54 protein-coding genes (1 of these 54 cut by a window edge) are annotated in these 56497 nt (G+C 70.1%); 30 read left to right on the top strand and 24 right to left on the bottom strand.

Annotation, left to right across the window (positions count from 1 at the left end; all coding sequences use genetic code 11):
• From ABZU75_RS18815 to ABZU75_RS18800, 4 genes are all read right to left on the bottom strand, one after another.
• Positions 1–391, bottom strand: partial view of a carbohydrate ABC transporter permease gene (locus tag ABZU75_RS18815; RefSeq protein ID WP_355555547.1) — the beginning only. Its footprint begins 425 nt before the window's first position; 391 of the gene's 816 nt are visible here — the first part of the coding sequence; its start codon is at positions 389–391; its stop codon lies beyond the left edge, outside the window.
• Positions 388–1266: a sugar ABC transporter permease gene (locus ABZU75_RS18810; RefSeq protein WP_350911771.1), complete on the bottom strand. Its 879-nt coding sequence runs from the start codon at positions 1264–1266 to the stop codon at positions 388–390. The genes ABZU75_RS18815 and ABZU75_RS18810 overlap by 4 nt, the downstream gene beginning before the upstream one ends.
• Positions 1267–1346: 80 nt before the next feature.
• Complete coding sequence (locus ABZU75_RS18805; protein ID WP_355555545.1) at positions 1347–2651, bottom strand: extracellular solute-binding protein; 1305 nt, start codon at positions 2649–2651, stop codon at positions 1347–1349.
• Positions 2652–2660: 9 nt separating this feature from the next.
• Entirely contained in the window at positions 2661–4949 is a 2289-nt protein-coding gene (locus tag ABZU75_RS18800) for a TIM-barrel domain-containing protein (RefSeq protein WP_355555543.1), read from the bottom strand.
• A 347-nt stretch (positions 4950–5296) separates the two neighbouring features.
• Here ABZU75_RS18800 and ABZU75_RS18795 point away from each other — a divergent pair, with 347 nt between their 5' ends.
• From ABZU75_RS18795 to ABZU75_RS18780, 4 genes are all read left to right on the top strand, one after another.
• The gene (locus ABZU75_RS18795; protein WP_355555541.1) at positions 5297–7501 is read left to right on the top strand and encodes a beta-galactosidase; all 2205 of its coding nucleotides are present in this window, start codon (positions 5297–5299) and stop codon (positions 7499–7501) included.
• A 211-nt stretch (positions 7502–7712) separates the two neighbouring features.
• On the top strand, positions 7713–8228 hold the full coding sequence (locus ABZU75_RS18790; protein WP_355555539.1) for a SigE family RNA polymerase sigma factor: 516 nt from the start codon (positions 7713–7715) through the stop codon (positions 8226–8228).
• Positions 8225–9361 (top strand): hypothetical protein, encoded by a 1137-nt coding sequence (locus tag ABZU75_RS18785; RefSeq protein ID WP_355555537.1) that lies wholly within the window; start codon positions 8225–8227, stop codon positions 9359–9361. The genes ABZU75_RS18790 and ABZU75_RS18785 overlap by 4 nt, the downstream gene beginning before the upstream one ends.
• Before the next feature lie 559 nt (positions 9362–9920).
• On the top strand, positions 9921–11912 hold the full coding sequence (locus ABZU75_RS18780) for a WD40 repeat domain-containing protein (protein ID WP_355555535.1): 1992 nt from the start codon (positions 9921–9923) through the stop codon (positions 11910–11912).
• A 149-nt stretch (positions 11913–12061) separates the two neighbouring features.
• Here the strand turns inward: ABZU75_RS18780 and ABZU75_RS18775 are convergent, their stop codons facing one another.
• Both ABZU75_RS18775 and ABZU75_RS18770 read right to left on the bottom strand, forming a co-directional pair.
• Positions 12062–12760 carry a protein phosphatase 2C domain-containing protein gene (locus ABZU75_RS18775; protein ID WP_355555533.1) on the bottom strand — a complete coding sequence of 233 codons (699 nt, stop codon included), beginning with the start codon at positions 12758–12760 and terminating at the stop codon, positions 12062–12064.
• Positions 12761–12809: 49 nt separating this feature from the next.
• Positions 12810–13622: a GntR family transcriptional regulator gene (locus ABZU75_RS18770; RefSeq protein ID WP_355555531.1), complete on the bottom strand. Its 813-nt coding sequence runs from the start codon at positions 13620–13622 to the stop codon at positions 12810–12812.
• 223 nt (positions 13623–13845) lie between these two features.
• Here ABZU75_RS18770 and ABZU75_RS18765 point away from each other — a divergent pair, with 223 nt between their 5' ends.
• From ABZU75_RS18765 to ABZU75_RS18745, 5 genes are all read left to right on the top strand, one after another.
• A complete protein-coding gene (locus ABZU75_RS18765; protein WP_355555529.1) occupies positions 13846–14601 on the top strand; it encodes a hypothetical protein in 756 nt (251 codons plus the stop codon).
• Entirely contained in the window at positions 14598–15017 is a 420-nt protein-coding gene (locus ABZU75_RS18760) for a hypothetical protein (protein ID WP_355555527.1), read from the top strand. The genes ABZU75_RS18765 and ABZU75_RS18760 overlap by 4 nt, the downstream gene beginning before the upstream one ends.
• Positions 15001–15369: a hypothetical protein gene (locus ABZU75_RS18755; RefSeq protein WP_355555525.1), complete on the top strand. Its 369-nt coding sequence runs from the start codon at positions 15001–15003 to the stop codon at positions 15367–15369. The genes ABZU75_RS18760 and ABZU75_RS18755 overlap by 17 nt, the downstream gene beginning before the upstream one ends.
• Positions 15366–15695, top strand: a complete 330-nt coding sequence (locus ABZU75_RS18750; protein ID WP_355555523.1) for a hypothetical protein — start codon at positions 15366–15368, stop codon at positions 15693–15695. The genes ABZU75_RS18755 and ABZU75_RS18750 overlap by 4 nt, the downstream gene beginning before the upstream one ends.
• Positions 15696–16025: 330 nt before the next feature.
• Complete coding sequence (locus ABZU75_RS18745; RefSeq protein WP_355555521.1) at positions 16026–16748, top strand: phytanoyl-CoA dioxygenase family protein; 723 nt, start codon at positions 16026–16028, stop codon at positions 16746–16748.
• Positions 16749–17059: 311 nt separating this feature from the next.
• On the opposite strand, the gene ABZU75_RS18740 is transcribed toward ABZU75_RS18745, so the two are convergent.
• Positions 17060–18124, bottom strand: a complete 1065-nt coding sequence (locus tag ABZU75_RS18740) for a histone deacetylase family protein (RefSeq protein ID WP_355555519.1) — start codon at positions 18122–18124, stop codon at positions 17060–17062.
• Positions 18125–18158: 34 nt separating this feature from the next.
• Between ABZU75_RS18740 and ABZU75_RS18735 the strand changes: the two genes are divergently transcribed.
• The gene (locus ABZU75_RS18735) at positions 18159–19229 is read left to right on the top strand and encodes a P1 family peptidase (RefSeq protein WP_355555517.1); all 1071 of its coding nucleotides are present in this window, start codon (positions 18159–18161) and stop codon (positions 19227–19229) included.
• A gap of 104 nt (positions 19230–19333) precedes the next feature.
• Here ABZU75_RS18735 and ABZU75_RS18730 read toward each other — a convergent pair whose 3' ends face one another.
• From ABZU75_RS18730 to ABZU75_RS18710, 5 genes are read right to left on the bottom strand one after another with little or no spacing between them, the layout of a single operon-like run.
• The gene (locus ABZU75_RS18730; RefSeq protein WP_355555515.1) at positions 19334–20374 is read right to left on the bottom strand and encodes an ABC transporter ATP-binding protein; all 1041 of its coding nucleotides are present in this window, start codon (positions 20372–20374) and stop codon (positions 19334–19336) included.
• Positions 20371–21357, bottom strand: coding sequence for an ABC transporter ATP-binding protein (locus ABZU75_RS18725; RefSeq protein WP_355555513.1), 987 nt, complete (start codon positions 21355–21357; stop codon positions 20371–20373). The genes ABZU75_RS18730 and ABZU75_RS18725 overlap by 4 nt, the downstream gene beginning before the upstream one ends.
• The gene (locus ABZU75_RS18720) at positions 21357–22247 is read right to left on the bottom strand and encodes an ABC transporter permease (RefSeq protein ID WP_355555511.1); all 891 of its coding nucleotides are present in this window, start codon (positions 22245–22247) and stop codon (positions 21357–21359) included. The genes ABZU75_RS18725 and ABZU75_RS18720 overlap by 1 nt, the downstream gene beginning before the upstream one ends.
• On the bottom strand, positions 22244–23260 hold the full coding sequence (locus ABZU75_RS18715; RefSeq protein ID WP_355555509.1) for an ABC transporter permease: 1017 nt from the start codon (positions 23258–23260) through the stop codon (positions 22244–22246). Before ABZU75_RS18715 ends, ABZU75_RS18720 begins: the two co-directional genes overlap by 4 nt.
• 3 nt (positions 23261–23263) lie before the next feature.
• Positions 23264–25084, bottom strand: a complete 1821-nt coding sequence (locus ABZU75_RS18710; RefSeq protein ID WP_355555507.1) for an ABC transporter substrate-binding protein — start codon at positions 25082–25084, stop codon at positions 23264–23266.
• A 92-nt stretch (positions 25085–25176) separates the two neighbouring features.
• On the opposite strand from ABZU75_RS18710, the gene ABZU75_RS18705 reads away from it, so the two are divergent.
• The 8 genes from ABZU75_RS18705 to ABZU75_RS18670 all read left to right on the top strand — a co-directional run bounded on the left by ABZU75_RS18705 (position 25177) and on the right by ABZU75_RS18670 (position 33447).
• Positions 25177–27135 (top strand): prolyl oligopeptidase family serine peptidase, encoded by a 1959-nt coding sequence (locus tag ABZU75_RS18705; RefSeq protein WP_355555505.1) that lies wholly within the window; start codon positions 25177–25179, stop codon positions 27133–27135.
• 14 nt (positions 27136–27149) lie between these two features.
• Positions 27150–27752 carry a TetR/AcrR family transcriptional regulator gene (locus ABZU75_RS18700; RefSeq protein ID WP_355555503.1) on the top strand — a complete coding sequence of 201 codons (603 nt, stop codon included), beginning with the start codon at positions 27150–27152 and terminating at the stop codon, positions 27750–27752.
• A gap of 267 nt (positions 27753–28019) precedes the next feature.
• Positions 28020–28778, top strand: coding sequence for an enoyl-CoA hydratase/isomerase family protein (locus ABZU75_RS18695; RefSeq protein WP_355555501.1), 759 nt, complete (start codon positions 28020–28022; stop codon positions 28776–28778).
• Positions 28775–30295 carry an AMP-binding protein gene (locus tag ABZU75_RS18690; protein ID WP_355555499.1) on the top strand — a complete coding sequence of 507 codons (1521 nt, stop codon included), beginning with the start codon at positions 28775–28777 and terminating at the stop codon, positions 30293–30295. The genes ABZU75_RS18695 and ABZU75_RS18690 overlap by 4 nt, the downstream gene beginning before the upstream one ends.
• Entirely contained in the window at positions 30292–30705 is a 414-nt protein-coding gene (locus ABZU75_RS18685) for a thioesterase family protein (RefSeq protein ID WP_355555497.1), read from the top strand. Before ABZU75_RS18690 ends, ABZU75_RS18685 begins: the two co-directional genes overlap by 4 nt.
• Complete coding sequence (locus ABZU75_RS18680) at positions 30706–32301, top strand: amidohydrolase (RefSeq protein WP_355555495.1); 1596 nt, start codon at positions 30706–30708, stop codon at positions 32299–32301. It abuts the gene before it with no gap.
• A gap of 40 nt (positions 32302–32341) precedes the next feature.
• Positions 32342–32812 carry a GNAT family N-acetyltransferase gene (locus ABZU75_RS18675; protein WP_355555493.1) on the top strand — a complete coding sequence of 157 codons (471 nt, stop codon included), beginning with the start codon at positions 32342–32344 and terminating at the stop codon, positions 32810–32812.
• On the top strand, positions 32809–33447 hold the full coding sequence (locus ABZU75_RS18670) for a TetR/AcrR family transcriptional regulator (RefSeq protein ID WP_355555491.1): 639 nt from the start codon (positions 32809–32811) through the stop codon (positions 33445–33447). Before ABZU75_RS18675 ends, ABZU75_RS18670 begins: the two co-directional genes overlap by 4 nt.
• Before the next feature lie 449 nt (positions 33448–33896).
• Here the strand turns inward: ABZU75_RS18670 and ABZU75_RS18665 are convergent, their stop codons facing one another.
• Positions 33897–34529: a helix-turn-helix domain-containing protein gene (locus ABZU75_RS18665; protein WP_355555489.1), complete on the bottom strand. Its 633-nt coding sequence runs from the start codon at positions 34527–34529 to the stop codon at positions 33897–33899.
• A gap of 148 nt (positions 34530–34677) precedes the next feature.
• Between ABZU75_RS18665 and ABZU75_RS18660 the strand changes: the two genes are divergently transcribed.
• Positions 34678–35427, top strand: coding sequence for an SDR family NAD(P)-dependent oxidoreductase (locus ABZU75_RS18660; protein ID WP_355555487.1), 750 nt, complete (start codon positions 34678–34680; stop codon positions 35425–35427).
• A gap of 210 nt (positions 35428–35637) precedes the next feature.
• Here the strand turns inward: ABZU75_RS18660 and ABZU75_RS18655 are convergent, their stop codons facing one another.
• Both ABZU75_RS18655 and ABZU75_RS18650 read right to left on the bottom strand, forming a co-directional pair.
• Positions 35638–36441, bottom strand: coding sequence for an ABC transporter permease (locus ABZU75_RS18655; protein ID WP_355555484.1), 804 nt, complete (start codon positions 36439–36441; stop codon positions 35638–35640).
• Positions 36441–37403, bottom strand: a complete 963-nt coding sequence (locus tag ABZU75_RS18650) for an ATP-binding cassette domain-containing protein (protein ID WP_355555482.1) — start codon at positions 37401–37403, stop codon at positions 36441–36443. Before ABZU75_RS18650 ends, ABZU75_RS18655 begins: the two co-directional genes overlap by 1 nt.
• A gap of 101 nt (positions 37404–37504) precedes the next feature.
• Between ABZU75_RS18650 and ABZU75_RS18645 the strand changes: the two genes are divergently transcribed.
• The 3 genes from ABZU75_RS18645 to ABZU75_RS18635 are packed head-to-tail and all read left to right on the top strand — an operon-like array spanning position 37505 to position 40847.
• The gene (locus ABZU75_RS18645; protein ID WP_355555480.1) at positions 37505–38623 is read left to right on the top strand and encodes a helix-turn-helix domain-containing protein; all 1119 of its coding nucleotides are present in this window, start codon (positions 37505–37507) and stop codon (positions 38621–38623) included.
• Positions 38620–39252 carry a transcriptional regulator gene (locus tag ABZU75_RS18640; protein ID WP_355555478.1) on the top strand — a complete coding sequence of 211 codons (633 nt, stop codon included), beginning with the start codon at positions 38620–38622 and terminating at the stop codon, positions 39250–39252. Before ABZU75_RS18645 ends, ABZU75_RS18640 begins: the two co-directional genes overlap by 4 nt.
• A complete protein-coding gene (locus tag ABZU75_RS18635) occupies positions 39249–40847 on the top strand; it encodes a pyruvate, phosphate dikinase (RefSeq protein ID WP_355555476.1) in 1599 nt (532 codons plus the stop codon). The genes ABZU75_RS18640 and ABZU75_RS18635 overlap by 4 nt, the downstream gene beginning before the upstream one ends.
• Positions 40848–41015: 168 nt before the next feature.
• Here the strand turns inward: ABZU75_RS18635 and ABZU75_RS18630 are convergent, their stop codons facing one another.
• The gene (locus tag ABZU75_RS18630; RefSeq protein WP_355555474.1) at positions 41016–41603 is read right to left on the bottom strand and encodes a histidine phosphatase family protein; all 588 of its coding nucleotides are present in this window, start codon (positions 41601–41603) and stop codon (positions 41016–41018) included.
• 293 nt (positions 41604–41896) lie between these two features.
• On the opposite strand from ABZU75_RS18630, the gene ABZU75_RS18625 reads away from it, so the two are divergent.
• The 3 genes from ABZU75_RS18625 (at position 41897) to ABZU75_RS18615 (ending at position 45152) form a co-directional block, all read left to right on the top strand.
• Positions 41897–42295, top strand: coding sequence for a VOC family protein (locus tag ABZU75_RS18625; protein ID WP_355555472.1), 399 nt, complete (start codon positions 41897–41899; stop codon positions 42293–42295).
• 146 nt (positions 42296–42441) lie between these two features.
• Complete coding sequence (locus ABZU75_RS18620) at positions 42442–43638, top strand: pentapeptide repeat-containing protein (protein ID WP_355555470.1); 1197 nt, start codon at positions 42442–42444, stop codon at positions 43636–43638.
• A 239-nt stretch (positions 43639–43877) separates the two neighbouring features.
• Positions 43878–45152: an ATP-binding protein gene (locus tag ABZU75_RS18615; protein ID WP_355555468.1), complete on the top strand. Its 1275-nt coding sequence runs from the start codon at positions 43878–43880 to the stop codon at positions 45150–45152.
• Between the two features lie 120 nt (positions 45153–45272).
• Here the strand turns inward: ABZU75_RS18615 and ABZU75_RS18610 are convergent, their stop codons facing one another.
• The gene (locus ABZU75_RS18610; protein ID WP_355555466.1) at positions 45273–46667 is read right to left on the bottom strand and encodes an NAD(P)H-quinone dehydrogenase; all 1395 of its coding nucleotides are present in this window, start codon (positions 46665–46667) and stop codon (positions 45273–45275) included.
• Positions 46668–46820: 153 nt separating this feature from the next.
• Here ABZU75_RS18610 and ABZU75_RS18605 point away from each other — a divergent pair, with 153 nt between their 5' ends.
• Positions 46821–47273: a gamma-glutamylcyclotransferase gene (locus tag ABZU75_RS18605; RefSeq protein WP_355555464.1), complete on the top strand. Its 453-nt coding sequence runs from the start codon at positions 46821–46823 to the stop codon at positions 47271–47273.
• Positions 47274–47385: 112 nt separating this feature from the next.
• Here ABZU75_RS18605 and ABZU75_RS18600 read toward each other — a convergent pair whose 3' ends face one another.
• Both ABZU75_RS18600 and ccmA read right to left on the bottom strand, forming a co-directional pair.
• On the bottom strand, positions 47386–48945 hold the full coding sequence (locus ABZU75_RS18600; protein ID WP_355555462.1) for a DUF6297 family protein: 1560 nt from the start codon (positions 48943–48945) through the stop codon (positions 47386–47388).
• Complete coding sequence (gene ccmA, locus ABZU75_RS18595; RefSeq protein ID WP_355555460.1) at positions 48942–49571, bottom strand: heme ABC exporter ATP-binding protein CcmA; 630 nt, start codon at positions 49569–49571, stop codon at positions 48942–48944. The genes ABZU75_RS18600 and ccmA overlap by 4 nt, the downstream gene beginning before the upstream one ends.
• A gap of 97 nt (positions 49572–49668) precedes the next feature.
• Between ccmA and ABZU75_RS18590 the strand changes: the two genes are divergently transcribed.
• The 3 genes from ABZU75_RS18590 (at position 49669) to ABZU75_RS18580 (ending at position 52755) form a co-directional block, all read left to right on the top strand.
• The gene (locus tag ABZU75_RS18590) at positions 49669–50004 is read left to right on the top strand and encodes a hypothetical protein (protein ID WP_355555458.1); all 336 of its coding nucleotides are present in this window, start codon (positions 49669–49671) and stop codon (positions 50002–50004) included.
• 103 nt (positions 50005–50107) lie between these two features.
• Positions 50108–50911: a purine-nucleoside phosphorylase gene (locus ABZU75_RS18585; RefSeq protein ID WP_350911695.1), complete on the top strand. Its 804-nt coding sequence runs from the start codon at positions 50108–50110 to the stop codon at positions 50909–50911.
• Positions 50912–51111: 200 nt separating this feature from the next.
• Positions 51112–52755, top strand: a complete 1644-nt coding sequence (locus ABZU75_RS18580) for a phospho-sugar mutase (protein WP_355555455.1) — start codon at positions 51112–51114, stop codon at positions 52753–52755.
• Positions 52756–52851: 96 nt separating this feature from the next.
• On the opposite strand, the gene ABZU75_RS18575 is transcribed toward ABZU75_RS18580, so the two are convergent.
• The 4 genes from ABZU75_RS18575 to ABZU75_RS18560 form a co-directional block, all read right to left on the bottom strand.
• On the bottom strand, positions 52852–53535 hold the full coding sequence (locus ABZU75_RS18575) for a hypothetical protein (RefSeq protein ID WP_355555453.1): 684 nt from the start codon (positions 53533–53535) through the stop codon (positions 52852–52854).
• A gap of 33 nt (positions 53536–53568) precedes the next feature.
• Positions 53569–54648, bottom strand: a complete 1080-nt coding sequence (locus ABZU75_RS18570) for an adenosine deaminase (protein ID WP_355555451.1) — start codon at positions 54646–54648, stop codon at positions 53569–53571.
• 136 nt (positions 54649–54784) lie between these two features.
• Positions 54785–55138: a cupin domain-containing protein gene (locus ABZU75_RS18565; RefSeq protein WP_355555449.1), complete on the bottom strand. Its 354-nt coding sequence runs from the start codon at positions 55136–55138 to the stop codon at positions 54785–54787.
• A gap of 35 nt (positions 55139–55173) precedes the next feature.
• The gene (locus ABZU75_RS18560) at positions 55174–55764 is read right to left on the bottom strand and encodes a hypothetical protein (protein WP_355555447.1); all 591 of its coding nucleotides are present in this window, start codon (positions 55762–55764) and stop codon (positions 55174–55176) included.
• 88 nt (positions 55765–55852) lie between these two features.
• Between ABZU75_RS18560 and ABZU75_RS18555 the strand changes: the two genes are divergently transcribed.
• A complete protein-coding gene (locus tag ABZU75_RS18555) occupies positions 55853–56338 on the top strand; it encodes a T3SS effector HopA1 family protein (RefSeq protein WP_355555445.1) in 486 nt (161 codons plus the stop codon).
• On the opposite strand, the gene ABZU75_RS18550 is transcribed toward ABZU75_RS18555, so the two are convergent.
• Complete coding sequence (locus ABZU75_RS18550; RefSeq protein WP_355555443.1) at positions 56316–56444, bottom strand: ALQxL family class IV lanthipeptide; 129 nt, start codon at positions 56442–56444, stop codon at positions 56316–56318. The two genes, ABZU75_RS18555 and ABZU75_RS18550, sit on opposite strands and share 23 nt — an antisense overlap.
• Positions 56445–56497: the final 53 nt, after the last annotated feature.

Here is a 56497-nt window from a genome sequence, read left to right as displayed (position 1 = left end):
AGAGACCGGCCTGCTTGGCCAGGTAGTACAGCGGGTAGACCAGCGCCTCCTGCGGCAGCGTGTTGGCCACCAGGAAGACGACCAGGATCCACACCCGCCCGCGCACCCTGCCGATGCCGAGCGCGTAGGCGTTGAGCACCGACAGGACCGTCGCGAGCACGGCCACCGAGCCGCTGATCAGCAGGCTGTTCCAGAGCTTGCCGCCGAAGTCGACCCGGTTCCAGAAGTCGACGATCCCGTCGAGGTACAGCTCGCTCGGCAGGCTCAGCGGCCCGCCCGAGGAGTAGTCGGCCGGTGACTTGACCGCGTTGAGCGTGACGATGACGAACGGCACCAGCATCACGACGGCCAGCACGACCAGCGAGACCAGGACCGAGTACTTCCGGATCATGATTCCCTGTCCTGAACCCGCAGGAAGAAGACCGTCACCGCGATGATCACCAGGGTGAGCACGGTGGCGATCGCCGCGCCGTAGCCGACGTTGGCCTTCTCGAAGAAGTTCTGGTAGCTGAAGTAGGAGGGCACGAGCGTGGCACCGCCGGGGCCGCCCCTGGTCAGCACGAAGATCGGCCCGAAGACCTTGAGCGCGGCGATCGTGCAGGTCAGCAGGACCACGTAGATCTCCGGCCGGATCTGCGGGATCGTGATGTGCCAGAACCGCCGCCACCACGAGGCGCCGTCCATCTCGGCGGCCTCGTACAGCGCGGGGTCGACCCGCTGCAGCCCGGACATGAAGATGACCACCGGGTAGCCGATCTGGAACCAGACCATGATCACCATGACGCTCGGCAGCGCCCAGCCCGGGTCCCCCAGCCAGTTCCTCGGCTCCATCCCCAGCAGCCCGAGCAGCTCGTTGAGCGCCCCGAACCTGGGGTGCATGATCCAGCCCCAGACGATTCCGGCCACCGCGACCGGCAGCACCTGCGGCAGGTAGTACGCGGCCCGCAGCACGCTGGCCGCGCGGGGGCCGACCTTCTTGCCCACGTAGTCGAAGAGCGTGGCGGCCAGGACGAGGCCGATGAGCGTCGGGACGATCGCCATCGCCACGATGAGCGCGACGTTGTTGCGGAAGGAGGACCAGAACCGCTCGTCGGCGAGGAGCCGGGTGTAGTTCTCCAGCCCGATCCACCTCGGGTCGCCGATCCCCTGCCAGCGGGTGAAGCCGATGCCGACGTTCATCAGGAACGGCACGACGATGACCGCGGTGAAGAGCACGGCGCTCGGCAGCAGGAACACCCAGTACCCGCGGTCACGAGACCTCGGCATCGGAGGTCTCCTTTCTCTGTTCTGTGCGTACGCCCCGCGCCGTGACACCGTGATCGTCACGGCGCGGGCCGCGGGAGGGGTCAGTTACCGATGTCGGCGAGGTTCTCGTCGTACGGAGCGGCGATCTCGTCCAGCACCGCGTCGGGGGTCTTGGTGCCGTTGATGAGGTTCTGCACGCCCGCCACCAGCACGTCGTAGTAGCCGGGCGCCGGCCAGTCGGGGTAGAAGGCCAGCCCGTCGGAGGCCGAGAGCTTGTTGAAGTTCTCGATCAGCTCCTTGCTCTTCTCATCGGTGATCGCGGCCGTGTCGGCGGCCACCGGGATGCCGCCGGAGTTGCCGAGCAGGTTCTGGATGTCCTTCTTCATGGTGATGTCGATGAAGTCGTAGGCGAGGTCCTTGTTCTTGGCGTTCTCCGGGACGACCCAGACGTTGCCACTGGACCCGGCGCTCATCGTGTTGCCCGGCCAGAGGAACGAGCCCCACTCGAAGTCCTTGACGTCGCTGACGAAGCGGCCGTACCACCAGCTGCCGGAGACCAGGATCGGGTACTTGCCGCCGATGAAGGAGACGCCCATGTCCTCGGCCTTGATGGCGGCGGAGTCTTTGTCGACGTAGCCCTTCTTGACCCAGTCGGCGAAGGTGTCGGCCGCGTACTTGAACTCCGGCCCCTTGAAGTCGACCTTGCCCTTGTAGAGCTGGAAGGCGTCCACCCAGGAGCGCTGCGCCTTGCTCAGCGCGAGCTGGTAGAAGATCTGCTGTGCCGGATACTCGGCGCCACCGACCGCGATGGGGGTGGTCCCCGCCTTGACGAACGTGTCGAGGGCGGCGGTGAACTCCTCGTAGGTGGTGGGCACCTCGACGCCCGCCTTCTTGAACGCGTCCTTGTTGTAATAGACCATCACGTACTCGGCGTAGTTCGGGACGCCGTACCACTTGCCCGCGCCCATCACGCCGCGCTCGTCGTACCTGGCGGTGGTCTGGATCGAGGGGCTGAGCAGCTTGTCCCAGCCCCGCTTGGTCACCTCGGGGGTGAGGTCGGTGAGCAGCCCCTGCTTGGAGAGCAGCCCCGCCGTGGCGTTGCCCTTGTTGTACTCCATGACGTCGGGGGCCTCGTCCGAGTTGAGGATCATGCCCGCGGACTGGCGGATCTGCTCGAACGCCTTCTCCTCGAACTTGACCGTCACGTTCGGGTGGGTCGCCTCGAACTGCTTGACGGCCTCGGCCCACGCCTTGCCCATCGCGCTGTCGGCGCCCTCGTAGTGCCAGAGCTTCAGGACGCGGGGGCCGTCCGCGGCGGGCTTGTCCGCCGCCTGCTCGGTGCCGCCGCAGGCGGCGAGCGCCGCGAGCGCCGCCACCGTGGCGACACCGACTCTCAGGTTGAACATGGTCTTCTCCTAGATGGTGGTGATGACGATCGGGACACTGGCCCCCACCAGCTCGACGCCCGCGATCCGCGCGCTCCCCGAGACGGTCACCCGCAGGCCCTCGCCCTCGGGGATCGCGGTGATCGTGGTGTCCCCGTCGTGGTCGGAGATCGTGGTGCTGCTCTCGCCCACGCCGTAGGCGACCAGGGTGATCTCCCCGAACGGCCCGTCCCCGACGGCGACGCCGGGCTCGGCGAGGACGGGGATGATCGCGCCGTACCTGACGAACAGCGGGATGCGGTCCAGCGGCGTGGCGACCGTGACGTACCTGCCGCCGGCCAGCACCTCGCCGGTCCAGTGGTCCACCCACCGCCCGGCCGGCAGGTAGACCTTCCTGACCTGCTCGGGTGAGGTCATCGGCGCCACCAGCAGGTCGCGGCCGAGGAGGTACTCCAGGTCCGCCTGCCAGGCCACCGGGTCATCGGGATAGTCGACGCAGAGCGCCCGCATCATCGGTGCCCCGGTCGCGGCGGCCTCGACGGCCGCCGTGTAGATGTACGGCATCAGCCGGTAGCGCAGCCGCAGCGCCTCGACCGCCTCCGCCTCCACCTCGGGGAACTCCCACGGCTCCCGGCTGGTGGTGCCGTGCAGGCGCAGCAGCGGGGAGAACGCGCCGAACTGGGTCCACCTGACGTACAGGTCGTCGGTGGGGCGGCCGGTGAACCCGCCCGCGTCGTGACTCCAGAACGGGATGCCGGACAGGCCGTGCGCCAGCCCGCCACGGAGCGTGCTGCCCATCGCCGGGTAGCTGGTGAAGGTGTCGCCGCTCCACTGCGCCGAGTGCCGCTGGCCGCCGAGGAACGACGAGCGCGCCCAGACCATGCCGTGCCCGGCGATCTCACGGGTCACCTCGGAGACGGCGTCGTTGAAGAGCAGCGTGTAGACGTTGTGCAGATCGGTGCCCGACATCCCGTTGGCCGCGACCGCGTCGTGCGGCACCCCCTCGGCGAAGTCGGTCTTGAAGACCTGGACGCCCTGTTCGAGCAGCGGGCGGAGCAGTCCCTGGAACCACTCGGTGGCGGCCGGGTTGGTGAAGTCGACGATGCCGCAGGCCGGGTAGGAGCCGTGCCAGCAGTCGGCCACGTAGACCTCGCCATCAGGCTTTTTCAGGAAATATCCGTTCTCAGCCGCTTCCGGGAAGGCCGGGCTGAGGTGGGAGATGTACGGGTTCATCCACAGGCAGACCTTGAACCCCATCGCGTCCAGCTCGGCCAGCATGCCGGTCGGGTCGGGGAAGCCGCCTGCGTCCCAGCGCAGGTCGGACCAGTGCCCGTCGGTCTGCCAGTAGGTGTCCAGGTGGAGCACGTCGCACGGGATGCCGCGCTCGCGGATCGTCCGCGCCCTGGCCATCACCCGCTCCTGGGTGTCGACGAAGAACCCCGAGGAGATCCAGGTGCCGAACGCCCACTTCGGCGGGAGCAGCGGCGCGCAGGTCAGCAGGTCGAACCGGCCGAGCACCTCGGAAGGGGTGGGCCCGGCGATCACGTAGTAGTCGATCAGGTCGTCCGGGACCACGATCTGCACGCAGCTGTGCGTGGTCTGGCAGACGTCGAACTCGACCGGCGTCCCGCTGTCCACCAGCACGCCGTAGCCCCTGCTGGACAGGTAGAACGGAACGTTCTTGTACGCCCGCTGCGACTCGGCGCCGAACGCGTCGAAGTTCCACATGACCGGCCGCTGGCCGCGCTTGTCGAGCCGGGTGAACGACTCGCCGAACCCGCTGAACGCCTCGTCGGCGGGGGCGGCGAAGCTCTCGTGGTAGCCGACCACCGCACCGTTCGAGCTGGAGCGGCCGAACGGCAGCGTGCGCAACCGGCCACTGATGTCGGTGTGCCCCCGGTCCTGTTCCAGCAGCGGCGCCCCGCTCGCGTCGGTGAACCTCAGGTGCCAGGGCGCCAGGGTGATCTCCGCACGGAGCGAGCCCGCGTCCAGCAGGATCGTCCCGTCCAGGCTCTCCACCCGCGCCCCGGCGAACTCTCCCGGCGTGACCATGGAGATCGCGGCGGCCGACCGGGTCCGCGCGTCCGCGTCCTGCCCGAGCCGGACCCGGATCACCCCCTCGCCCGCCACGCTCACCTGGACCAGGAGCGTCTCCTCGGCGGAGGTCACCGCCTTCAGGATCACCCCGGCCGCGTCCGAGGCGACCGGTTCCGCCGAGATCAGCGCAGACAGGCCCTCCTCGCCGTGCGACCGGACGGGCAGCTCCGGCGGATCGGCGACGAAGTACTCGTGCGCGACCAGCGGGGGACGGTAAGGCATGGGAACTCCAGCTCTCGGCATCCTGTAGCGGAATTAGTTTTGCGTCCAAACCAACAAACGTCAATGCCTCCACCTGCCCGGCCCCGTCCGGGAGGGGCGCCCTCGAAACGGCCGACGCCGAGGTGACCCGGAGGCCCCCCAGAACGGGCCCGACCCACCGACGGCCCACGGAGCCGCACGGCTCGCGAGGATCGAGCGTGAAACGGACTCGACCTACCGACGGTCCGCAGAAGCCCGGCAGGGAGGCATACGGCTCGCGCCCATCGGCGGCCCACGACCACGGCTTGAGTCAGGCTCCCCACCTGTGGATAATTAGTTTAGATTCCATCCAAATAAGGGGGTGGCCGGTGGACTGGCCCCGAGGGTTCGGCGGGCTGTGTTACGGCGGGGACTACAACCCCGAGCAGTGGCCGGAGGAGGTCTGGAAGGAGGACGTCGAGCTGATGCGGCGGGCCGGGGTCAACCTGGTCAGCGTCGGGGTGTTCTCCTGGGCACGGCTGGAGCCCGCACCCGGCGTGCACGACTTCGGCTGGCTCGACCGCGTCCTCGACCTGCTGCACACCGGCGGGATCGGGGTCAACCTGGCCACCCCGACCGCCTCACCGCCCCCCTGGTTCGGCCTCGCCCACCCCGACGCCCGCACCGTCACCCCCGGCGGCACCCGGCTCACCCACGGCAGCCGCGACACCTACTGCGTGCACTCCCCCGCCTACCGCGCCGCCTGCGCCGGGATCGCCCGTACGCTCGCCGAGCGCTACCGCGACCACCCGGCGCTGGCCATGTGGCACGTGCACAACGAGTACGGCACCACCTGCCACTGCGACCACGCCGCCGCCGCCTTCAGGATCTGGCTGCGGGCACGGCACGGCACCCTGGAGGCGCTGAACGACGCCTGGACCACCTCGTTCTGGAGCCAGCACTACTCCGCCTGGGAGCAGATCACCCCGCCCCGCGCCACCCAGTACCTGCCCAACCCCGCCCAGGTCCTGGACTTCCGGCGGTTCGTCTCCGACGCGATGCTCGACCACTTCCGCGAGCAGAAGGCGGTGCTGCGCGAGCTCACCCCGGACGTCCCGATCACCACGAACTTCGTCCTCGGCGACTGGGTCCCGGTGAACCAACGGCACTGGGCGGCCGAGGTCGACCTGGTGGCCATCGACCACTACCCCTCCGCCGACCCACCCGCAGAGACCGCCTTCGCCGCCGACCTGGCCCGCGGCTGGGCCTCGACTCCGGCACACGGTTCGACCGGTCCGACGCATGACTCAGCCACCGACCCGGCGCACGGCTCAGCCGGTCCGACACACAGCTCGGCCGACGACCCGGCCTCGCATCCAGCGCACAGCTCAGCCGGTCCGACGCACGACTCGGCCGACGACCTGGCACATCGCCCGGCCACCGGGAAGCCCTGGCTGCTGATGGAGCAGGCGGTGGTCACCTACACCGGCCCCCGGATGCTCGCCAAGCGGCCCGGTGAGATCACCAGGCTGAGCCTGTCGCACATCGCGCGGGGCTCGCGGGGGGCGATGTTCTTCCAGTGGCGGGCCTCCCGGGGCGGCGCCGAACTCTGGCACGCGGGCATGGTGCCGCACGCCGGACCGGACTCCCGGATCTTCCGCGAGATCTGCGACCTGGGCGCGCTGCTGCCCACCCTGGAGGACGCCTGCGCGGCCCCCGTCGAGGCCGGGGCCGCGATCCTCTGGGACGTCGAGGCGAACTGGGCGCTCCAGGCCCCCGGCCTGCCCTCCACCGAACTGAACTACACCGAGGCCGTACGCCAGGCGCACCGGGTGCTCTACCGGCACGGCGTCACCGCCGACCTCGTCCACCCCTCCGCCGACCTGTCGGCGTACCCGCTCGTCCTCGTTCCGAGCCTCTACCTCATCTGTGACGCCGACGCCGACAACCTGCGCCGCTACGTCGCGGGCGGCGGCACCCTGGTGGTCTCCTACCTCAGCGGCGTCGCCGACGAGCACGCCCGCGTCCGCCTCGGCGGCTACCCCGGCGCCCTCCGCGACCTCCTCGGCATCAGAGTCGAGGAGTTCCATCCCCTGCCCCCCGAGGTCACCCTCACCCTGTCCGCCCCGCCCCCGAACGGATCCGGCCTGCGCCCGGCCGACCCCGTACCCACCGAGGCCAGAACCTCGGCGCGCATCCCCGACCAGGCCGAACCCCCCACGCGGTCCCGCCCCGGAGCCGGCACCTTCGACCAAGCGGAGACCGGCACCTTCTGGAGCGAGCACGTACACCTGGAGGGCGCCGAGGCCCTGGCCGTCTACACCGGCCCGTACACCCTGGGCACCCCCCTCTCCGGCCAACCCGCCATCACCCGCCACCCGTACGGCTCCGGCACGGCCCTCTACATCTCCACCCGCCTGACCGACGCCGCCTACGCCCGCCTGCTGGGCCTGTCCCCCGCCCCCGTGGAACTCGTCCGACGCGGCGACTGGCTCTTCGCCATCAACCACGGCGACGAGGAACACGAAGTGGAGGGCCTACGCCTACCTCCCGGCGGTTTCGCCGTAAGGACACGCACCGACCTGGAGTCCTGACGTACGCGAACCGCGCGGCGTCCGGCCAGCGACCTGCCCTCAGCCGGGCCGTACGACACACCGACCGGGGAATACACCGGGCCTTCCTTGCCGGAGACGGCCGGAGACGCGACCCGGCAGGACACTCGATCGGCACCTACCCCGCCGTGGATTCCTGAACTTTCCGGCGCTCGCTTCCAACCCTCGACCCCTCGGCGGAGTTGTTTAGTGCATGGACCGCTACGAGGGGTTCCAGGAATTCGTGTATGCCCGCCAGCAGTCGCTGATGCGGACCGCATACCTGCTCACTGGAGATGCCCACCTTGCCGAAGACCTGTTACAGACGGTCCTCACCAGGGTCGCCTTCCGCTGGCCCAGGATCGCCAGAAACGGCAATGTCGAGGCTTATACCCGCAAGGCGCTGATCAATCAGCACCTGTCATGGCGCAGACGGAAAACCGTTGAATTGCCGAGCGCCACACTGCCCGAACACGGCCGGTCGCACGACGAGTCGACCGTACGCCGCCTGGCCCTGCGTCAGGCACTCGGCAGGCTGACCCCGCGCCAGCGGGCAGTGCTCGTCCTGCGCTTCTTCGAGGATCGCACCGAACACGAGACCGCCCAGCTCATGGGCTGCTCGCTCGGCACGGTCAAGAGCCAGACACACCACGCTCTGTCGCGCCTGCGCGTCCTGGCCCCCGAACTAGCCGACCTGCTCGCCGACGTGCCGACGGAGGTGCACCGATGAACCTGCTCCGCGACGAACTACACCGGATCGCCAACGAAGCCCCCCAGATCGATCTGGCCGAACGTGCCCTCAAGGGTGCCAAGCACAGGCGCGCCATCACCCTGGCACTGGCTGTGGCCACCGCCGTGGCGGTGCTGACGGGCGGTATGGTCACCGTGGTCAACGGCGGTCCACACGGCGAAAGACCCATCGTGCTGACGCCTGTCCCCGAGGTCGCCCCCGTGTTGCCGAAGAAGGACGTCGGACCGCTGGCCCGCGCCTACACCTACTTCTGCCCGCCTCCCACGATCGACGATACGGACTGTGCCGACGGCCAATGGCGGGTGGTCACCACCTCCGGAGTGACCTACGAGCTCACCGCCGCCCTGGGCCTTGAGAACACGAACAAGAAGGTGCTGCTCGGCCCGGTGGCGATCACGCAGAACGGCCGGCGGATCGCCTACTACAGCGAGAAGCAGCAGACCTTCGAGGTACGCGACCTGCGGAGCGGCCGAATCTGGAAGGCGCCGCTCACGATCTCCAAGAACGGGCTCGCCGGTGAGAACTTTCTACGCCTGTCTCCCAACGGCCTGCACCTGATCTATACGAACTTTGGCGGCAGATCCAAGCCGTACAGCGTCCTGATCGACATGGCGGAAGGTAAGACGACCACGTTGAACGGCGACTGGTTCCCGGTGAGCGTCGGCGACGGCGGCAGCCCGATCACGCTGGTGAGGCCGTACGACAGAACCACCCGGATCCGGGTCCTGGGCAACGAGCCGATCACCATCAAGGACTTCACCTACCGCTTCAGCGCCCTCGGCCCGGACGGGCGCACCCTGGCCAGAATCGGCTCGACCCGGGGCCGCGATGCCAAACCGACGCCCGAGCGCCTTCGGACGATCGTCACGATCGATGCCATCAGCGGTCGCGAAAACCCCGAGGTGCCGGTCCAGGGCATCCTGGAAGAGCTGATTCCCTCCCACCTGGGCGGCTGGGTGAGCGACACCGAGGTGACTCTGCTCGCCGTACCCGAATTCCCCGGCTCGGGCACGCCAACGCTGTACGCGCTGGACGTCCACACCGGCAGGACCAGACAGCTGCGAACATTCGACTCCGAAATCACCGGTGTCCTGCCGGGACTGGTCGGCTAAACCGCGTCGAGGGGCCCACCACGCCGGGTGACAGCCCCGGTCGTTCATCACCGATGACCTCGGCGTCCCGATCTCGCACCGGCCACAACGGCCGTCGGCCCACGCCGTATTCGAACTGAGGGTCGCCGTCGCTCATGATCCACACCGTAAGCGAATCGAGACCTTAGCCATAGGGTCCGGGTGCACCGCAGGCCAAAGGCTACTTCGTTGGAATTTTCTTCATTGCCACCGGGCCCCTCTTGAGGTGCTGGAGTGATCCACAAGCCGTTTACCAGTACCGGTCCCTAACCTCGTCATGGGCTCTGGTATCTGGCGCGACCAAGGCCAAGCCTGCAGATGCCGGTAACGACAAAGGGAAGAGATGGTGAGACCCGAAGACAGCCGGTCGGCCATCGCCGCGCGGATCAGCGATTGCCTGCGAGGCGGATCGGCCACGCGTGACCTGTCCAATCTCCGTATGGAGAGGCTTGAGCGAGCGATTCGGGGCGGGCGTCTGGATGCGTTCCTGCGGAACGGTGCTCGCCCTTTGATCCATGCCGATCCCGATCGGTTGTTCCCGATGCTGGACAAGGTCGGTGGCCAGTGGGCCAAGTGCTACCGCACGGCCTACCTAGCCTCGGGAGAGGAGTTCTCCCGGGCCGTTCCCGATGTTCGCAGGTGGCTACTGCAGGTGCACGCGGCCCGCTACGGCGCGACCGGTGAGCCACGCCTGGAGTCGGAGCACGACGCCTGGCGGGTCGCCTGGGCTGACGGCAGGCAGTGGAACGAGCAGGTACGCCCCTCTTGGGACAACCAGACGGGTGGGGTGTACAGCGTGGCCGCGGGAATAGTGGACGGGATGCCCGTCGCGATCACTGGCAGCGACAACGGCGTGCTGCGTTCTTGGGATCTGCGTACGGCCCGGCCGCTGTGCGAGAGGCGGCTCGGGCGGTACCCGGTGGAGACGGTGGCACTCATGGGCGACATCGTTCTCGTGCCCTACTACGATCGCCTGGAGGCGTGGAATCCGGTCACCGGCGAGTCGTGGACGTTTGACGCCATTCACCAGGCCTGGCCCCTGGCGACGGTCAAGGATGTCGGGAGATTCCTCATCCTGGCTGTGCGCTACGACACGGTGTGGGTCCGCGGTGGGCGGAAGGCGTGGACGGTCAGGCACGGTGCCGCGGTCAACGGAGTGGCCACGGTACGGCTGGACGGCTGTAAGCGAATCGTCACCTGCGGCGACGACGCAACGGTGCAGATCTTCGACCTCCGCACAGGGAAGCGGTATGGCGAGCCGCTGACCGGCCACGTCGGACCGGTGCGCGCGGTGGCGACCGCTCATGTGGCCGGGCGCCCCGTCGCCGTTACCTCCGGTGAGGATGACACGTTGCGGATCTGGGACCTGCGTACCGGCAGACAGCGTGGGAGATCCGTGCCCGGCCGGGTCACGGCTGTGGCCACCGCCGAGGTGAACGGTCGTTCCGTCGCGGTCGCCGGGGCCGCCGGAAGGCGGGGGCGGGTGTGGGACCTACGCACGGGCGAGGAGTGGGGCAAGCCGCTCGGCGAGTCCGGCCGGGGCATCGCCACGGTGGGGCATCTGGCCGTTACCTGCGCCTCCTCCGGGGCCGTACAAGTATGGGATCTGCGCACCCGCCGGAGCAGGCCGCTCCCTGGCAACCCCCGGGTCGGGGCTGTTGCGCTCGGCGTCGCCTACGGGCGGCCCGTCGTCGTCTTCGCGTACGAGGAAGGCAGCTGGTTCGACGTCAAAGATCTGGCCGATGGCACGCGCCATTCCGGAAAGTTCACAAGCCAGGGCTCCTTGATCACGACGGTGGCAACCGCCACGGTCGATGGCCGGTGTATCGTCCTCGCCGCCGGAGGGAACGACGGCTTGATCCGGACGTGGGGCATGGAAACCGGGGAAATCCAGGTCCTATCCGGCCACGCCGGTGCCGTACACGCGCTGGCGGCCACCGGCTCCACCGCCGTCAGCGGCGGGGAGGACGGCCTGGTCGGCATCTGGGACCTGCGGACCGGCGAGTCACGATGCGCGGTGTCTCCCTGCGCGATCGACGCGGTCGCCGTCACGGGCCGGACGATCCTCACCGGCGGCTCCGACGGGACGACCCGGCTATGGGACGTGCGCACCGGCGAGCGGCTGGGGAGTCTGCCCACCGGCGTGGTCCACGCGATCGCGGTAGAGGGCGACCTCGCCCTCGTCGGAGGCGGAGGCCTGCGGCTCTGGGACCTGCGCGACGGCCGGGACCGGCCGTTGGCGGGCCACGCGGGCGCGGTGACAGCGGTGGCGATCCGAGGGCGGCAGGCCGTATCCGGAGGCTGGGACCGAACCCTCAGAACGTGGGACCTACGGACCGGGAAGCAGATGGCGCCCCCGGTGCGCTTCCCCTGGCCGATCTCCGCTCTGGCCTGGCATCCGGACGGGCAGCTCGTAGTGGGCATCTCCTGGGAGATCGCTGTCCTTGAGCCCGGCCCGGCCGCTACTCCTGGCGAGCGAGCCGGAAACCGGTTGATCAGCCGACCGAGCGGTTCGGATGGATACAAACACTGATGCCCGAGTTTCATCTGCACCAGACCATCCATGGTGCCATGCGGGTGGCCGCGAGCCAGTCGACTGGCGAAACGCCTTTCGCCCTCTGCAGGAAGTACGCGCCCTGCCGATCAGGCCCTGACAGACGGGGCGTCCCAGCGTGAGTCGAATCAGAGATCGCTGTCGTGGATACCCGCTACGCCGATGACGATTACGGTGATGTTGTCGGGGCCGCCATGGTCGATGGCCAATGCGATGAGGCGATCAGCTGCCTCTTCTGGATCCTTCGACGAACGCAAAGCGTCTCGGATGAGCTCACCGGGAACGGCCGAGCTCAGCCCGTCCGAGCACAGCAGGAACCGGTCACCGGAGTGGAGTTCCCGGACGGTGAGGTCGGGGGAGCGGCCATCGGCCCGGCCGTCGAGGAAGCGGGAGATTCGTCCGGGCAGGTTCGGCACGCTGCCGGCGTCGGCCACCAGATTCCCGTAGGTGTGATCCTCGGTGATCTGGACGATCTCCGAGACCCCGCCGGTGTTGGAGTCGGCATCGCGCAGCAGGTAGGCGCGGGAGTCGCCCACGTTCGCCAAGACCGCCGTCGTCCCGGAGCACAGCATCGCCACCAGTGTGGTGGCCATGCCTGCCAGCTCGGGTTCGGCTTCGGTCCTGCGGCGCAGGGCCTGGCTGGCTTCGTAGATCGCTCGCCCCAGGACGGAGGGCAGGTCCGCAGGGTCGACCTGACGGTCGTAGGGTCGCAAGGCTTCGATCACGGTGGTGCTGGCAAGGTCGCCGGCAATGTGGCCGCCAAGACCGTCGGCGACGGCGAACAGGGAGCGACCTGAGTAGACGGCGTCCTCGTTGCGGCGGCGCACGAGTCCGATGTGGGTGCGGGCGGCGGCTTCAACAGTGAGGGACATTCGTTCACTCGCCCGTCTCGGTGTCGTCGGGCCATGAGGCTTGTGCGGATTCGTCGCGATGGAGAACGTGCACGGTTTCGACACGGTCACTGGCCACGATGTACTCCGTCACCTCTATCGGCCGGCCGTCGCCTCCCGAGGTGCCCACGCGCACGATCTCCAGCACAGGCAGACTGACGGGGATCTCCAACAGACCGGCCTCGTCTTTGGTCGGCATCCGTGCCCTGTGGATCTCCATCCAGCTGATGGGCCAGTGGCCTGCCCTCTCCAGCCGGTACAGCCAGTCACCTGGGCCGGGAGCTTGGGCATCGACCTCGGGGGCGTCAGCGACGCCACGCGGGTGGATCCACGAGATGTTGATCTGGAATGGAGGTTCTGACTCGGGTCCGGTGACCCGGAATCGACGCATCACCGGACTGCCAGCCGGAACACCCAGTAATTTCGCGATCCGTGGGTCTGCCAGAGGCTCGACGGACGTGGTCGGCGGGACATGGTGCTTCCAGACTTCCTGGCCGGAGGCCGACGGGAAGGAGTAGCCGGGGCTGTCGGTGGCCACGTTCCGCTTCACCAGGTTCCCGCGTGGCCTGCGCAGCCGCATCATGCCGTGCCGGACGATGATCCCCCGCCCCTGCACCGCCCAGACGAAGCCCTCCGATTCCAGTACTCCGATCGCTCGGCCGATCGTGTCCCGGTTCGCGCCGTACTGCGATGCGAAGTCGTCCAGACGCGGGAGCTTGGTTCCAGGCTCCCACTCGCCGGCCTCGATCCGTGTCCGGATCTGAGCGGCGAGGTCAAGGTAACGCGAGTGCACGGCCATCACCCAACTCTCCCTTCCACCAAAAATTGTCTTGGGATAATTGACAGAGGATTGCTGTCGGCCGACTATAGTCCCAAGACTATCGCCCCCCGAAAGGGCTGGTTCGCCCAGACAGGCTGACGTGACCAGCGTCCCCCGTAGGACAAACCACCTTAAAAAGACGGGCCCGCTCAGCGCTGCGAACGCTCGAACGGACCCTTGACCAGGAAGGCGCTCCCGACCCATGAACAACCTTAGTCCCCTGCTCCTGGATCGGACTATGGCGAGCGGCTGCGGCTGTTTCGCTGAGAGCCCGCCGTTGCCGATGGGGTGCACCGTTTGCGGGCACGCGCCGTACGCGCACGGCTGCCCCGGCCGGGCCACCGACCACGAGTACGCGCAACCGTCCGGTGAGCTGATGGCCGAGCGCCTCGATGTGCGCCGCCGACTCGGCCTGGGCCGCACCCTGCCGACCTTCGAGCCTGCCCACGGGGTCACCACGCAACTCGCTCCGGTCGTGCCCGCACCCCGCCAGGCCGAGCGCGAGACTCCATCGGCCCGCACCCGGCCCGCCGGGCGTACAGACGCGCGCCGCCCGGTGATGCCCGGCGCAGGCCACCCGCACCGACCGGTCGAGACACACGAGGATCGCGTGGCTCGCCTGGCGCTCGCTCGGGATTCGCTCACCCGACGGCGAGCCCTGATCGCGGCACGCGCATCCGAACACCCACCCCAGAACGCGGGCCGCCAGCCGCAACACCCACGACCCGCCGAACCTGCCGTCTCACCGCCGCACACCAACCTGGGCCGTCGCAAGCACGTCACACCCCTGGTCCAGCGGACGCTCACTGTCCTATCGGACATCCCCGGCACCGAAGACCCGCGCCCGACCTACCAAGTTCTCCGGCCGAGGCTCACCGTCGCTCCCGGCCGGGACCGCTCACCGGACACTCCTTCGTCCTGGCGACACCACCCGTACCGCCAGAGGGTCGCGGCGTGAGCGCGAGCCCGGAGCGGGGCGACACCCCCGCGTGCAGTTGCGGTGGCCAACCTGCCTCCCCGGTGACCGCCGTGCCGCCGACCGCCGTGGAGTACGCCCAGGACCTGGCCGCCATACTGGCCGAGCTGCATCACATCCGCGCGGACGTCCACGAACTTGTCTCCGGCAACGCCATCGTCTCTGTCCACCACGGACTGCTGGCCTACACCGACGGCGAAAGTTTCTGGTGGACCAGCCCCGAACTCAACCACGCAGGCAGCCCGCTGCTCAGCTCCGAGCCGACACTGCTCGCGGCTGCCGGGCAGCTCGCCGAACACCACGCCATCCTGCGCGCCAAAGACGCAGCCGATGTGGTGCGCAACGGGCTGCCCCTGCTGGCCGATGTGATCCTGGCCGAGCATGTTGACCCTCGCTGACCTCGACGCGGCCCGAGCCGCCCAGCAGGTCCAACAGCACGCACCTGACTGGTTCGTCATCTGGAGCCTGCGCCATCGCCGCTTCGAGGCCTGGCAGTGCACCGACCCCAACGAGTGCCGCATCGTCTGCGCGAGCAGCGCCACCGCCCTGTGGGACCTCATGCAACAGGCGGAACTCGACCTCTGGCGGGCCTCGCCACCCGCCCCCACACCGCCCACACCCGGCGCGGCCAGTCACCCGGACCCGCCACCCTCCGCAGCCCCGGGGCCCGTACCCCTCGCCCTACCCCCAGGGCACCCCGGACGAGCCCTGGGGCCACACCCCTCGCCTCCGGAGGGGAGCCGGCCGTGATCCCTCACCCTGACACCCCAGCGGGCGAGCAGCTGAACGCCACCAGGTGGCACCCCGGCGCCGTCGCCGCCCTCAAGCACCTGCGCACCGAGCTGCACACCCACCGCATCTACCCGACCATCTCCTACGACCAGGGACAGCCCCGCCTCGTGATCAACGCCGACCTGACCGTGTGGGCCGACCAGGCGGGCACGGTCTTCTGTTGGGGCGTCTGCTTCCTCGAAGAGCCCGCAGAGCAGGCGCCGACAGACGACCTACCGCAGGCCGCGCGCCGCATCGCCGGGTGCCTCGGGGAGCACTACGCCGAACCGACGGACCCACCCTGAACCGCGCGGCGGCACGGCGATCCCACCTTCCGTACCGCCGCGCCCCCAACTCCGCGCGGGCGGTGGTGCACAACCAGGGATCGCCCACGGAGCAGACACAACCGCACGCCCCCTACCCAGGAAGATGTGTCGCGCCCCTCAGCGCCCCCGAAGGGCTGGCGCTGGAGCACGGCCAACAACCTCCCGCGATCCTTACCGACCTCGGAGGGCCGGCGCTGGTACGGGACAGCCGATCAAGGATCGCTTTGAGGGTGTACGAGTGGTTGATGCCTGCATATCTGTAGGAGTAGCGTCCGGAAAATCGGTGGACGGCGTCGTTATGGTGCTCGTATGGCGATGGTGGATGTTGACCGTTTTGTTGCCGAAGGGTTCGTCAAGCTGGAGGCGGCCGTACCCCGGGAGATCGGGGACGCGGCCAGGGCGCTGGTATGGCAGCAGATCGGCCTGTCACCTGACGACCCCTCTGGCTGGCGGCAGCCCGTGGTATGGGCCGCCGACCTGACCGGCCACGGACCCTTCGGTGAGCTCGTGGGCAGTCCGCGGCTGCGTGAGGCGTTGGACGAGGTGGCCGGTCCCGGTGGGTGGGTGCCGCCTGGGGCCATCGGCAACATGCCGATCCGCTTCCCCGGTGTGGCGCCGGTCGACGATCGGGGCTGGCACATCGACGCCTCTGTGGCCCGGCCCGACGGCTCGTGGGCCGTGTCGGGACGGCCGGAGACGATGTTGCTGCTGGTGTTGCTGTCAGAGGTAGGGGACGACGACGCGCCGACCCGCATCAGGGTGGGCTCGCATCAGGACGCCGCCGGGGTGCTGGGTGAGCAGGTGCTCGACCCGTTCGAGGCCGGGCCGCTACTGGATGCGGCTTCCAAGGACAGGCCGACGGCGTACGCGACCGGGCAGCCGGGCGACATGTACCTGGTTCACCCGCTGACCGTGCACGCGGCCGACGAGCACCGGGGGACGCGACCGCGTTTCATGGCCCAGACGCCGGTGTTCCTGACCGCGCCGGTCGCGCCGGGCAAGGGTAACGCCCTGGCACGCGCCGTACTGTAGTAAGCGCCTGCATCTCAACGGGAGACGGCTTCCGTCCGTCTGAGCCTGGGTGGCGGGCGCCTACCCGCGATGGTTCGCTCGGGGCAGTGCGAACAGCCCGAGCTCGGGTTCAATGAGCACTCCCCGGCCAACCAGGCGTTCAAGCCTGGCTGGATCTCGTACGGCGCGGCGAGTGGCTGTTCGCGATCAACCACGGCGACGAGGAACAGCAGGTGGAGGCCCTGCGCCTGCCCCTGGCGGTTTCGCCGTACGGAGAACGGGCCGCGAAGGCGGTGACCCGAGACCCTGATCCGGAGGACACCCGTTCCCCGTCAGAGAGCCTCTTCCGCACCCCGCAGGGCCGCGACGGTCAGGTCCCCAAGGGAGGTCAGCTCGTACCCGCCTTCCTGGATCACCACGGTCGGGGCGAGGGCGGCGATCCGGCGGCAGGCCTGCCCGTAGCCGTCGGCGGTGACCCTGAGCGGGCTCTCCGGATCGGCGACGGCGGCGTCCAGACCGAGTGAGAGCACAAGGGCCTCGGCACGGACCTCCTCGCAGAGGGCGTCGATCGCGGCGAGCCAGCCCTCGTCACCCGTTCCCGGGGCCAGCGGCAGGTTCCGGTTGGCTCCCCGGCCCGGGCCGCCGCCCCGCTCGTCGGCGAATCCCGCGTAGTGCGGGAACCAGCCCGCCCCCGGATCGACGTGCACGGAGCCGTACCAGACGTCGGCCCTGTCGTAGAAGATCGCCTGCGTGCCGTTACCGTGGTGGGCGTCGATGTCGACGATCGCCACGCGCTCCGCGCCGGCCGCCCGCAGGGCTTCGGCGGCGATGGCGGCGTTGTTCAGGTAGCAGGATCCGCCGAACGCGTCGCGGGTCGCGTGGTGACCCGGCGGGCGGCAGAGCCCGTACGCGACGGGAGCCCCCTCGGCGACCAGGTCGGCGGCCGTGAGGGCCACGTCCACGGCCGCGCGGATCGCCGCCCAGCTGCCCGGCCCGATCAGCGTCATCGTGTCGTAGCAGTAGCGCCCCGTCCTGCCGTGCGGAGCGTTCGGCTCGCGGACCGGCAGCCCCCCGAGCATGCCCTCGGTCGGGAAGACGTAGGGGACGACACGGTCGCGACCGTACTCGGACGGGTATCCGGCCTTCTCCCACGCGGTCCAGATCGTCGCCAGGTGATCGAGCAGTTCGGGACCGTGCACCGCGCGGAGCACGGAGTCGTCGTGCGCGACGGCGGAGACGATCGGCGCACCGGCCGCGGCCAGCGCGTCCCGGATGACCACTGCCCGTTCGGGCAGCTCGGTTCCGGCGTCCCTGACACCGAGCCACACCTCGCCTGCGGGCTCGTGGCGCAGGCAGGCCGGGTCCCAGACCACCGGGATTTTTAAGTTATTTGTCATAGATCATCCCTATTTGATCGGATACCATCCTGGCATGTCGCGCCTAGCTGATCTTCAAGTAGTCCTTGGCCCGTACCCGTCAGGGCGGACCGGTTCCGTGCTCGACGTGCCAGGTTGCGGGCTCGGCCATGCCACCGTCCGGCGGGACGAGGAGCCACCGCCCGTGGGGCGCGGGATCGCCAGGACCGGCGTCACGGTGCTCGACCCGGGTGGTGACCTGTTCACCTCGCCCGTGCCGATGGGCGGCGCGATCCTGAACGGAGCAGGTGAGTGCACCGGCTTCATCACGGGCCAGGAGTGGGGGCTCGCCGAGTCGCCGATCTTCCTGACCTCGACGATGCAGCTCGGCCGGGTGTATGACGCCGCCTGCGAGCTGCTCATGGAGGAGCAGCCCGCGATCGGCTCCGACGATGTGATCATTCCGATCGTCGCGGAGTGCGACGACAGCTTCCTCAACGACACCCGCCGCATGCAGGTGACCAGGGACGACGTCCGGGCCGCCCTCGCCGAGGCACGCGCCTCGGCGGGCGGCACGCGATTCGCCGAGGGTGCGGTCGGCGCGGGTACCGGGATGAGCTGCCTCGGCTACAAGGGCGGCATCGGCACGGCCTCCCGGGTGCTGCCCGACGGCCACACGGTCGGAGTCCTCACGATGACCAACTTCGGGGAACGCGGCAGGCTGACGGTCGCGGGCGTCCCCGCTGGGCGCCTGCTGCCCGACCCCACCGCGCCGGGTGAGCCGATCGCGCCGCCCGCCGGCTCGTGCATCGTGGTCGTGCTCACCGACGCGCCGCTCGACTCGGCCGCCTGCCGCAGGCTCGCCAAGCGCGCGGGACTGGGCCTGGCCCGCACCGGCAGCACCGCGCACCACGCGAGCGGCGAGATCTTCCTCGCGCTCGCCACCGGCCTGCGTGTCCCACGCGGAACCGCGCCGGCGCACGCCCCGCTGGGTGGCAGGGCGCTCGATCCCTACTTCGCGGCAGTCGTCGACGCCACCGAGGAGGCGGTGCTCAACAGCCTGCTCCAGGCCGAGACGGTCACCGGCCGCGACGGGAACACCTCCCACGCGCTGCCCGCCGGGGAACTGGCCAAACTGCTCGGCTGAAACGGGCCGCGCGCCCGTGCCGGACCGGCGGACACCGTACCCCTGTGCCGGGCCGGCGGATCCGGCACAGGGGTACGGCCGCCCAGCGCACGGCCGCTCCGAGGTCACGCCGACGGCTCCGTCACGGCGGGCGGCGCGACGGCCGGCTCGGCGGGGGACGTGACGTGATGGCAGGCGGCCCGGTGCACGTCCCGGCCGGCGGGCAGGATCGGCAGATCCGTGCCGAGGCACAGGTCCAGATGCCCGGCCCGCTCGGCCTCGCCCGAGGCGACGACGGGGCAGCGCGGATGGAACCGGCAGCCCGCGGGGACCCGTGTGGGGTCCGGTGGCTCCCCGGTCAGCACCGTGGCTGCCGTCCCCGACTCGGGCAGCACCGAGACCAGCGCGCGCGTGTAGGGATGCCGGGGATCGCCCAGCACATCCTCGACCGGCCCCGACTCGACGATCCGGCCGAGGTACATCACCGCGATCCGGTCGGCGATGTTCCAGGCCAGCCCGAGGTCGTGCGTGACGACCAAGGCGGCGAGGCCGAGGTCGTCGCGCAGCCGCAGCAGCAGTCCGAGGATCTCCCCGCGCACGGAGGCGTCGAGCGAGGCGACGGGCTCGTCGGCGATCAGGATGCGGGGCTCCAGCACCAGCGCGCCCGCGATGACCACGCGTTGCCGCTGCCCGCCGGACAGCTCATGCGGGTAGCGCCGGAAGAACCGCTCCGGCGGCCTGAGCCCGCACCGCGCCAGGGCCGCCGCCACCCGCTCCGCCTCCTCCCCGATCCGATGGATCCGCAGCCCCTCGGCCACCGCCTCGTAGACGGTGTGACGCGGGTTCAACGCCCCGGTCGGGTCCTGGAGCACGAGCTGCACCGAGCGCCGGTAGCGCTTCAGCGCCCTGCTGGAGTACAGCAGCGGCCTCCCTTCGAACAGCACCTGCCCGCCGGTGGGCCGCTCCAGCCCGAGCAGACCGCGCGCGAGGGTGGTCTTCCCGCAGCCGGACTCCCCCACCAGCGCGACGATCTCGCCGGGGGCGACGTCCAGCTCGACGCCGTCCACGGCCCGGGAGGCGCCACGGCCTCCGCCGTGCGCGGGGTAGTGCACGCGCAACCCCTGGGCGGTGAGCACCGGCTCCTCGCCGGGTCCGGAGTGCGTCATACGGGTGCCTCCTCGGATCGGGCGGACGCCACGGGGCGTACGCGGACACAGGCCGCGCTGCGGAAGGGGTCCACCCGCCACAGGGCGATGTCGGCGGTCGCGCATTCGGGGAGGGCGACCGGGCAGCGCGGGTGGAAGGCGCAGCCGCCGGGCAGCAGGGCGGGGTCTGGCGGGTCGCCCGCGAGACCGCGCGGGTTGCGGCGCGACCGGGGATCGCCGATCACCGGGAAGGCGGCGGCGAGCGCCTCGCTGTACGGGTGGCGGGGGTCGGTGAAGACCTCGGCGGCGGGGCCGTTCTCGACTACCCGGCCCGCGTACATGACGGCCAGGTCGTCGCAGACCGACGACAACACCGACAGGTCGTGGCTGATCATGACGAGCCCAAGGCCCCGAGAGGCCACCAGATTCTGGAGAAGCGTCAGCACCTGGGCCTGGATCATCACATCCAGCGCGGTCGTCGGCTCGTCCGCGATGATCAGGCGTGGTGAGCACGCCAGTGCCATGGCGATCATCACCCGCTGCCGCTGCCCGCCGGAGAGCTCGTGCGGATGGGCGTTCGCCCGCGCGGCGGGCAGGCCCACCTGCTCCAGCAGTTCGCCGACCCTGCGGCGCGCGGCGGCCTCGGTCGCCTTCTCGTGCAGCAGGATCGGCTCGGCGATCTGCCCGCCGATCCGCTGGACCGGATTGAGCGAGTGCATCGCGCCCTGGAAGACGATCGACGCCCCGGCCCAGCGGACGGCCCGCAGCCTGCCCCAGGACATCTCCAGTACGTCCTCGCCCTCGAACAGGATCCGGCCGGTGGCCGTCGCGGTCCTCGGCAGCAGCCGGAGCACCGCGCCCACCAGTGTGGACTTTCCGCAGCCCGACTCCCCGGCTATGCCAAGGCTTCTGCCGGGGGCGACCGAGAGGTCCACCCCTCGCAGGGCGGGCACCTCGTAGGAAGCGGTCCGGTAGGTGACCGTGAGGTCGGAGATCTCCAGCATCAGCGCTCCCGGAGGGCGGGGTTGAGCACGGACTCCAGGGCACGGCCACACAGGGTGAAGGCGAGGACTATCGCGACGATCCCGAGACCCGGGGCCAGCAGCCACCACGGGTTGCCCGCCGACACCGCACCCGCGTCGAAGGCCTGCTCCAGCACGGTTCCCCAGGAGATGCGGATCGGATCGCCCAGGCCGAGGAACGACAGCGTGCTCTCGGAGAGGATCGCGATCGCCACCGTGAGGATGGTGTTGGCGAAGACCATCGGCATGACGTTCGGCAGCACGTGCCGGGACATCTGGTGCCAGTGCCCGGCCCCGAGCGCCCGCGCCCGCTCAAGGTAGGGGCGGGACTCGACGGCGAGGGTCTGCGCCCAGATGAGCCGGGCGGTGCCCGGCCAGGAAGTCAGGCCGATGACCACGACCGTGGTGGTCAGCGACGGGCCGAGGATCGTCTGGAGCACGATCGCCAGCGGCAGGAACGGTATGACCAGGAACCAGTCGGTCAGCCGCATCAGCCCGGCTCCGGACGCGCCGCGGAAGTGCCCGGCGAGGACCCCGACGACCGTCCCGATCACCATGGACAGGACTGTCGCGAGCAGCCCGACGAGCAGGGAGATCCGGCTGCCCCAGATCACCAGCGTGAGCACCGAGCGGCCGGACTTGTCGGTGCCGAACGGGTAGTCCAGGCTCGGACCCGCGTTGCCCGGCCCGTCCGCCCGGGTGACGTCCAGGCCCGACTCGGCGGCCAGGATCGGGGCCAGCAACGCCACGGCCGCGAAGACCACGAGGATCACCAGGCCCGCCATCCCCGCCCGTTCGGCGCGGAACATCCGCCAGCCGGCGGCGGCGGAGGCCCGCCGCTGGGCGAACGCGAGCGCGCGTGCCGAGGTCATGGGCGCCTCACTCTCGGATCGAAGACGGTGAGCAGCACGTCGGACAGCAGGTTGGCGACGATCACCGAGACGGAGAACACCAGGAAGGTGCCCTGGAGGACCGGGAAGTCCGGAGTGCTGAGGGCGTCGTACGACAGCTGCCCGAGCCCCGGCCAGGAGAAGATCCGCTCCACGGTGACGGCACCGGAGATGATGAAGCCGATATTGAGGAAGATCAGCGTCATCGTCGGCAGGAGCGCGTTGGGCACCGCGTGGCGGCGGCGCACCAGGTCGTCGCGGAGTCCCTTGGCCCGTGCGGTGGTCAGGTAGTCGGCGCCCATCTCGTCCAGCAGGGACGAGCGCATGACCATGCTGTACTGCGCGAGATAGGTGAAGGTCATCGCCAGGACCGGAAGCGTGAGGTGCCACGCCACGTCCACGAAGCCCTCGACGGACAGCCCCTTCACCCCGTGGCTGATCATGTTGCCGGTCGGGAAGAAGTCGCCGAACGCGACGAGCAGCACCAGCCCCAGCCAGAACGTCGGCACCGCGTAGAGCGCGTTCGACAGCAGGTCGGTGACCCGGTCGAACCGGCCGCCGCGCCACCAGGCGCCCCGGATGCCGATCCAGATGCCGATCACCGCGGCGAGCAGCGTGGACAGCCCGACCAGCAGCACCGTCGGCCAGAAACGCTCGGCGACGAGCTGCGACACCGGCGCGTGGTGCTGCCAGGAGATGCCGAGGTCGCCCCGGGCGGTGTTCTCCAGATAGGAGAGGAACTGCCGCCACAGGGGCTGGTCGAGACCGAAGCCCCGGCGCATCTCGGCCAGCTGTTCGGGCGGGATGGCTCGGTTCCTGGTCAGGTTCCGTGCCGGGTCGCCGGGCAGGACCCGGAACAGGAAGAAATTGAAGACCAGCACGAAGCCGAGCGTGAGCAGCGCGCCCACGACCTTGGTGCGGATCGTACGGAACAGGCCCCCACCGCGGCCAGTGGTCTCCGCCACGGCCTTGGGGTCTTCGAGGAGGAGCGCCATCGGCTACTCTCGCTCGTCCGCGGTGCTCGTACGACGGCGCCGCAGCACCACGTACCCGACCGCGGCCGCGGCCACGACGGCCACCGCTCCGCCCGCGAACAGGCCCAGGCTCGGGCCCTGGCTCTTTGCCGCGGCCTCGGCACCGACCGGCGCGACGGTCCGGTAGCTCCACTGGGCCGACGGCTGGAACAGCAGCGGACCGCCGGGCTGCGGCATCGCGACCAGACCGGTGAACCGGTCGCTGCGGTAGGCCTGCAGGGTGTCGTAGTAGTACGTCACCGCGTAGGGGGCGTCGTCGTAGACGAGCTTCTGCATCTGTTTGACCAGGTCGGCCCGCTTGACGGGGTCCAGCTCGACCTTCTGCCGTTCGTAGAGGGCGTCATAGTCCTTGTTGCAGTAGAAGCTGTCGGACAGGCCCGCGGAGTACTCGCCGGGCTCACCGCTGGAGCGCTGCCCGCAGGTGAACGTGGACAGTTGGAAGTCCGGGTCCGGCTCGACGCCCCAGCCCCACTCGAACATGTCGAACTCGCCGTTGCCGACGACCTCGCCGAGCTTGGCCTCGGCCATCACCCTGAGGTCCACCTGGATGCCGAGCTGCTTGAGCCAGCCCTGCACGTACTGGCCGACCTGCTGGGACTCGGCCTGCTCCTGCCGGGCGAAGAACCGCAACCTCAGCTTCGTCCGGCCGTCGGGGGTGTGCCGGATCCCGTCGGAACCGCGCTTGTAGCCCGCCGCGTCGAGGTCGGCGTTGGCTCGGGCGATGTCGAACGTCTGGACGGTCGCGCCCGGGTCGTAGTGGAAGGTGGTCCAGGTCTGCGGGATGACCGAGCTCCCCGGCCGCCCGTAGCCGCCGATGACCTTGTCGACGAGGGTCTGACGATCTATGGCGTGGGAGACGGCCCGGCGCACCACCGGGTCCTTGAGTGCCGGGTTGCCGTCCCCGATGGGCTTGCCGTCGACGGTGGCCGCACCGACGTTGAAGGCGACCTCGTTGAAGCTGCCGGAGTCGCCGCGCACCGAAGTGATGCCGGGTGTGTTCCTCAGCGTCTCGTACAAGGCGCTGGAGAGGTCGTTCGCGAAGTCGATCTCGCCGTTCCTGAGCGCCTTGACCTCGGCGTCGGTGTTGTTGAAGACCCGGAAGACCAGCGCGTCGACCTTCGGGGAGCCGCCCCAGTAGTTCTTGTTGGCGCGAAACTCGACGTACTGGCCGACCGACCGCTCTGTCAGGACGAACGGGCCGGAGCCGACCGCGTTCTCGTTCTTGAAGCTTGCGACGGATGTGCCGGCGATGTCCTTCCAGACGTGCTCGGGCAGGATCGGCACGATCAGCCGGTTCATGATGGAGCCAGGCTTGGTGACCTTGATCACGAGGGTCTGCGGGTCGGGCGCCGACGCCTCCTTCATCAGCGCGGTGTAGTTGCCGTAGTTCGTCTGCTCGGTCTCGCCGTTGATGATCCGGTTGAAGGTGTAGGCGGCGTCGGCGGCCGTCAGCGGAACGCCGTCGGACCACGTCACCCCCTTGCGGATCCGGTAGGTCCAGGTGAGGCCGTCGGGGGAGCTGGACCAGGACTCGGCCAACCGCGGGGTGGGCGTCCCGTCCTTGGCGGAGTAGTCCATGAGCTGGTCGTACATGACTCCGGTCAGCTCGTAGAAGTTGCTCTGCACGCCGACGAACGGGTTGAGCGAGTCGATGTCCTCGGTCATGCCGACTGTGAAACTGATCTTCGACTGGGGGGACGGGGTCGCGGCGAGGGCCGCCGCGGGCAGCAGGGCGAGCGCGCCGGCCGCGGCGGCGGCCAGCAGGCGATGAGGGGCGTTCCGCATGGTTCTCCTGAGGTCTTGCTGATTAGTCACTCAGTAATTAATGTGCTTTGCCCTCTGCCGGACAGGCCCCGCGATGGGCTACCGTCCCGGGCATGCAAAGCCGCTCCGCTGACCCGTACGCCTGGATGCGTGACCATAAAAGCCCAGCTCTCTATAGGCACCTCCAGGCGGAGCGGGCCATGTACGACCAACAGACCGAACACCTCCACTCCCTCCGTGACGTGCTCCTCGGGGAGCTGTCCAGCCGCACACTCCTGAGTGACAAGTCAGTAGCCTGGCGATATGGGGGCTCTTTCTACTACACAAGGACGGTGCCGGGAAGAGACTTCGAGCAGCTGTGTCGTTTCCGCAGCCTTAACTCTCCGGTCGACGTACTGCTGGACGAGAACGAGCTGCCGTCCGTTCCGGGGGGATTTCTCGCTCTGGGGGTGCGCGAGGTCAGCCCGGATGGCTCGATGCTCGCCTACTCGGTCGACGTCACCGGGGACGAGGTCTACGAGCTGCGCGTCCGCGACCTGACAGGCGGAGAGGACCTTCCGCTCCGCATCCCGCGGACCTACTATGGCGCGGCCTGGTCGGCGGACTCGGACGTGTTGTTCTACGTCGTCCACGACGAGCTCTACCGGCCGTTCCAGGTCTGGCGGCACCGGATCGGCGATGGCCAGAACGTCCCGGACGTGCTGGTCTTCCAGGAGGACGACGCCCGGTTCGAGATCACGGTGCGGGCCACCCGGTCGGGCGAGTACATCCTCATCGAGGCCGCCAGCCGCGACACCACGGAGACGCTGCTGATCCCGGCGAGCGCCCCGGAGGCCCCGCCGCAGGTGGTCCGGCCGCGCCGGCGCGGCATCGAATACTCCGTGGAGCACGGCGGCGACCGGTTCTACCTGGTGACCAACGACGACGCGGAGGAGTTCCGGCTGGTCGAGGGGACCGGCCAGGAGGTAATCGCCGGATCGGCGGACACCAGGATCGTGCGATGCGACGCGTTCGCGCGACATCTGGTGGTGACCGAGCGGCACGGCGGCACGACCCGGCTGCGCGTCGTGGACCGGGAGACCGGCGTTCAGCGGCTGGTCACCGTGCCCGAGCACATGGCGCTCGACCTCGGCGTGAACGCGGAGTACCCCGCGACCGAGGTGGTCGTCCAGGTGCGGTCACTGATCGATCCGCCCGCCTGGCACGCCGTCGACCTGGACACCGGGGAATGGCGGCTGCTCAAACGTCAGGAGGTGCCCGGCCACACCCCCTCCGCCTACGTCACCGAGCGGGTCCACGCCAGGGCTGCCGACGGGACGCCGATCCCCGTCACGCTCGCCTACCGCCGGGGACTGGAGCGCGACGGTACCGCCCCCTGCCTCCTCAACGGCTACGGCGCCTACGAGTCCTGTTTCTGGCCGGAGTTCGAGCCGGGCATCCCCAGCCTGCTCGACCGCGGGTTCGTCTACGCCATCGCGCACGTCAGAGGCGGTGGCGAGGGTGGCAGGACCTGGTGGTCGCAGGGACGGCTCGGTGCGAAGGCCAACACGTTCACCGACTACCTGGCCGTGGCAGACATGCTCACCGCGAACGGCTGGGCCGGGCCGATCGTCACCCGAGGGCTCTCGGCCGGGGGGCTCCTGCAGGGCGCGGTGTACTCCCAGGCGCCCGGCCGGTGGCGGGCTGTGATCGCCGAGGTCCCCTTCGTCGACTGCCTGACCACGATGCTGGATCCGACGATCCCCCTGACGATCAACGAGTGGGACGAGTGGGGCGACCCTCGGGAGCCGGACGCCCACGCCTGGATCCTGGCCTACAGCCCGTACGACAACGTCCCTCCGGATCCGCGCCCCGACCTGCTGGTCACCGGCAGCCTCCACGATCCCCGGGTGGGGGTGCACGAGCCCGCCAAATGGGTCGCGAAGCTGCGTGCGACCGGCGGTGGCCGAGTGCTCTTCCGCGCGGAGACCGGTGCCGGAGCCCATACCGGCCCGGCCGGGCGGGAGTCCCGCCACCGCTACGAGGCCGAGATCCTCGCGTTCGTGATCGACGCCGTCGGGGGCGGGAATTGAGTACCGTGTCGCGGGTGGCCCGCAAACGACCCGAAGCCCGGCGTGAGGAGATCCTGGCCGCCGCGATGGCCGAGGTGCTTGAGCGGGGCCTGGCCAGTGTCCGGGTGGCGGACGTGGCGGCCCGCCTGGACATCAGCCAGGCGCTGGTCTTCTATCACTTCGAGACCAAGGAACGCCTGGTCACCGAGGTGTTCATCTACGCCGCGCAGCAGGACCTGGCGCAGTTGGCGGCCATCCACACCCGATCCGCCGGGGCACCGGAGCGCCTGCGCGCGGCCCTGCGGCTGTACGCGCCGTCCGGCACGGCGCCCGGCTGGGTGCTGTGGATCGACGGGTGGTCGGCGTCGCTACGGGTGCCCGAGCTCCGCAAAATCCTGCGCGAGCTCGACAGCCGCTGGCGCGAGGTGATCGCGGACCTCATCGCCGAGGGTGTCTCGGCCGGGGAGTTCCGGTGCGACGATCCCGAGGGAGCGGCGGGACGGATCACCGCGTTCCTCGACGGCCTATCCGTGCAGATGGTCGTCCGGCAGCGCAGCATCACCAAGAAGCAGGCGATGACCTGGCTGTCGCGGGCCGTCGAGGACGAGCTGGGACTGACCGGATTCTCGCTGGCCTGACTGGCTACTCCGATATCCGGGCAGCTCCCACCGGCCTGACCCGATCCGAGGGGCCCCTCCTCCCACGCGGGAGGTCACGGACAGTCGAATCTCGGGCCTGAGCCGCCACTCCCTGATCCAAACGCCCCCGGACTGAGCGGACGTCCCGGGTCTGAGCGACTGCCCACCGATCTGAGCTGATTCTTCCGTTGACGCGGGTTCGGAGTAGTCCCTAGATTGAGACACAGTCGATCGATCGATCGATCGAAAGTCTCTGAGGATGTGCCAGTGACTGTCAGCTCAGCGACCGCCGAGTTCACCCTGGTCGGCGAGACGGGCGTGATCCGTCTGAACCGCCCGCACCGGCTCAACGCGGTCACCCCCGGCCTGGTGGACGATCTGCTCGCCGCCTTCGACGAGGCCTGCGCGGCGCGGGTGCGCGCGCTCGTACTGGCCGGCAACGGCCGGGCGTTCTGCGCGGGCCACGATCTCAAGGACGAGCCCGAGCCACTCGACCCGATCGCCGGTCGCGAGCGGCTCGACCGGATCCAGGACGTGACCCGCAGGATCCGCCGGGCGCCCTTCCCGGTGATCGCGGCTGTCCACGGCTACGCGCTCGGCGCGGGCTGCGAGTTCGCGCTCGGCTGCGACCTGGTCGTCGCGGCCGAGTCCGCCCAGTTCGGCTTCCCCGAGGTCGCCGTGGGCCTCAGCGTCACCGGCGGCATCTCCCGGCTGCTCACTCTGGCCGTCGGGCCGATCAAGGCCAAGGAGCTCGTGCTCCTCGGCGAACGGTTCGACGCGGCGCGGGCGCACCGGCTGGGCCTGGTGACCAGGGTCGTCCCCGACGGCCGGCACGAGAGCGCCGCCCTCGACCTCGCCGCAGCCTTCGCCGCCAAGCCCGCGTTCGCGCTGGCCCTGGCCAAGCGCCTGGTGGACGAGGGAACCGACGGCACCGTCGAGGACGCGCTGGCCCGCGAGGTCGGCGGCGCGCTGCTGACCGAGAGGACCGGCGAGCACGCCGCGCCACGCGCGGAGTTCATCCGATGACGCTCGCCGCGACCACCGGCGACGCCGCCCGAGTTCACCCCGTGACACTCGCCGCGGCGGTCGGCGACGCCGCCGCCCGCTGGCCCGACAGGACGGCCTGGGTCTTCGACGCGCTCGGTGTCTCTCTCACCTTCGCCGAGGTCGAGCAGCGCACCGCCGAGCTCGCCGGAATCCTCGCCGGGTACGGGATCGGCAGGGGCGACCGGGTCGCGGTGCTGCTGCGCAACGTCCCCGAGTTCCCCCTGACCTGGCTGGCGCTCGGCCGCCTCGGCGCGGCGATGGTGCCCGTCAACGTCAACTACAGAAGCCACGACGCCGGGCATCTGATCACCGACTCCGGCGCGAAGCTCCTGGTGACCACGGCCGAGTTCGCCACCCTGGCCGGGCGGCTGCCCGTCGTGCCGATGTTCGTCGAGAACCTGCCCGCGCCGGCCCCCTCGGTGCTCGACGAGACCAGGCCGGACGACCTGCTCAACATCCAGTACACCTCCGGCACGACCGGCCTGCCCAAGGGCTGCATGCTGCCGCACCGCTACTGGACCGAGCTGGCCGCGAGCATGGTCTCCTCGTTCCCGAACCTGGGCCCGGACGACGTGATGCTCACCTGTCAGCCGTTCCACTACGTCGATCCACAGTGGAACGTGGCCGCGGCACTGCTGTCCGGCTCCCGACTGGTGATCCTCGACCGGTTCCACCCGTCGACCTTCTGGGACAGGATCCACGAACACGAGGTCACCTACTTCTACTGCCTCGGGCTCATGCCCACGCTGCTGCTGCGAATGCCCGCGCACCCGCGTGACCGTGACCACCGCGTCCGCGTGGTCCAGTGCTCGGCGATCCCGCCCGCGCTCCACGCGGCGCTGGAGGAACGCTGGGGGGCCCCCTGGTTCGAGGCCTTCGGCATGACCGAGACGGGCGCCGACCTGCGCGTCGGCCCGGAGGACCATGACATCGCCGTCGGCACGGGCTGCATCGGCCGCCCGCTCCCGCACCGTGAGATCCGCGTGGCCGACCCGGACGGCGCTCAGGTGCGGCCCGGGGAGACCGGTGAGCTCATGCTGCGCGGAGCCGGGGTGATGGCCGGATACCTCGGCCTGCCGAGCCCGTTCCGCGACGGCTGGTTCCCCACCGGCGACCTCGTCCGGCAGGACGCGGCGGGACGCGTCTACTACGCCGGTCGTCTCAAGGACATGATCCGCCGTAGTGGCGAGAACATCTCCGCGGCCGAGCTGGAGGAGGTCCTGCACCGGCACCCGGCTGTCAGGCTCGCCGCGGTGGTGCCGGTCCCCGACGACCTGCGGGGTGAGGAGGTCAAGGCGTACATAACCCTGTCCCAGGAGGTGTCACCGGACGACCTCGCCGAGTTCTGCGCCGAGCGGCTCGCCTATTTCAAGGTGCCCCGCTACTGGGAGTTCCGGGAGGAGCTTCCGCTGACCGCCTCGGAACGCGTCTCGAAGGGGCAGCTGCCGCGTGACGCGGAGGGCTCCTACGACCGGGCCGAGGGGGTGTGGCGATGACGGCGCACTTCACCTGGGAGAGCCCGGTCCACTTCGACGAGCTTGACGTCAACGGCCACCTGCACAACAGCAGGTACGCCGTACACGTGGAGCGCGCGCTGACTGCCTGGTTCGAGGCGCTGGGCCGGGGATGGCGGCACGTCGAGGAGCGGCACGAGGACATCGTCTACGCCGTGCGGGAGTTCTCCGCCGAGTTCCTCGCCCCCGTCACCGCGCCCACCGTGCTCCGCGTCGAACTGTGGCTGGAACATGTGGGACGGACCAGCGCGGTTCACCGCTGGCACTGCGCCGACGGCGAGACCACCGTCGCACGAGGCCGCCGGGCGATCGTGAAGATCGACCCGGTAAGTGGGACGGCCAGGCCGTGGACCTCCTGGTTCCGCTCGCTCGTGGTCGTGAGCGAGGTCTAGATGCGCATCGACACCATTCTCACCAACGTGAACGCGGTGACGATCGACCCGGCACGGCCGGGAGCCCGCCGGATCGGCATCCACCACGGGCGTGTCGTGGGACTCGACGAGGAACTCGACGGCGTCAGGGCCACCTGGGTGGAGGACCTCGAAGGCGCCACCGTGGTGCCCGGTTTCAACGACGCGCACAATCACATGGTCCTGTACGGGCTCTCGCGCGGGGAACTGGACCTGTCCGCGACGGGTTCGCTTGAGGAGATCTACGCCGCGGTCGCCGACCGGGCCAGGACCCAGCCGGACGGCAGCTGGATCGTCGGCTCCGGCTACGACCAGAACAAGACCGGTGGGCACCCCCACCGCGACGCCCTCGACCGGGCGGCGCCCGGACACCCGGTGCTGCTCCGGCACACCTCGGCGCACATGTCGGTGGTCAACTCCAGGGCGCTCACGGAAGCGGGCGTGCTCGGCGGCGCCGCCGTGCCCTCGGGCGGGATCATCTCCCTGGACGACGATGGCCGTCCCAACGGGCTGCTCGAAGAACAGGCCCAGCTGCTCGTCCAGGCCCTGCGGTACCCGTACCCGCGCGGGCAGCTCGTGGAGGCGATCTCCACAGCGGCCCGGGACTATCTCCGGGAGGGGATCACCTCCTGCACCGAGGCCGGGATCGGGCTCGGCTGGATCGGCCACGCGCCCGACGAGGCCGCCGCCTACCAGGAGGCCCTGGAGCGCGGGCTGCTGCCCGTCCGGGTTCAGCTCATGGTCACCTCCGACACCGTGCATCCCGGCGGCCTCGGTCTCGGGCTGCGTACCGGCTTCGGCGACGACCGGCTCCGGCTCGGCGCCGTCAAGGTGTTCTCCGACGGCTCGCTGATCGGCCGGACCGCCGCGATGTGCTGCGACTTCGCCGACGACGCGGGAAACCAAGGCTACTTCCAGGCCGACGAGGCACAACTGCGCGACCGTATCCTCAGCGCGCACGCCGCGGGCTGGCAGGTCGCCACCCACGCCATCGGCGACCGGGCCGTCGACTTCGTGCTCGACTGCTACCAGGAGGCCCAGGCCCGGCACCCGCGTGAGGACTCCCGCCACCGGATCGAGCACTGCGGCGTCACCCGTCCCGACCAGCTCGGCAGGCTCGCCATGCTCGGGGTGGTCCCGGTGCCGCAGGCCGCCTTCGTCGGGCAGATCGGTGACGGCATGCGCGCCGCGCTCGGCGAGGACCGGGTGGACTGGTGCTACCGGCACCGCTCGTTCCTCGACGCCGGCCTCGTGGTGCCCGGCAGCTCGGACCGCCCCGTCGTACGGGGTGCGCCACTGCTGGGCATCCACGACATGGTCAACCGGCGGACCCAGAGCGGCGAACCCCTAGCCCCGCACGAGGCGGTCGGCCCGCTGGACGCGCTGCGCGCCTACACGCTCGGCTCCGCCTACGCCGGATTCGACGAGCGCGTCAAAGGCAGCATCACGTCGGGTAAGCTCGCCGACCTGGCGATCTTGTCCGACGACCCCACGACCGTCGACCCCGCCCGTATCCGCGAGATCGAGGTCGTCGCCACCATGGTGGGCGGGGAGTTCGCGTTCGGCCCCCTTCTCTAGGACCCTCGATGCCCGCACCCCATGTTCTCCAGGAGCCCCGATGTCCGTACGTCACGCAGAACCGGCAGACTTCGAGGAGATCTGCGCGATGCTCCTCGCGCACGCCGACCACGAGGGCGGCGAGATGACCCTGCACCGGGACGAGCTCCACACGACCCTCTTCGGCCCGCACCGGGTGGGCCGGGCGCTGATCGCCTCACCGGAGGGCTCCTCGGAGACCGCCGGGTGCGCGCTCTGGTATCCGACCTTCTCGACCTGGGCGAGCAGACGCGGGATCTGGCTTGAGGACCTCTACGTCAAGCCCGGGTACCGCCGGCACGGCCTCGGCCGGGAACTGCTCGCGTTCCTGCGAAGCCTGACCACCGGCCGGGTCGAGTGGGACGTCTCGCACGGCAACACCTCGGCCGAGGCGTTCTACCAGGCGCTCGGCGCCGGCCCGGTCGGCGGCTGGACCCGGTACCGGTGGGCGCCGACCACCGGGGAGCCCGGCTTCGGGCTGGTGGACGCGTGAGCCCCTCGACGCGGGACACCGACGAGCGGGTACGCGGCGCGGCCGTCCGGCTGTTCGCCGAGAAGGGCTTTCACGGCACGGGAATCCGGGAGCTCGCCGAGGCGGCCGGGCTCTCCTCGGCCTCGCTCTACCACTACATGGGTACCAAGCACGACCTGCTCACCGAGATCATGGAGACCAGCCTGATTCGGCTCGTCACCGCCGCCCGGCGGCTCGTCGAAAGCGGCGACGGCCCGGCCGAGACCCTGGCGGCCCTGGTCCGGATGCACGTCGCCGCGCACGCGCTGCGCCAAGAGGAGACGATCGTGGTGGACAACGAGCTGAGAGCGCTGACGCCGGAGCGCAGGGACAACGTGCTCGCCCTCCGCGACGCGTACGAACACATCTGGCGCGAGATCGTCGAAGCGGGCTGCGCCGCCCAGGTCTTCCGCGTCCCCGACGTCAAGGTCGCCCGGCTGGCCCTGCTTGAAATGTGCACCGGAGTGGCCCGCTGGTACTCCCCCCGGGGTGTGCTGAGCCTCACCGAGATCGCCTCCGCCCACGCCGCGATGGCCCTGGCCATGCTCGGCTGCACCACCCCGCTCCCCTCCGACGACTACGCCATCGCCCTGGTCACCGAGATCTGGGGCGCCTGACCGATGCGCCGTGCGTCCCCCCACTCCGGGGCGCACCGCCGATCGAGGGCTTCAGCTCCGAGCCGGCGGCGGCCGTTGAAGGAGCCGGGGAATCGTCGGCCACTCCCTGCCGCACCGAAGGCTTCGGCCGGTCCCTCGGTCTCGAACCCGCGATCGCTTACCGTCACCATCCCTTGCCTAATGCCCCGTTCCTCATTGGAGGTCGCGAACGCGCTGCGAGGAAATCGCCACTCGGGCGCGGTTTGCGTCCGGAGGCGATGACGGCGGTCCACAACCGGCCGTACTCGCGAGCGGCGTTGTCATCGAAGGGCAGCGGGTCGAACACAGTCTCGATCCTCATCCGCTGGGCGAGTTCCTGGGATCGGGCTCGGGGAGCACATCCATGCTCGATGTGGCCGACGACGACGGCGCCACCGCCAAACGACACATGTGTGTGCCGTACCGGCCCGCTATGGCGTGCCGGTGAGCCTGCCCAACACCTCGTAGACCTGTTGCGGTGTCGCCGGGCCGACGGGGAGCGGGTGGCGGGCGGCTTCGGTGCGCAGGCCGTCGAGTAGGAACGCGATGCTGCGACGCCAGGCATCGGGGGCGGCATCGGCGCCGGCGCGGGCGAGCAGGGCGACGGCACCGAAAGTGAATGCGAGGTCCTCGCCGGTGAAATCCGGGCGCAGAGTTCCGGTCCGCTGGGCTCGCTCGATGATCCGCGTGGCGGCGTCGCTCGCCCTGCCGCACAGGGTCATCAGGCGTTCGGCGCCCGGGTAGCGGCCGCTCAGTACGTCGGCGAGCGCGGGATCGGTGGCCTGCAGTTCACAGATCTTCTCGATGTAGTACGCGAACCCATCCCAGGCGTCCTCGCAGGCCAGGGCATACTTGGCGACCTCGTCGAGCCGGTCCGCCGCGAGGTCGGCCACCACCTCGTCGATGAGCGTCTCACGGCTGCCGAAGAGGTTGTAGAGGGTGCCGTGGCTAACGCCTGCCCGGCGGGCGATCTCCTTCAGCGGCACCTGAAGGCCGCGCTCCTGAAAGAGCTCGGCCGCGGCTGCTCGCAGCTTGCCCGCGTTTCGTTCCGCGTCGGCCCGCATCCGGTTGTTCCTCCTGGTCCTGGTCGGCGACCTTCATGGTCGCATCCCGCCGGGACTCAACTTGGCCCGGGGGTCAAGTTTCATGCTACCGTCGAAAAGCCAAGTTGACCCAATGGTCAAGTTAATTCAGGCAGCAAGGAGCAACCTCATGTCCAAAGTGATCGCCGTCTTCGGTGCCGGTACCGGGCTTGGCGTCTCGATGGCCCGCCGTTTCGGGCGCGAAGGCTTCCGGGTGGCCCTGGTGGCCCGCCGTAAGGACCGGCTGGACGCCCTCGTCGCGGAGCTTGCCGACGAGGGCGTCGAAGCCGCCGCCTTCTCCGCCGATCTGACCGAGCCCGCTCAGGTCCCCGCGGTGGTCAACGCCATTCGGGAGCGGTTCGGCAGGATCGACGTGGTCGAGTACGGCCCGGTCCCCGCCGGTCAGAGCTTCACCTCGGCCACCAAGCTGGACGCGGCCACGCTCAAGGCACTGATCCCGCTGTTCCTGCTCACCCCGGTCGAGGTGGTCCAGGCCGTGCTGCCGGAGATGACCGAGCGCGGCGAGGGCGCGTTCCTGCTGACGCAGGGCCTCTCCGCGGTGCTGCCGAGTGCCCACTTCAGCGGCCCGGGCCCGGTGATGGCCGCGGCCCGCAACTACCTGTACTCGCTCAATGGCGAACTGGCGGGCACCGGCGTCTACGCCGGAACGCTCGCCGTCGCGGCGGCCATCGCCCGCAGCGAGAACGCCCCGGCCAAGCACGACACCGCGGATGACTTCACGGCGTTCGAGGGCATCGAGTTCCCGGTCGTCGACCCGGACGACATCGCCGAGTGCTACTGGGACATGTACACCCGGCGCGACCGCGTCGAGCAGGTCTACCCGGAACCGACCATCCCGCAGGCCGAAACCGCCTCCTGACCGTCTGACACGCGTGCCGTGTTGTGGAGCAGAGGCAATGGCCCACAGCACGCCACTCGTACCCGCTCCTGATCGCGTTGGCCGCCGCGCGGAGGCAGGCGAGCCGGAGTGGGGTGCTACGAGGGCTCCGGACAGACAGCACATTAGCGCTGAAACCGCACGGAACCCTTGAGGGGCCGAGATCAGGAGTTACCCCGAAAACCGGCCGGGTCATTGTTGGCGGCTGTAGGCGCGGATGGCCAGGGGGCAGAACACCACGAAGAGGGCCGCGCACCAGATGAGCGTGGTGGTGACGGTGCCGCCGACCGGGGTGCCGTTGAGAAGGGCGCGGCAGGCGTTCATGACGTGGGTGACGGGGTTGATCTCGGCCCAGGTTCGCAGCCAGCCGGGCAGGGTCTCGACCGGAGCGGCAAGGCTGGTGCCGAGCTGCAACGGCAGGAAGCTGATGAAGCTGATCGCAAGGACGGTGTCGGCGTTCTTGACCAGGACGCCGACGAACACGGTGACCCAGCTGAGGCAGAAGCCGAAACCGATGGCCAGGCCGGCGGCGGCGAGGGCGGCCGCGAGGCCGCCGTGGACGCGGAAGCCGAGGAGTGCGCCGATGGCGAAGAGGATGGCGACGGCGAGCAGGTAGCGGACGATGTCGGCCAGCACGGAGCCGAGCAGGGGCGCGAGGCGGCTGATGGGCAGGCTGCGGAACCGGTCGGTGACGCCGTTCTTGAGATCGAGGTTGATGCTGGTGCCGGTCGAGACCATCCCGGCGAGGCCGGCGCCCATGACGAGGATGCCGGGGAAGAGGTACTGGAGGTAGCCGGCGGTGGAGCCGGCCACCGAGCCGCCGAAGAGGTAGAGGAAGAGCACCATGAACAGGGCGGGTGTGACGACCCCGTTGATGATCGGGCCGGGGTTGCGGGTGGTCTTGGCGAGGCTGCGGCGGGCGAGCACGAGGCTGTGCCGGAGCCAGGCGAGCGGCCGGGTACGCGGTTGTTCGGTGCTGGACACGGTGGCGGTCATCAGGCGGCCTTCGTTGGTTCGTTGGCGGTGGTAGGTGTTCCGGTCAGGGCGAGGAAGACCTCGTCGAGGCTGGGCAGACGCAGCGACAGTTCGGAGACGCCGATGCGGTGTTCGCGCAGCCGGGCGGTGATCTCGAAGAAGTCCTCGTCACCGGCGACGGGCACGACCAACTCGTGGCGGGTGGCGCGTTCCGGGGTCCGGCCGGTGACATCGGCCAGGATGGCGGCGGCCGCGTCGGTGACGCCGGGGTCGTTCAGCCGCACGGCGATGGTGTGCCCGCCGACTTCTCGTTTCAGGTCCGCGGGAGTGCCGGAGGCGATGACCCGTCCCTGGTCGATGACGGTGATGGCGTCGGCGAGGGCGTCGGCCTCTTCGAGGTACTGGGTGGTCAGCAGGACGGTGACGCCGTCGGCGCTCAGGCCGCGGATCATCTGCCACAGCTCGTCGCGCTTGCCGGGATCCAAGCCCACCGAGGGCTCGTCGAGGAAGACCACCTCGGGGCGTCCGACCATGCTCGCGGCCAGGTCGAGGCGGCGGCGCATGCCACCGGAGTAGCCGGCCACCGGCCTCTTCGCCGCGTCCGCCAAACCGAAACGGGCCAGCAGCTCCGCGGCGCGCCGGAGAGCCTGCGGCCGGGGCAGGTCGAGGAGCCTGCCGATCATGACCAGGTTCGCCAGCCCGGTCAGCTCCTCGTCCACGCTGGTGTGCTGGCCCGACAGTGCGATCCGCCGACGTACCTGTCCCGGCCGGCGTGCCACGTCGAACCCGGCCACGGATGCGCGTCCGCTGTCGGGACGCAGCAGGGTCGCAAGGATGCGGATCACGGTGGTCTTGCCGGCACCGTTGGGTCCCAGCAGGCCGAGCACCTGCCCGCGCGGGACGGCCAGACTGACCCCGTCGAGCGCGGTGACCTTGCCGAATCTCTTGGCCAGTCCCTCGGTCTCGAACCCATGATCGATCACCGTCACCATCCCTCATCTCAAGTCGCTTCGCAACTCAAATGTTCTTAACATCTGAATTTTGAGAGTATCCTAATGCCAGCGATCTAGGGAAAGGAACTGCGATGGTTCGACTGACTCGGGTGCAGCAGCAGGAGCGCACCCGGACCTCCGTGCTGGCGGCGGCGAGGGAGGAGTTCACCGAGCACGGCTACGCCTTGGCCAAGGTCGACCGGATCGCCGAGCGGGCCGAGCTGACCCGCGGGGCGGTGTACTCGAACTTCCCGAGCAAGCGCGCGCTGTATCTGGCGGTGCTGATCGACATGGTCGAGAGCGCCACCTCGGGTGAGCCTCCGACGTCGCCGACATCACCGACGTCGCCGGCCGAGGTGCTGGGCGTGTTCGCCCGGACCTGGCTTGAACGGCTGCCCCTGGTCGGCGACACGGCTTCGGGAGGGCGGCTGCACCTGCGCTCGCTGGGCGGCGTCCTCGATGACGAGCACGGGCGCACGGTGCTGGCGCAGGTTGTCCGGCTGGAGGCGCTACTGCTCGCCATCGCGCTGGAATCGTGCGAACCGGCCCATGCGGTGCCGGTGCGGCGCGTACGGCTGGCCGAGTTGGTGCTGACACTGCTGGACGGTTCGGGTCACCTGGCTGAGAGCGCACCGGGATTCGGTGACCCCTTCGACCTGGCACGTGCCTGTGCGCATCTGTCCGGGATCGATCTCGCCGACACCTGGACGCCGTCGTATCTGCCCTATGTCGCTCCGGCACAACCGTGTGGGGACGCATGGGATCCGCCCACCGGACTCGCGAATCAGATCAGCGGGGATCGGGTCGACTTCGGCGCCGACGGTCTGATCGCGGTGCTGGGGGCCGGTCGTCTCGCCGCCGCCGAGGAAGCCGTCCGTTCCGCTCGGCCCGGCGAGCAGGTGGCGGTGGTCGTCGTCACGAATGACTCCGCCGAGACGGGCCGCCTGGTACGGCTCAGGATCACCGACCTCCTCGGCTGCCTGCGGCGGGTGTTCGCTCCCGAGGTCTGGCAGCGCGTTCGGCTGATCCTCGATGACGAAGCCCTGACCGCGTCGGCGATCGGCCTGACCGACCTCGACGACGAGACAGAGGCCGCCGTACGTGTCCAGGGCGGCGCGATCGTCGCCCGAGCCCACGGGCGAGGCGCCGCGTACGCGGCATCGACCGCCGACGCTTCGAACGGCACGCAGCCGCGGAGTACCCGGACATGACCCGGCCCGAGCTTCCCGCGACCGGCACCGGCCTGCTGGTCCTCCACGCCCTGCGCTGCGGCGGCGCCGCCGGCCTCGCCCGCCTGGCCGGTGCCACGGGTCTCGGTGAATCCGACGTCGAGTCCGAGCTGATCGATCTCGCGGTCGTCGGTCTCGTCACGCATATGGCCGGCGACTTCGGCGGGTGGAGTCTGTCGGACACCGGCCGTGCCGTAGACGCCGAACGGATCACCGACGAGCTGGAGTCAGCCGGTGCTCGCGCCGCCGTGACAGCGGCGTTCGACGACTTTCTCGTGCTCAACCCGGAACTGCTCGACCTCTGCACGGCATGGCAACTCCGCTCCATCGACGGTGTCATGACCGCCAACGACCACGGCGATCCCTCCTACGACGCCCGGGTCCTCGCCCGATTCGTCGAGTTCGACCAGCGTGCCGCCGTCGTCGGCGCCGAGCTGTCCGCGGCATTGCCTCGATTCGGCCGCTACCGAGCCCGCCTCACCGAAGCCCTCGATCGCGCCGGCTCCGGCGCGCTGGAGTACGTGGCCGACAACACCGCGTCGTACCACACCGTGTGGGCCGAGCTGCACGAAGACCTGCTCGCCACACTCGGGATCCCCCGATGGGGATGAGATGGATTCGCCCGCTCTCCACGCGGGTCGAGGAGACGGCGGAGACGCTGGGCGGCAAGGCACACGGCCTCCTGGTCCTCCGCCGTCTGGGGTTGCCGGTGCCCGCCGGGTTCGTGGTCACCACGGAGGCATGTCGCGCGTTCCTGCGTGACGGGCGTCTTCCCGACGGACTCGACGACGAACTCGCGACAGCCGTCACCGACCTCGAAGCCGCCACCGGGCGCCGCTTCGGGGGAGCACAGGTGCCGTTGGCGGTGTCCGTTCGCTCCGGGGCCGGCGTGTCGATGCCCGGCATGATGAACACGATCCTCAACCTCGGTCTCACGACCGGAGCCACCGCCGGGTTGGCGGCCGAGACGGGCGACTCGCGGTTCGCGCTGAACTCGCGGCTGCGGTTCCTGTCCAGCTTCGCCGCTGCGATCACCAACCAGGACGTGGACGGCGGCGGAGCCCGTGGGCGAGGGACCGGCGACGAGGAGGTGCAGATCAGAGCGATCGAGGACCTCGTCCGGCAACGATGTGGCCGGCCGATTCCGGACGACGCGACCCGGCAGCTGGAGCTGGCGGTCAAGGCCGTGTTCTCGTCATGGGACACACCGCGCGCGCGAACCTACCGCGAGCTGCATGACGTCCCGCACGATCTCGGCACAGCCGCGATCGTACAGACGATGGTGTTCGGGAACCGCGATGACCACAGCGGCACCGGAGTCGCGTTCAGCCGCGACCCCAACACCGGGGAGAACGTCCCGTTCGGCGAAGTCCTGTTCGGACACCAGGGCGAAGACGTCGTCTCCGGCAGATCGTTGACCCGGCCCCTGCGCGAACTCGCCGACCGGGAACCGGCGGTGTGGACCGGCCTCCTCGATGCCCTGAGCCGGGTCGAGGGGCACTACCGCGACGCGTGCTACGTCGAGTTCACCTTCCAGGCCGGGGAGCTGTGGATTCTGCAGGTCCGGCCTGGCCGGTTCGTCGGGGGGGCCGCTGTCCGCGTGGCGACCGACCTCGCCGACGAGCGTGTGATCGGACGTCACGAAGCGCTGCTCAGGATCTCACCGCGGCATCTCCAGCACGTCCGCACACCCCGGATAGCGACAACCGAGCAGGTCGACATCCTGGCCCGAGGGCTGGGCGCCTGTCCCGGTGTCGCGGTGGGCAGGGTGGCGACCACGGCCGACGGGGCAGTGCGCATGGCCGCGGACGGCCCGGTCATCCTGGTACGGCCGGAGACCTCCCCGCACGACATGCGCGGCCTGGCGGTCGCCGCCGGAATCGTCACCGCCCGTGGCGGGCCGGCCAGCCACGCCGCGGTCGTCGCACGAGCGATGGGAAAACCCGCTGTCGTGGGGATCGGCGACCTCACCGTTGACATCGCCTCAGTGAGAGCCGGTGGGCGCACCATCGGTGAGGGCACCCTCGTCACCATCGACGGGACCGGTGGCGAGGTCGCCCTCGGCAGCCCCCGCATCGTCACGACCACGGCCGGCGTCCACCTGCGTCGGCTACTCGAATGGGCCGACGACGTATCGGGCGACCGCTCCGAACGCGACGAAGCCCGGCGCCTCGGTGCCGCCCATGCCGTACTTCGTCACGACTAGTGCGGTAGCAGCTGGGGTTTGCCCCGTTTCGTGGTGACACGCCGACTGAGGTCCTACCTTGGTCGGCGTGATCGCTTCAGACTCCGCGTGTGGCTGAACGGGTTCGCGTACGTGAGATCGATGACGATGAAGGCAACCGGCTGCTGCGGCTTTCTGCCACACCGCCGCTCATGGTCGCGCGCCGGGCCCGAACCCCGTCCAACGCAGGTCAGGCGGGAGGTGACCCATGTCGTTGTACAACAGCACTGTCGGCGCTACACCGTCGCGATACTCGATCGCCGTCAGCGCCGTGTTTCCGCAGTTCAGCCCCAGCCACCGCGCCGGTGGCGCGTCGAGGGCGTGCCGCACCAGCCAGGCCACCGGATAGGCGTGGGTGACCAGGACCTCGTGGGTCTCGGTTTCGGCGGGGCACGCGAACCTGCCGATCAGTGCATCCGCAAGGGCTGCGCCCGCGGCGGCTTCCGCGGCGTCGTATCCATCGAAGAACCCCGCCCACGCGGGGGGCATCTCGTCCGGCACGTGCGGCACGTGGTCAATCAGCTCGGCCGCCTCCCGCACGGCGACGCCCGGCAGGTGCTCACCTACGATCTGGGCGGAGCGCACTGCCCGGGGAAGGGGCGAATGCCACACGGCATCGACCGGTAGGCCGGCCAGGCGCTCCCCGACCAGTTCCGACTGCCGCTGCCCGACATCGGTCAACTCGCCGAACGGGTTCGCCGCGCCGTGCCGCATCACGTACAGGTGCCGAGTCGCCATTGTCAGATCCCGGGCCTCAGATCCATACCGCATGGCAAGAGCCGGCGCTCGTCCCCGCCACCCGGCGCAGGCCTGCTCGGAAAGTTCGAGCACACCGCACCCCAAGTCAGCCGAACCATCACTGCCCCTTCCCTGGACAACCCAAATTAGGATACTCACAAAATCCAAATGGTCATAACATTCGAAGTAGCGCCAGGGGGTCGGCCGCGATCCGCCGCGTCTACCTCGACTCTTGGCACGGTGGCTCCGTCCTGGAGATCGGCAGCCGTGAGAGGACCATAAGATTTACGATCATGAAGATGCGGATCGATCTGGTGGCGATCGTCGTGGAGGACTACGACCGGGCCATCGAGTTCTTCGTCAACGCCCTGGGCTTCGAGCTGGTCGAGGACTCGCCGTCGTTGACCAACGACGGCCGCCCGAAGCGGTGGGTCGTGGTCCGGCCGCCAGGTGGTGAGACCGCCATCCTGCTCGCCCGTGCGGACGGCGAGCGCCAGGCCGCCGCCGTCGGGGAGCAGTTCGCCGGGCGGGTGGGGTTCTTCCTGCGGGTGGACGACTTCGACGCCGCCCACGCGCGGATGACGGCGGCCGGCGTCGAGTTCGTGACCGTACCGCGCACCGAGCCCTACGGGCGGATCGCCGTCTTCCTGGACATCGCCGGCAACCGATGGGACCTGCTCGGCCCGGCCTGAACGCGGACACCGGCCGTCACGCGGCGAAAGAGGATCCCGGTGGAGGGACTGCCCGTGAGCACCTGGTAGTAAAGGTGCAAGTGGTCGTTTAGCGTGATGCAATGATCTGCTGACACGATCGGGGCCGCTTTGAAGGAGGCTCCCCCGTGCGTCGTTCCATCCCCCTGGCTCTCGTTGTCGCGATCTTCGCGCTGTCGGGGACGATCGTCTCCCCCGCCCAGGCCGCGGCCGGACCGTGCAAGCCCGGCCAGGGCGCCAACCTGCGTGGCAGGGACTTCACCAGGGGCGCCCGGCTCCCCGCCGACCTGCGCTGCGCCGACCTGACCGGGGCCAAGCTGAACAACGTGGAGCTCATCCAGAAGGACCTCACCGGAGCGATCCTGCGCGGCGCCTCGCTCAGGCAGGCCAACCTCACCCAGGCCACGCTGAAGTACGCCGACCTGCGGGGCGCCAACCTCACCGAGGCCGACCTGGGTCAGATGCACGCCGACTACGCCGACCTGCGCAAGGCGATCCTGGTCGACGCCGAGGCCGGGCAGGCGGAGTTCCCGCACGCGAACCTGACCGGGGCGAAGCTGACCAGGGCCGAGCTGACCCAGGTCAACTTCACCAGCGCCAAGCTGATCGACGCCGACCTCGACGAGAGCACCCCCGGCCAGCTCAAGGCCCGCAAGGCCGACTTCACCAGGGCCAAGCTCCGCGAGGCCAAGCTGAGCCAGTCGAACCTGCGCAACGCGACGTTCAAGTACGCCGACGTCAGCGAGGCCGAGTTCACCCAGGCCGAACTCAAGGGCGCCGACTTCACCGGCGCGCTGGTCCAGGGGGCGTCCTTCATCCAGGCCGACGACGTCGACCTCGCCGGCGCCAAGGGCACCCCCACGGGCCTGACCATCCCGCTGCCGACCTCGCTGCCCACCTCCCAGACCAAGGACGCGGAGAAGGCGGACACCCCGCAGGCGGAACCCGCGCGAAGCGCCGGTCCGTCCGTGGGGCTCGTCATGGTCGTGCTCAGCGCGGTGGGCCTGGCACTGACCGTGGTGGCCTGGGGCGTCAGCGCCCAGCAACGGACCCGGCGCGCCGCGCGGTTCACCGTGGTGCGGCGCGGCGCCGAGAACGACATCACCCGGCTGGGCGAGGAGATCGACCAGCTCGACTACGAGTTCCAGATCAGCGGGCGTGGCGGCATGACCGCCGACCACGACTGGCGGCACGCCCTCGACGCCTACGAGGCCGCCAAGCAGGCCCTGTCGATCGCCCGCCGCGAGGAGGAACTGCACTTCGTGGCCCGCGCCGTCCAGGACGGCAGAGCAGCCCTGAACCGCCTCCGCTCCCGCGTCCGCTGACGCCGTCCTGCCGGACGGCGTCAGCCGGGAGCGTGCGGGTTCGGGTAGCAGATCATCGCCCTGCGCGCGTGACGATCGTCTGAAGCATCGATCTCAGGTTGCCCATGGATGAGGGAAGAATTTCGGCAGATCCACCACCACCCCTCCGGCAGATCCACCACTAGCCTTCCGGCAGATCCACCACCATCCCTCCGGCAGATCCACCACTCCAGAGCCGATGACGGCGTACGCTGCCTCATATGGACATCGATGACCTCGCACTCTTTCCCCGACGTGCGCACGAGATGGCGTGCGAGGCGCTTACCGATACCCGGGTGGTGGTGATCAATGGTGCTCGGCAGACGGGGAAGAGCACCCTGGCCCAGGAGATCGCGCGCAAGACTCCAGGTTCGCGGGAGGTCTTCCTGGATCAGGCAGCCGTGCGCGCCGCAGCCCAGGAGGATCCGGACGGGATCGTTCACCACGACGGACTCATGCTCATCGATGAGGTCCAGCGCGTACCCGACCTGCTTCTCTCCATCAAACGTGAAGTTGATTCCGATCCCCGCCCTGGACGCTTCCTCCTCACCGGTTCCGCGCGCCTGCTGGGGATCAAAGATCTTCCAGACGCCCTCCCCGGCCGATCCGAGACCATCGAGTTGTGGCCGTTGTCACAAGGAGAGATCGAATGGCAGCCAGATGGTTTCGTCGACGCGGTGTTCCGAGACGGCGTTGGCATCGAGATCCCACGACCTCGTCTTCGGCGGGCCGACTATCTGGACCGAGCGATGCGAGGGGGCTACCCGGAAGCCGTTCATCGCTCAACCCATCGGCGGAGGGCACGTTTCTTTGACTCGTACGTCACCGACCTGATCAACCGGGACGTGAAGCAGGTGTCGGACATCGAGCACCCGGCCGACATGCGGCGTCTGCTCAACATCCTCGCCGGGCGGATGGGGGGCCTGGCCGTAACCGACAACATCAGCCGTGACCTCGGCCTGCCACGGACCACGGTGAAGCGGTATCTGGACCTCCTGGACCTCGTGTACCTGGTCAGGCGGATTCCGGCGTGGTCTTCCAACGCGACCACGCGCGCCATCGCGACGCCCAAACTCCTGATGATCGACTCGGGACTCGGGGCTCACCTCGCCGGCCTCACCCCGGCCCGGATCAGCGATGTGACCGCCCCCGTCGGTCCGCTCATGGAGAACTTCGTGCTGAGCGAGCTGGCCCGCCAACTCACCTGGTCCGAAGAGCCGGTGCGGCTCTACCACTACAGGGATCGCGATGGCGTCGAGGTGGACGGCGTCCTGGAGCGTGCGTCAGGGGAGGTGGTCGGCATCGAGGTCAAAGCCGCCGAGACCGTGCGCGCTGATGACTTCAAAGGACTCCGGCACCTGGCTAACAAGCTTGGCGACCGCTGGGTAGCGGGATTCGTCCTCTATGCGGGACAGGAAACTCTCCCCTTCGGGGATCGGCTGCGGGCCCTTCCCATCGCTGCCCTCTGGTGTGCGGGATCGGGGAACAACTGCTGATCGTTCATCGCGCCGGGAGACGGGGGACAGATCTTGGTGGTTGCACGCCGTCTCGTCTGTGACGACCGGCTTTGAGAACGAGAGGATCTCAGCTCCGTGAGAAGGCCCGCTCGCGGCCGGTCAGATGCCGCTGGGGGTCATGGGCTGCATGAGGCGGCGGGCGGCCTCGGTGACGGAGCCGGACAGGGAGGGGTAGACCGCGAAGGTGTGGGCGACCTGGTCGACGGTCAGGCGCTGCTGCACGGCCACCGAGACCGCCAGGATCAGCTCCGAGGCGCGGGGGGCGACCACCACGCCGCCGAGGACGATGCCGGTGTGCGGGCGGCAGAACAGCTTCACGAAGCCGTCGTTGAAACCCTGCATCTTGGCGCGGGCGTTGGTGGCCAGCGGCAGCTTGACGATGTTGGCCTCGATCTCGCCGGCCTCGATCGCCCGCTCGGCGACGCCCACCGCGGCGATCTCGGGGTCGGTGAAGATGGCGGAGGCCACGGTGGCCAGGCGGAGCGGCTGCACGGCCTCGCCGAGGGCGTGCCAGACGGCGATCCGGCCCTGCATGGCGGCGACCGAGGCGAGCATCAGGACCCCGGTGCAGTCTCCGGCCGCGTAGACGCCGGGGGCGGAGGTGCGGGAGACCTTGTCGACCTGGATGAAACCGCCCCGGTCGAGGGTCACCCCGGCCTCCTCGAGACCGATCCCGGCGGTGTTGGGGACCATGCCGACGGTCATGAGGCAGTGGCTGCCCTCGGCGGTCCTGCCGTCCTCCAGCGTGACGACCACGCCGTCCGCGGTGCGCTTGACGGACTCCGCGCGGGAGCGGCCCATGACGTTCATGCCGCGGCGGCGGTAGACCTCTTCGAGGACCTCGGCGGCGTCGGCGTCCTCGTTGGGCATCATCCGGTCGCGGGAGGAGACGAGCGTGACCTCCGAGCCCAGCGAGCGGTAGGCGCCCGCGAACTCGGCGCCGGTGACGCCGGAGCCGACCACGATGAGGTGCTCGGGCAGCTCCTCCAGGTCGTACAGCTGCCGCCAGGTGAGGATGCGCTCGCCGTCGGGCTCGGCGCCGGTCAGGATGCGCGGGGTGGCGCCGGTCGCCACGATGACGACGTCGGCGCGGATCGTCCGGTCTCCGGCCCTGACCACCTGCGGGTCGACCAGCCGTCCCGGCGCCTTGATCACCTCGACGCCCTCGGCGGCCAGTCGCGCGGCGATGTCGGCGGACTGCGCCTTGGCGAGCTCCTTGACGCGCCTGTTGACCAACGGCATGTCGGCGATGACGCCGCCGACGTCGCCGTCGGGGCCGCCGGTGAAGTGCACCCCGAGCATGCTGGCGTCGAGAAGCGCCTGCTTGCGTACGGAGGTGGCGATCAGCGTCTTGGAGGGCACGCAGTCGGTGAGCACGCAGGCTCCGCCGGGGCCGTCCTGTTCGACGACGGTGACCTGGGCCCCCAATTGGGCGGCGACCAGCGCGGCCTCGTATCCACCGGGTCCGCCACCAATGATCACTATCCTCGTCACGTACCCCATTCTCCCGCATGGCGCGACCGGCCATCGCTCGGCATCCCTCTCAAAGCACGAAAGTCCCCCAAAACCGTCGTAATTCCACGAGACATCGGCGTGGCTTCGAGGCTGGGTGAGCGTCTCGCGGATCTTCGATTAGTGTTGGCCAACGTGCCTGTCTACGCCGCCTACGGCAGCAACATGGACCCGAAGCAGATGGCCCAGCGGGCCCCGCACTCCCCGATCAGGGGGACGGGCTGGCTCCAGGGCTGGCGTCTGACCTTCGGCGGGAACGATCTCGGCTGGGAGGGCGCCCTCGCCTCCATCGTCGAGGACGCCGCAGAGCAGGTCTTCGTGGTCCTCTATGACGTGCCCGAGTGGGACGAGAGCTCCCTCGACCAGTGGGAGGGCGCGGCGCGCGGCCTCTATCACAAGGTCAAACTCCGGGTGCAGACCATGGAGGGCGAGGTCGTGGCCTGGTTCTACGTGCTCGACGGCTACGAGGGCGGGCTGCCCTCGGCCCGCTACCTCGGCATCCTGGCCGAGGCGGCCGAGCGGGCCGGCGCCCCCGACGACTACGTCAAGGAGATGCGCGGCCGCCCCTGCACCTCCCTGGGGACCTAGGTCCGGCGGTTCCGCCCGGCATCGGGCCTGTGACGATGCCGCATGCCCGGAAGCGTCGCGGGACCCGGGAGAGGCGGCGCCGGACGGCTGCCCGCGACGATCGCCCGCTGTCTCACCCGAGGCGGGCCGGGTCGGCGACGGCTCTCCTCGCGCGAAGCAGGAGCGCGGTCAGCACGGCCGCCCCGGACAGCGCCTGCGCGACCACCAGGGCGCCGAGGGCGGACGGCCCGGTGATCAGGGCCAGTAGCGCGGGGGCGCAGCCGAGCGCGGCGATGTCCACGCCGGTCATCGCCCAGACGAGCGGGCCCATGGGTACGGAGCCCATCGGAGTGTCGATGACCGGCATCGAGTGATCGACGAAACCCCGCCGTGCCATCCGCAGGGCTCCGGCGGCCAGGGCGGGCGCGGACAGCGGGCCGAACAGCCACCACGGGCCGGCGGGCAGGGCACCCATCGCGGTCAGTCCGGCCAGGGCGAGGGTGAGCCAGACGGCGCTCAGCAGCAGCGGCAGCAGCGCCCGTGCGGTGAGCGCCGCACGGGCGCCCACGCCGAAGAGCCGCGCCAGACTCGGGTCCCCCCCGTCGCGGCGCGCACCCGTGGTGCACGCCACCGCGGCGGTCAGCGCTCCGCCGGCCACCAGGATCATCGCGACCGGGGAGAGACCGCCTGCGGCCTGGGCGGCCAGCGCGGGCAGCGCGGTCGCCGCGAGCAGGGCGGCCAGCCGGCCTGGGCGGCGCCCCAGCCTGCGCCAGTCCTGCCAGGCCAGGGCCGGCGGGGCGGACAGGGGCCGCGGGAGCCGGGGCATCGGCCGCGACAGGGCCCCCGACAGCGGCGCCGGCCACGGGCGGGAGCGCAGGGTGCGCCTGCGCCAGTGACCGTCCTCGGCGATCCAGGTCAGGGCTCCGAGTTCCAGGACCACCGTCGCGGCGGCCACCCGGCCGGCGCGGGTGGACGCGGCCAGGACGGTACGCGCGTGGACGCGCCCGAGTGCCGCCCAGGCCCGCCGTAACAGAAGGGCGGTCACGGTGCCGCAGAGCGCCGCCGAGGCCGCGCCCAGCGAGACCGGCGCGTCGGCGACGGCGACCAGCAGGTGCCGCCCCGGACCGCTGCCCAGCACCGTCGCGAGCGCGGCCACGATCGCGAGGACGACGAGCACCCCCTGCAGCCACGAGTCCCAGTGCTGGGACGACTGCGCCAGCACGGCCGCCGCCATCCCGCCGACCGCCGCCGAGACTCCCAGTAGCACCGCGGTGACCAGCCGCGGCGTGAACTGATCCGGCGCACCGAGTACGGCGAGCAGGGCCAGGCCCAATCCCGCGCCGACCAGCGAGGAGATCGCCAGCAGGATCACCGCGCTCCGTCCCAGCACGGCGCGGCGCGGGAGCGGGGAGAGCAGCAGCCAGGCGGCGTCGGCGGCCGTCAGCGCGACAGGGCCGAGCGTGCGGGCGAGCGCGAGGAAGCCCGCGTAGGCCAGGGCGATCAACGCCACCCCGGCCCCGAGCCTCGACGGGTCCGCCTGCCCGGCCATGGTCGCGAGTGCGGAGGCGATGGGCTGGGCCAGTACCGTCACCGCCATCGCGAGCCCGAACAGGGCGACGTACCGGTCCGACCAGCTCATCGGTACCCGGCCACGCGACCGGATGAGGGCCCGTACGGCCTGGACCTCGTTCACGCGGCGGCCTCCAGCGTGATCTGGCGTGCGCGGGTGACGTGGGCGAAGTCGAGGTCGTGGGTCGCCATCACCACGGCGCCACCGGCCGCCGCGTATTCGGTCAGCATGGTCGCCAGCCGCTTCCTGAACGTCGCGTCGAGTCCGCGCTCCGGCTCGTCCAGCAGGAGCAGCCGGCTCGGCCGGAGCAGGGCCATCGCCAGTGACAGCCGCTGTCGCTGGCCGGTCGAGAGCGTCAGCGGTGCCATGTCCCCTCGCCCCGCCAGGCCGAAGACCTCCAGGGCCGTCTCGATCTCCAGGCGGGACGAGCGGTGTACGGCGTGCATCAGTTCCAGATGTTCCCGCACGGTCAGCCCCGGGTACCACGCCGGTTCGTCGCCGACGAGGATGACATCGCGCCAGAAGTCCGAATCATCCGCCGGCGGCCGATCAAGGACGCTGACCTCGCCGGACCTCGGCGGCTGGAGACCCGCTAGGCAGCGCAGCAACGTCGACTTGCCCACGCCGTTCACCCCGACCACGGCGACGATGTCACCCCGGGCGACCGTGAGGTCGACATCCCGCAGGATCGGAGTACCGCTCAACTCCACTCGTACGTCACGGACCACGATGATCGATTCAGTCACCATTTGACCCTAATCCACGACCACCGCCTCCCCCGGTGGTACGGAGGTCTCCGGGGGCGAGGCACCGACCCGGCAGAACGGATCCGCGACCCGCTACACGATGACGACGTTCACCAACACCAGCGAGTCGAACATGTACGTCTACGAGTCGCCGGACGCCACCGGGTTCCGGTTGCTCCACGGGCCCGCGTACACCCCGCCCTCGGGACTGATCCGCGACCCGAGCATCATCCGGCACACCGACGGCCGCTACTACATCGTCCACACGACGAACTGGACCGGCAACACGATCGGCTTCGCCACCAGCACCGACCGGGTCAACTGGACGCCGCTGAACCAGAACAACCCGGTGGTCACCCCGGCCCAGGACACCGGGGGGCTGCGCGACCCGTTCATCCAGCGGAAGCAGGACGGGACCTTCCAGCACCTGAAGTGAGCCGGTGCCTGTCCATGGCCGTCCGCCGGACGGCCATGGACAGGCATGCAGGAAGCGGTACGGAGCGGACGGAACAGCACCGCCGACCGGTACGCTCGGTGAGGTGAGCAATGATCCCTATGCACTCGCCACGGACGCCGCGGACGCGCTGAGAAGCGCCGTCGGCGTGGACTCCTTCGACGTCGCGCTGGTGATGGGTTCGGGCTGGGTCCCGGCCGCCGACGCGATCGGCGAGACGGTCGCCGAGATCCCGGTCACCGACCTGCCCGGCTTCGCGCCGCCCGCCGTGGCGGGCCACGCGGGCCGGATCCGCGCCGTGCGGACCGAGTCCGGCAAGAACGTGCTGATCTTCCTCGGCCGCACCCACCTCTACGAGGGCCGCGGGGTGGAGCCGGTCGTGCACGGGGTGCGGACCGCGATCAGGGCCGGGGTGGGCACGGTCGTGCTGACCAACGCCGCCGGGGGCCTGCGCCCCGAGACCCAGGAGGTCGGCGAGGCGGTGCTGATCAGTGACCACATCAACCTGACCGGGGCCAGCCCGATCAGCGGCGCCACCTTCGTCGACCTCACCGACGTCTACACCCCGCGCCTGCGCGAGCTGGCCCGCGAGGCCGACCCCTCGCTGGCCGAGGGCGTCTACGTGGCCTTCCGCGGCCCGACGTACGAGACCCCGGCCGAGGTCCGGATGTGCCGCATCCTGGGCGGCGACATGGTGGGCATGTCCACGGTGCTCGAGGCCATCGCGGCCCGCGAGGGCGGCGCCGAGGTGCTCGGCATCTCCCTGGTCACGAACCCGGGCGCCGGTCTGGTGGGCGAGCCGCTCAACCACGAGGAGGTGCTGGAGGTCGGCCGCGCCACCGCCACGCGGATGGGCGGCCTGCTGGCCAGGGTCGTCGGCAAGCTGTAGGCCCCACGGCCGGGACCACACGACCAGGACTGCACGGTCTGGGACTGCACGGTCCGGGGCCGCACCGGCCGAGACCACCCCCGGCCGCGGGAACCGGCCACACCCGAGGATCGGTTCCCTTCGGGGAAACACCCGGCTTTCAAGAATCACCCTGCTTGCAAGGGTTCAACCGGCGACGGGCCCCGGCCCGAGAGGTGACAATGAGCAACGATCTCGTGGGGCTCGCCCGTTCCTGGCTGGCCCAGGACCCCGACCCCGACACCCGCGCGGAGCTGGCCGAGCTGCTGGAACGCGGCGACGGCGACGCGCTGCGCGAGCGGTTCGGCGCGAAGCTGGAGTTCGGCACCGCCGGGCTCCGCGGCGAGCTGGGCGCCGGCCCCAACCGGATGAACCGGGTGACGGTCATGCGCGCCGCCGCCGGTCTGGCCCGCGTCCTCGGTCCCGGCAGGCACGTCGTGATCGGCTACGACGCCCGGCACAAGTCCGACGTCTTCGCCCGTGACACCGCGGCCGTGCTCACCGGGGCCGGGCTGCGCGCCTCGGTCCTCCCCGCGCCGCTGCCCACGCCCGTGCTGGCCTTCGCGGTCCGCCACCTCGGCGCCGACGCGGGCGTGACGGTCACCGCGAGCCACAACCCACCCCGCGACAACGGTTACAAGGTCTACTGGGGCGACGGCTCCCAGATCGTGCCGCCGATCGACGCGGAGATCTCCGCCGCCATCGACGCGGTCGGGCCGGTCTCCGAGCTGCCCCTCGGCTCCCCGGACGATCCCGCATGGACCACGCTGGACGACGGTGTGGTGACCGCCTACCTGGAGGCGGTGACCGCGCTCCCGATCGGCGCCGCCCGCGAGCTGCGGGTGGCGTACACCCCGCTGCACGGCGTCGGCGGCGACACCCTGGCCAGGGCCTTCGCCACCGCCGGGTTCGACGCGCCGGCCGTCGTCGAGGCCCAGGCCGCCCCCGACCCCGACTTTCCCACCGTCGCCTTCCCCAACCCGGAGGAGCCCGGCGCGATGGACCTCGCGCTGGAACTGGCGGAGCGGGTCGGCGCCGACCTGGTGCTGGCCAACGACCCCGACGCGGACCGCTGCGCGGTGGGTGTGCCGCTGCCCGGCGGCGGCTACCGGATGCTGACCGGCGACGAGGTGGGCGCCCTGCTGGGCGAGCACGTGATCAGGCAGACCTCCGGCGAGGACCGCCTGGTGGCGACCACCATCGTCTCCTCGTCCCTGCTCGGCAAGATCGCCGCCGGGTACGGTGTGCGCTACGCCGAGACCCTGACCGGCTTCAAATGGATCATGAAGGCCGGTCCAGGCCTGCTCTTCGGGTACGAGGAGGCGCTGGGGTACAGCGTCGGCTCCGATCTCGGGCTGCCCGTGCACGACAAGGACGGCATCGGTGCGGCGCTGACCGTGGCCGGGATCGCCGCCGAGGCCAAGCTGGAGGGCCGCGGCCTGCTCGACCTCCTGGACGACCTGGCGCGCCGGCACGGCCTGCACGCCACCTCCCAGCTGTCGTTCCGGGTGGCCGACCTGTCGCTGATCACCGGCGCCATGGCCCGGCTGCGGGCCACGCCGCCCGCCCGGCTCGGCGGCCGCGAGGTGGAGACCGCCGAGGACCTCGGCGAGGGCGTGGGCGGGCTCCCGCCCACCGACGGCCTCCGCTACCACCTGTCCGGCGGCGCCCGGGTCGTCGTCCGGCCCTCGGGTACCGAACCCAAGCTCAAGTGCTACCTGGAGGTCGTGGTCCCGGTGACCGGCGAGGTCGCCGAGGCCCGCGGGCGGGCGGTACGGGATCTCGACGCCCTGAAGGCCGACCTCACCAAGGCCCTCGGCCTCTGACCGCGCCTGTTCCACGGCCGGGGACGATCATGCTTCCCCGTGATCGTCCCCGGCCACACCACCTCCCCGAGCCCGGCGCCACCGCGATCGGGGCGATCAGACCAGGAAGGCCGCGACCACCAGCAGAGCGGCGACGGCCACGGCGACCAGGGCACTCGGTGCCCAGTTCATCCTGAGCGCACCTGTCTCGGATGCGGTGCCGGTCCCGCTCGTGACCCCGGCCTCCGCCTCGGGCACGGCCGCGTCGCTCTCCGAGGTCCCGGCGACCGAGGCCGCCCGCCTGGCGGCCTTGGCGCGTTCGGTGATCTGCTCGGCCACCCAGTCGGCGTGCGTCTTGCCCGCCATCGCCTCGGCGGCGGCCTGCTCGGCCTTCGAGCGGACCGGCTCGGTCCTGAAGCGGCCCCGCGCGGGCGCGGGCCTTCCCTTGCGCGCGGCCGCCGCCCGCTCACGGGCCGAGGTCTGCGGCGCCCAGCAGCGGACCCTCCGGCCGCCGGAGGTGATCGTGATCGAGTGCGAGACCGTGACCTCGTCCACTCCGCTCCAGGGCACGAAGGCGTTCCGCAGCGGGTTGCGGACCAGCACCCCCTCCTCGGACATGACGATCATCGGGCGCAGGCAGGTGACGAAGACCAGCGCGGTCAGCACCCCCAGCACCGCCGCGGCGACCATCGAGGGACGACCGTTGTAGCGGACGACCAGATCCACCGCGTTGCCCGCGGCGAACACCATCCAGAGCCAACCGACGATCATCGCGAAGTTGGAGCGGAACACCTGCTTCATGGGAGAAAGCTCACTTCACTCGTACGTGCCCGGTCACGCCTGCCACTTGAGGCGCGCGAAACCGGGCTTGATGACGCCGTTGATGAGCGCCAGGCGCTCGTCGAACGGCAGGAACGCGGACTTCATGGCGTTGACCGTGAACCACAGCATGTCGTCCCAGTCGTAGCCGAACGCCTCCGACAGCTTGGCGAACTCCTCGGAGAGGCTCGTACCGCTCATCAACCGGTTGTCGGTGTTGACGGTCACCCGGAAGTTCAGGCGGCGCAGCAGGCCGATCGGGTGCTCGGCGATGGAGGCCGCCGCACCGGTCTGCAGGTTGGACGTCGGGCACATCTCCAGCGGGATGCGCTTGTCCCGGACGTAGGCCGCCAGGCGGCCCAGCTTGGGCTCCCCGTCGTCGGAGACGGAGATGTCGTCGATGATCCGGACGCCGTGACCGAGCCGGTCCGCGCCGCACCACTGGATCGCCTGCCAGATCGACGGCAGGCCGAAGGCCTCACCGGCGTGGATGGTGAAGTGGGCGTTCTCCCGCTGGAGGTATTCGAAGGCGTCGAGGTGACGGGTGGGAGGGTAGCCCGCCTCCGCGCCGGCGATGTCGAACCCGGCCACCCCGGCGTCGCGGTAGCGAACCGCCAGCTCGGCGATCTCCATCGACCTGGCCTGGTGACGCATGGCGGTGAGCAGGGTGCCCACCCGGATGCCCCGCCCCTCGGAACCGGACCTGAAGCCCTCCTGGACCGCCTCGATGACCTCTTCGAGGCTCAGCCCCCTGGAGGTGTGCTGCTCGGGCGCGTAACGCACCTCGGCATAGACGATGCCGTCGTCGGCCAGGTCCTCGGCACACTCGGCGGCGACCCTGACCAGCGCCTCGCGCGTCTGCATGACACCGACCGTGTGGTCGAAGGTCTCCAGGTAGCGCACCAGCGAGCCGGAGTCGGAGGCCTCCCTGAACCAGGCGCGCAGGCTGTCGGCGTCGGTCGTCGGCAACCTGTCGTAGCCCGACTCGCGGGCCAGCTCGATGATGCTCTCCGGCCGGAGCCCCCCGTCGAGGTGATCGTGGAGCAACACCTTCGGAGCCAGGCGGATCTGCTCAAAAGTGGGTGGCTGACTCATCTACATCCTTCCAGCGGGGAGACCTCGACTTTAGTCACGGGGACGGAGTGCGTGACGGCCCCACGTGTTCCGGGTGACGTGTTCACGACCAGGCCCGCCTCGGCGCCGCGGGCCTGGTCGATGCCCTACGGGGCGACTAGTCGTCGCGGTTGGCGGTCTCGGGGGAGAAGGCGGGCAGGCAGATGGCGACGTACTCGGCGCCGTCCGGCCCCGAACGGTAGCGGATCCGCTCCCCCGGCTCGCAGGTGAACACCTCCCCCGCGCCTACCTCGGTGGTGCCCCCGTCGTGCTCCACGATCACCGTGCCTTTGAGCACCAGGGTGTACTCGGCGAACTCCGGGGTCTGGGCGGGCTCCTCCCAGCCCGCCGGGGCGACCATCCGCGCGATCGAGATCCGGTCGTCGCCGCTGTTGACCCGGCCGACGTACTCGTCGATCGTCTTGCCGCCCGGAACGGGAATCCGCGTCGCGTTGTCGATTTTGCGTACCATCAGACCAGTCTGTCACTGGTCACGGGGTGCGCCGCTCAGTGCGCGACGTCGATGACCAGCCGGTTCGGGTTCTTCTGCTCCAGCACCCGGAACGGTGCCCTGCGGTCGAGGACGATGCCCACGCTCACCACTCCCTCGAAGTCCCCCGTCTTGACCACGCTCTGCACGTTGCCGAGCTGTGCCTGGAAGATCGGCCCGCCCGTCCAGGTCGGCTTGCCCGCCTCGGTGTGCGCGATGGCGGGGCTCATCGTCAGCTGGAGGTAGGCCCCGCCCTCGACGTCGACCCGATCGCCCGAGCCGTCCTGGACGAGCTCGGGCACCCATCGCACCGTGTAGCCGGGCACGTCTCCGTTCAGGTCGATCACCACCCGGTCGAACCCCTGGTGCCGGCCGAACCTGGCCCCGGTGACGGCCGGCGAGGCAACGGTGGTGCGCTCGACCTCGATCTCCTTGGTACTCGTCGGGGGACGTGGCCCGGCCGGCGTGGAGGTCGGAGCGACGGCGGGATCCGCGGGGGCCGTGGTCGCCGGGACCCCCGAGGACGGGGGCGCGGTCTGCGTGTCCGAGCCGCAACCGGCCAGCAGGAAGAGGGGAAGGAGCACGAGGGGAACGAGGGTGCGGTTCATGATGAGCCTCCTGCCCCGTTAGATGCCCAGGTCTCCGGAGAGGTTCACCCTCTGCCGTCCGGCTGCGCCCTGACAAGATCCTGACAGCTTGTCGAAGGACGAGTCAAGCATCCGGATAATGGCCGGAACGGCGGCGATTCACGACGGTCGGCCACGAAGGCAGGGCGAGCGGTGCGACACCTTCGCCGGCATCACCGAGGACGGCCGCGATCTGTATTCGCGCCGCGACAGCATCGTGGTCCACCTGGGACGCCTTGCCTGGCACGCGGTGCCGGAGATCGGCGCGGCGGCCACCGCGACCGGCGGGCTGCGCCAGGATCTGTCCACCTATGTCGCCGCGCTCGGCCGCGGCATCGGCTGGGCGTGGGAGCCGCAGGTGAACGTGGCGCAGGAACGGTGGCTCCGGCAGGTGATGCCGACGGGCGAAGGGAGCTCTCCGCCTGGACGGGGAGCATGTCCAGAGCCTGGACGTGCTCCCCGCGGCCTTCTTTCGTGGCTGACGGTTTTACGGGAGAAACCCGCTTTGATCCGCGTGCGCGGATCACCGCGTACTAGAACTGGCTCGTGTACGTGACGACGTCATAGACGAGGCTCCACGGGGAGCAGGTGCTGTAGCACGGCAAAAGGGGGCTCTCCGCCTGGGCGGGGAGCATGTCCAGAGCCTGGATGTCGAGTTCCATCGTGAATTTCCTTCGGTTGGGGAAAGACCTCCGCCGGTGATGCGGGGGTCTCG

It is taken from the genome of Streptosporangium sp. NPDC005286 (genome assembly GCF_040607515.1).
GTDB lineage: Bacteria > Actinomycetota > Actinomycetes > Streptosporangiales > Streptosporangiaceae > Streptosporangium.
Note: the sequence above shows the minus strand (reverse complement) of the source record. Positions and strands in the feature narration are given on the sequence as shown.

Coding starts and splice junctions, on each gene's coding strand:
- ABZU75_RS18810 (WP_350911771.1), bottom strand. CDS start 1,266: ATGCCGAGGTCTCGTGACCGCGGGTACTGGGTGTTCCTGCTGCCGAGC.
- ABZU75_RS18805 (WP_355555545.1), bottom strand. CDS start 2,651: ATGTTCAACCTGAGAGTCGGTGTCGCCACGGTGGCGGCGCTCGCGGCG.
- ABZU75_RS18800 (WP_355555543.1), bottom strand. CDS start 4,949: ATGCCTTACCGTCCCCCGCTGGTCGCGCACGAGTACTTCGTCGCCGAT.
- ABZU75_RS18790 (WP_355555539.1), top strand. CDS start 7,713: ATGGACCGCTACGAGGGGTTCCAGGAATTCGTGTATGCCCGCCAGCAG.
- ABZU75_RS18785 (WP_355555537.1), top strand. CDS start 8,225: ATGAACCTGCTCCGCGACGAACTACACCGGATCGCCAACGAAGCCCCC.
- ABZU75_RS18780 (WP_355555535.1), top strand. CDS start 9,921: ATGCTGGACAAGGTCGGTGGCCAGTGGGCCAAGTGCTACCGCACGGCC.
- ABZU75_RS18770 (WP_355555531.1), bottom strand. CDS start 13,622: ATGGCCGTGCACTCGCGTTACCTTGACCTCGCCGCTCAGATCCGGACA.
- ABZU75_RS18765 (WP_355555529.1), top strand. CDS start 13,846: ATGAACAACCTTAGTCCCCTGCTCCTGGATCGGACTATGGCGAGCGGC.
- ABZU75_RS18755 (WP_355555525.1), top strand. CDS start 15,001: ATGTTGACCCTCGCTGACCTCGACGCGGCCCGAGCCGCCCAGCAGGTC.
- ABZU75_RS18745 (WP_355555521.1), top strand. CDS start 16,026: ATGGCGATGGTGGATGTTGACCGTTTTGTTGCCGAAGGGTTCGTCAAG.
- ABZU75_RS18740 (WP_355555519.1), bottom strand. CDS start 18,124: ATGACAAATAACTTAAAAATCCCGGTGGTCTGGGACCCGGCCTGCCTG.
- ABZU75_RS18735 (WP_355555517.1), top strand. CDS start 18,159: ATGTCGCGCCTAGCTGATCTTCAAGTAGTCCTTGGCCCGTACCCGTCA.
- ABZU75_RS18730 (WP_355555515.1), bottom strand. CDS start 20,374: ATGACGCACTCCGGACCCGGCGAGGAGCCGGTGCTCACCGCCCAGGGG.
- ABZU75_RS18725 (WP_355555513.1), bottom strand. CDS start 21,357: ATGCTGGAGATCTCCGACCTCACGGTCACCTACCGGACCGCTTCCTAC.
- ABZU75_RS18720 (WP_355555511.1), bottom strand. CDS start 22,247: ATGACCTCGGCACGCGCGCTCGCGTTCGCCCAGCGGCGGGCCTCCGCC.
- ABZU75_RS18715 (WP_355555509.1), bottom strand. CDS start 23,260: ATGGCGCTCCTCCTCGAAGACCCCAAGGCCGTGGCGGAGACCACTGGC.
- ABZU75_RS18710 (WP_355555507.1), bottom strand. CDS start 25,084: ATGCGGAACGCCCCTCATCGCCTGCTGGCCGCCGCCGCGGCCGGCGCG.
- ABZU75_RS18705 (WP_355555505.1), top strand. CDS start 25,177: ATGCAAAGCCGCTCCGCTGACCCGTACGCCTGGATGCGTGACCATAAA.
- ABZU75_RS18690 (WP_355555499.1), top strand. CDS start 28,775: ATGACGCTCGCCGCGACCACCGGCGACGCCGCCCGAGTTCACCCCGTG.
- ABZU75_RS18685 (WP_355555497.1), top strand. CDS start 30,292: ATGACGGCGCACTTCACCTGGGAGAGCCCGGTCCACTTCGACGAGCTT.
- ABZU75_RS18680 (WP_355555495.1), top strand. CDS start 30,706: ATGCGCATCGACACCATTCTCACCAACGTGAACGCGGTGACGATCGAC.
- ABZU75_RS18675 (WP_355555493.1), top strand. CDS start 32,342: ATGTCCGTACGTCACGCAGAACCGGCAGACTTCGAGGAGATCTGCGCG.
- ABZU75_RS18665 (WP_355555489.1), bottom strand. CDS start 34,529: ATGCGGGCCGACGCGGAACGAAACGCGGGCAAGCTGCGAGCAGCCGCG.
- ABZU75_RS18660 (WP_355555487.1), top strand. CDS start 34,678: ATGTCCAAAGTGATCGCCGTCTTCGGTGCCGGTACCGGGCTTGGCGTC.
- ABZU75_RS18655 (WP_355555484.1), bottom strand. CDS start 36,441: ATGACCGCCACCGTGTCCAGCACCGAACAACCGCGTACCCGGCCGCTC.
- ABZU75_RS18645 (WP_355555480.1), top strand. CDS start 37,505: ATGGTTCGACTGACTCGGGTGCAGCAGCAGGAGCGCACCCGGACCTCC.
- ABZU75_RS18640 (WP_355555478.1), top strand. CDS start 38,620: ATGACCCGGCCCGAGCTTCCCGCGACCGGCACCGGCCTGCTGGTCCTC.
- ABZU75_RS18635 (WP_355555476.1), top strand. CDS start 39,249: ATGAGATGGATTCGCCCGCTCTCCACGCGGGTCGAGGAGACGGCGGAG.
- ABZU75_RS18630 (WP_355555474.1), bottom strand. CDS start 41,603: ATGGCGACTCGGCACCTGTACGTGATGCGGCACGGCGCGGCGAACCCG.
- ABZU75_RS18625 (WP_355555472.1), top strand. CDS start 41,897: ATGAAGATGCGGATCGATCTGGTGGCGATCGTCGTGGAGGACTACGAC.
- ABZU75_RS18615 (WP_355555468.1), top strand. CDS start 43,878: ATGGACATCGATGACCTCGCACTCTTTCCCCGACGTGCGCACGAGATG.
- ccmA (WP_355555460.1), bottom strand. CDS start 49,571: ATGGTGACTGAATCGATCATCGTGGTCCGTGACGTACGAGTGGAGTTG.
- ABZU75_RS18590 (WP_355555458.1), top strand. CDS start 49,669: ATGACGACGTTCACCAACACCAGCGAGTCGAACATGTACGTCTACGAG.
- ABZU75_RS18580 (WP_355555455.1), top strand. CDS start 51,112: ATGAGCAACGATCTCGTGGGGCTCGCCCGTTCCTGGCTGGCCCAGGAC.
- ABZU75_RS18575 (WP_355555453.1), bottom strand. CDS start 53,535: ATGAAGCAGGTGTTCCGCTCCAACTTCGCGATGATCGTCGGTTGGCTC.
- ABZU75_RS18570 (WP_355555451.1), bottom strand. CDS start 54,648: ATGAGTCAGCCACCCACTTTTGAGCAGATCCGCCTGGCTCCGAAGGTG.
- ABZU75_RS18565 (WP_355555449.1), bottom strand. CDS start 55,138: ATGGTACGCAAAATCGACAACGCGACGCGGATTCCCGTTCCGGGCGGC.
- ABZU75_RS18560 (WP_355555447.1), bottom strand. CDS start 55,764: ATGAACCGCACCCTCGTTCCCCTCGTGCTCCTTCCCCTCTTCCTGCTG.
- ABZU75_RS18550 (WP_355555443.1), bottom strand. CDS start 56,444: ATGGAACTCGACATCCAGGCTCTGGACATGCTCCCCGCCCAGGCGGAG.